59 protein-coding genes and 10 tRNA genes (2 of these 69 only partly in view) are annotated in these 57,671 nt (G+C 34.6%); 46 read left to right on the top strand and 23 right to left on the bottom strand.

Going from position 1 to position 57,671, the window contains the following annotated elements:
• Positions 1-240, top strand: the end of a protein-coding gene (gene rsgA, locus NH26_RS15705) for a ribosome small subunit-dependent GTPase A (protein ID WP_084812204.1). It extends 825 nt beyond the left edge of the window; only the last 240 of its 1,065 coding nucleotides appear in the window; its start codon lies off the left edge, out of view; its stop codon occupies positions 238-240.
• Positions 241-296: 56 nt separating this feature from the next.
• Here rsgA and NH26_RS15710 read toward each other — a convergent pair whose 3' ends face one another.
• From NH26_RS15710 to NH26_RS15720, 3 genes are all read right to left on the bottom strand, one after another.
• Complete coding sequence (locus tag NH26_RS15710; RefSeq protein ID WP_044228299.1) at positions 297-1,463, bottom strand: AIR synthase related protein; 1,167 nt, start codon at positions 1,461-1,463, stop codon at positions 297-299.
• A 131-nt stretch (positions 1,464-1,594) separates the two neighbouring features.
• Positions 1,595-1,996 (bottom strand): c-type cytochrome, encoded by a 402-nt coding sequence (locus tag NH26_RS15715; protein WP_044228302.1) that lies wholly within the window; start codon positions 1,994-1,996, stop codon positions 1,595-1,597.
• A 154-nt stretch (positions 1,997-2,150) separates the two neighbouring features.
• Positions 2,151-2,906, bottom strand: coding sequence for a TIGR02757 family protein (locus tag NH26_RS15720; protein ID WP_044228306.1), 756 nt, complete (start codon positions 2,904-2,906; stop codon positions 2,151-2,153).
• A gap of 140 nt (positions 2,907-3,046) precedes the next feature.
• Between NH26_RS15720 and NH26_RS15725 the strand changes: the two genes are divergently transcribed.
• The 13 genes from NH26_RS15725 to NH26_RS15785 all read left to right on the top strand — a co-directional run bounded on the left by NH26_RS15725 (position 3,047) and on the right by NH26_RS15785 (position 7,763).
• A tRNA-Glu gene (locus NH26_RS15725) sits at positions 3,047-3,118 on the top strand.
• A gap of 33 nt (positions 3,119-3,151) precedes the next feature.
• A tRNA-Glu gene (locus NH26_RS15730) sits at positions 3,152-3,223 on the top strand.
• A gap of 33 nt (positions 3,224-3,256) precedes the next feature.
• Positions 3,257-3,328, top strand: a tRNA-Glu gene (locus NH26_RS15735).
• 33 nt (positions 3,329-3,361) lie between these two features.
• Positions 3,362-3,433: transfer RNA gene (locus tag NH26_RS15740), tRNA-Glu, on the top strand.
• Positions 3,434-3,466: 33 nt separating this feature from the next.
• Positions 3,467-3,538 (top strand) — tRNA-Glu (locus tag NH26_RS15745).
• Positions 3,539-3,571: 33 nt separating this feature from the next.
• A tRNA-Glu gene (locus tag NH26_RS15750) sits at positions 3,572-3,643 on the top strand.
• A gap of 145 nt (positions 3,644-3,788) precedes the next feature.
• Entirely contained in the window at positions 3,789-4,388 is a 600-nt protein-coding gene (locus NH26_RS15755) for an outer membrane beta-barrel protein (RefSeq protein WP_044229392.1), read from the top strand.
• A gap of 112 nt (positions 4,389-4,500) precedes the next feature.
• A complete protein-coding gene (locus NH26_RS15760; protein ID WP_044229395.1) occupies positions 4,501-4,875 on the top strand; it encodes a hypothetical protein in 375 nt (124 codons plus the stop codon).
• Between the two features lie 64 nt (positions 4,876-4,939).
• The gene (gene gloA2 / locus NH26_RS15765; protein ID WP_199880245.1) at positions 4,940-5,329 is read left to right on the top strand and encodes an SMU1112c/YaeR family gloxylase I-like metalloprotein; all 390 of its coding nucleotides are present in this window, start codon (positions 4,940-4,942) and stop codon (positions 5,327-5,329) included.
• Positions 5,330-5,466: 137 nt separating this feature from the next.
• Positions 5,467-6,015 carry an RNA polymerase sigma factor gene (locus NH26_RS15770; RefSeq protein WP_044229398.1) on the top strand — a complete coding sequence of 183 codons (549 nt, stop codon included), beginning with the start codon at positions 5,467-5,469 and terminating at the stop codon, positions 6,013-6,015.
• Positions 6,016-6,076: 61 nt separating this feature from the next.
• Complete coding sequence (locus NH26_RS15775; protein WP_052432310.1) at positions 6,077-6,388, top strand: hypothetical protein; 312 nt, start codon at positions 6,077-6,079, stop codon at positions 6,386-6,388.
• Between the two features lie 29 nt (positions 6,389-6,417).
• Positions 6,418-7,038: a ferric reductase-like transmembrane domain-containing protein gene (locus NH26_RS15780; protein ID WP_044229400.1), complete on the top strand. Its 621-nt coding sequence runs from the start codon at positions 6,418-6,420 to the stop codon at positions 7,036-7,038.
• Entirely contained in the window at positions 7,035-7,763 is a 729-nt protein-coding gene (locus NH26_RS15785; RefSeq protein WP_044229402.1) for a siderophore-interacting protein, read from the top strand. Before NH26_RS15780 ends, NH26_RS15785 begins: the two co-directional genes overlap by 4 nt.
• A gap of 60 nt (positions 7,764-7,823) precedes the next feature.
• On the opposite strand, the gene NH26_RS15790 is transcribed toward NH26_RS15785, so the two are convergent.
• Complete coding sequence (locus tag NH26_RS15790) at positions 7,824-8,993, bottom strand: iron-containing alcohol dehydrogenase (RefSeq protein ID WP_044229404.1); 1,170 nt, start codon at positions 8,991-8,993, stop codon at positions 7,824-7,826.
• Between the two features lie 196 nt (positions 8,994-9,189).
• Here NH26_RS15790 and NH26_RS15795 point away from each other — a divergent pair, with 196 nt between their 5' ends.
• Positions 9,190-9,984, top strand: a complete 795-nt coding sequence (locus tag NH26_RS15795) for an SDR family oxidoreductase (protein ID WP_044229406.1) — start codon at positions 9,190-9,192, stop codon at positions 9,982-9,984.
• A 314-nt stretch (positions 9,985-10,298) separates the two neighbouring features.
• Positions 10,299-11,747, top strand: a complete 1,449-nt coding sequence (locus tag NH26_RS15800) for a PP2C family protein-serine/threonine phosphatase (protein WP_044229408.1) — start codon at positions 10,299-10,301, stop codon at positions 11,745-11,747.
• Between the two features lie 54 nt (positions 11,748-11,801).
• Here NH26_RS15800 and NH26_RS15805 read toward each other — a convergent pair whose 3' ends face one another.
• The 8 genes from NH26_RS15805 to NH26_RS15840 all read right to left on the bottom strand — a co-directional run bounded on the left by NH26_RS15805 (position 11,802) and on the right by NH26_RS15840 (position 18,995).
• A complete protein-coding gene (locus NH26_RS15805; protein ID WP_044229410.1) occupies positions 11,802-12,206 on the bottom strand; it encodes a response regulator in 405 nt (134 codons plus the stop codon).
• Between the two features lie 259 nt (positions 12,207-12,465).
• Complete coding sequence (locus NH26_RS15810) at positions 12,466-13,962, bottom strand: GH3 auxin-responsive promoter family protein (RefSeq protein WP_044229413.1); 1,497 nt, start codon at positions 13,960-13,962, stop codon at positions 12,466-12,468.
• Between the two features lie 24 nt (positions 13,963-13,986).
• Positions 13,987-14,874 carry a cation diffusion facilitator family transporter gene (locus NH26_RS15815; RefSeq protein WP_044229417.1) on the bottom strand — a complete coding sequence of 296 codons (888 nt, stop codon included), beginning with the start codon at positions 14,872-14,874 and terminating at the stop codon, positions 13,987-13,989.
• A 2-nt stretch (positions 14,875-14,876) separates the two neighbouring features.
• Positions 14,877-15,854 (bottom strand): bifunctional heptose 7-phosphate kinase/heptose 1-phosphate adenyltransferase, encoded by a 978-nt coding sequence (locus tag NH26_RS15820; protein ID WP_044229419.1) that lies wholly within the window; start codon positions 15,852-15,854, stop codon positions 14,877-14,879.
• 71 nt (positions 15,855-15,925) lie between these two features.
• Positions 15,926-17,146, bottom strand: coding sequence for a pyridoxal phosphate-dependent aminotransferase (locus NH26_RS15825; RefSeq protein ID WP_044229420.1), 1,221 nt, complete (start codon positions 17,144-17,146; stop codon positions 15,926-15,928).
• Between the two features lie 157 nt (positions 17,147-17,303).
• Entirely contained in the window at positions 17,304-17,648 is a 345-nt protein-coding gene (locus tag NH26_RS15830; RefSeq protein WP_044229421.1) for a hypothetical protein, read from the bottom strand.
• 110 nt (positions 17,649-17,758) lie between these two features.
• The gene (locus tag NH26_RS15835) at positions 17,759-18,421 is read right to left on the bottom strand and encodes a hypothetical protein (RefSeq protein WP_044229422.1); all 663 of its coding nucleotides are present in this window, start codon (positions 18,419-18,421) and stop codon (positions 17,759-17,761) included.
• 106 nt (positions 18,422-18,527) lie between these two features.
• Positions 18,528-18,995, bottom strand: coding sequence for a hypothetical protein (locus tag NH26_RS15840; RefSeq protein WP_044229425.1), 468 nt, complete (start codon positions 18,993-18,995; stop codon positions 18,528-18,530).
• 292 nt (positions 18,996-19,287) lie between these two features.
• On the opposite strand from NH26_RS15840, the gene gpmI reads away from it, so the two are divergent.
• The 7 genes from gpmI (at position 19,288) to NH26_RS15875 (ending at position 31,872) form a co-directional block, all read left to right on the top strand.
• On the top strand, positions 19,288-20,811 hold the full coding sequence (gpmI, locus tag NH26_RS15845; RefSeq protein ID WP_044229428.1) for a 2,3-bisphosphoglycerate-independent phosphoglycerate mutase: 1,524 nt from the start codon (positions 19,288-19,290) through the stop codon (positions 20,809-20,811).
• Positions 20,812-21,017: 206 nt separating this feature from the next.
• Positions 21,018-21,782 (top strand): ParA family protein, encoded by a 765-nt coding sequence (locus NH26_RS15850; protein WP_044229431.1) that lies wholly within the window; start codon positions 21,018-21,020, stop codon positions 21,780-21,782.
• Positions 21,783-22,074: 292 nt separating this feature from the next.
• The gene (locus NH26_RS25290) at positions 22,075-28,329 is read left to right on the top strand and encodes a methyl-accepting chemotaxis protein (protein ID WP_071397191.1); all 6,255 of its coding nucleotides are present in this window, start codon (positions 22,075-22,077) and stop codon (positions 28,327-28,329) included.
• Positions 28,330-28,406: 77 nt separating this feature from the next.
• Complete coding sequence (locus tag NH26_RS15860; RefSeq protein ID WP_052432279.1) at positions 28,407-28,961, top strand: chemotaxis protein CheW; 555 nt, start codon at positions 28,407-28,409, stop codon at positions 28,959-28,961.
• A 33-nt stretch (positions 28,962-28,994) separates the two neighbouring features.
• Positions 28,995-29,354 (top strand): response regulator, encoded by a 360-nt coding sequence (locus NH26_RS15865; protein ID WP_044228474.1) that lies wholly within the window; start codon positions 28,995-28,997, stop codon positions 29,352-29,354.
• 24 nt (positions 29,355-29,378) lie between these two features.
• Complete coding sequence (locus NH26_RS15870) at positions 29,379-31,181, top strand: chemotaxis protein CheA (RefSeq protein ID WP_044228472.1); 1,803 nt, start codon at positions 29,379-29,381, stop codon at positions 31,179-31,181.
• Positions 31,182-31,197: 16 nt separating this feature from the next.
• Positions 31,198-31,872, top strand: coding sequence for a chemotaxis protein CheC (locus tag NH26_RS15875; protein WP_044228469.1), 675 nt, complete (start codon positions 31,198-31,200; stop codon positions 31,870-31,872).
• A 9-nt stretch (positions 31,873-31,881) separates the two neighbouring features.
• On the opposite strand, the gene NH26_RS15880 is transcribed toward NH26_RS15875, so the two are convergent.
• From NH26_RS15880 to NH26_RS15900, 5 genes are all read right to left on the bottom strand, one after another.
• Complete coding sequence (locus tag NH26_RS15880; RefSeq protein ID WP_044228466.1) at positions 31,882-32,385, bottom strand: methylated-DNA--[protein]-cysteine S-methyltransferase; 504 nt, start codon at positions 32,383-32,385, stop codon at positions 31,882-31,884.
• A 37-nt stretch (positions 32,386-32,422) separates the two neighbouring features.
• Entirely contained in the window at positions 32,423-34,045 is a 1,623-nt protein-coding gene (gene lnt / locus NH26_RS15885; protein ID WP_044228464.1) for an apolipoprotein N-acyltransferase, read from the bottom strand.
• Positions 34,042-34,767, bottom strand: coding sequence for a 16S rRNA (cytidine(1402)-2'-O)-methyltransferase (gene rsmI / locus NH26_RS15890; RefSeq protein ID WP_044228461.1), 726 nt, complete (start codon positions 34,765-34,767; stop codon positions 34,042-34,044). Before rsmI ends, lnt begins: the two co-directional genes overlap by 4 nt.
• A gap of 132 nt (positions 34,768-34,899) precedes the next feature.
• Complete coding sequence (locus NH26_RS15895; protein ID WP_044228458.1) at positions 34,900-35,871, bottom strand: AAA family ATPase; 972 nt, start codon at positions 35,869-35,871, stop codon at positions 34,900-34,902.
• Positions 35,872-36,558: 687 nt separating this feature from the next.
• Positions 36,559-37,791, bottom strand: coding sequence for a hypothetical protein (locus NH26_RS15900; RefSeq protein ID WP_044228454.1), 1,233 nt, complete (start codon positions 37,789-37,791; stop codon positions 36,559-36,561).
• A gap of 389 nt (positions 37,792-38,180) precedes the next feature.
• Here NH26_RS15900 and NH26_RS15905 point away from each other — a divergent pair, with 389 nt between their 5' ends.
• From NH26_RS15905 to NH26_RS15915, 3 genes are read left to right on the top strand one after another with little or no spacing between them, the layout of a single operon-like run.
• Positions 38,181-39,401, top strand: coding sequence for a hypothetical protein (locus NH26_RS15905; protein ID WP_044228452.1), 1,221 nt, complete (start codon positions 38,181-38,183; stop codon positions 39,399-39,401).
• A 1-nt stretch (position 39,402) separates the two neighbouring features.
• Positions 39,403-39,954, top strand: a complete 552-nt coding sequence (locus tag NH26_RS15910) for a condensin complex protein MksE (RefSeq protein ID WP_139263119.1) — start codon at positions 39,403-39,405, stop codon at positions 39,952-39,954.
• A complete protein-coding gene (locus NH26_RS15915; RefSeq protein ID WP_044228444.1) occupies positions 39,951-43,670 on the top strand; it encodes an ATP-binding protein in 3,720 nt (1,239 codons plus the stop codon). The genes NH26_RS15910 and NH26_RS15915 overlap by 4 nt, the downstream gene beginning before the upstream one ends.
• Before the next feature lie 108 nt (positions 43,671-43,778).
• Here NH26_RS15915 and NH26_RS15920 read toward each other — a convergent pair.
• The 5 genes from NH26_RS15920 to NH26_RS15940 all read right to left on the bottom strand — a co-directional run bounded on the left by NH26_RS15920 (position 43,779) and on the right by NH26_RS15940 (position 44,954).
• Positions 43,779-43,851, bottom strand: a tRNA-Phe gene (locus tag NH26_RS15920).
• A gap of 37 nt (positions 43,852-43,888) precedes the next feature.
• Positions 43,889-43,961, bottom strand: a tRNA-Phe gene (locus NH26_RS15925).
• Between the two features lie 37 nt (positions 43,962-43,998).
• Positions 43,999-44,071, bottom strand: a tRNA-Phe gene (locus tag NH26_RS15930).
• Between the two features lie 37 nt (positions 44,072-44,108).
• A tRNA-Phe gene (locus tag NH26_RS15935) sits at positions 44,109-44,181 on the bottom strand.
• Positions 44,182-44,315: 134 nt separating this feature from the next.
• Entirely contained in the window at positions 44,316-44,954 is a 639-nt protein-coding gene (locus NH26_RS15940) for a SprT-like domain-containing protein (RefSeq protein ID WP_044228442.1), read from the bottom strand.
• Between the two features lie 92 nt (positions 44,955-45,046).
• Between NH26_RS15940 and mazG the strand changes: the two genes are divergently transcribed.
• Together mazG and NH26_RS25480 are read left to right on the top strand one after the other, a co-directional pair.
• Complete coding sequence (mazG, locus tag NH26_RS15945; protein ID WP_199880246.1) at positions 45,047-45,862, top strand: nucleoside triphosphate pyrophosphohydrolase; 816 nt, start codon at positions 45,047-45,049, stop codon at positions 45,860-45,862.
• 120 nt (positions 45,863-45,982) lie between these two features.
• Entirely contained in the window at positions 45,983-46,150 is a 168-nt protein-coding gene (locus NH26_RS25480; RefSeq protein WP_158021951.1) for a hypothetical protein, read from the top strand.
• A gap of 36 nt (positions 46,151-46,186) precedes the next feature.
• Here NH26_RS25480 and sdaAA read toward each other — a convergent pair whose 3' ends face one another.
• Positions 46,187-47,089: an L-serine ammonia-lyase, iron-sulfur-dependent, subunit alpha gene (gene sdaAA / locus NH26_RS15950; protein ID WP_044228440.1), complete on the bottom strand. Its 903-nt coding sequence runs from the start codon at positions 47,087-47,089 to the stop codon at positions 46,187-46,189.
• Positions 47,090-47,171: 82 nt separating this feature from the next.
• Here sdaAA and NH26_RS15955 point away from each other — a divergent pair, with 82 nt between their 5' ends.
• From NH26_RS15955 to map, 18 genes are all read left to right on the top strand, one after another.
• Entirely contained in the window at positions 47,172-47,654 is a 483-nt protein-coding gene (locus tag NH26_RS15955) for an NADH-quinone oxidoreductase subunit A (RefSeq protein ID WP_044228437.1), read from the top strand.
• Between the two features lie 4 nt (positions 47,655-47,658).
• On the top strand, positions 47,659-49,032 hold the full coding sequence (locus NH26_RS15960; protein ID WP_044228434.1) for a choice-of-anchor Q domain-containing protein: 1,374 nt from the start codon (positions 47,659-47,661) through the stop codon (positions 49,030-49,032).
• Positions 49,029-49,913 carry an SdiA-regulated domain-containing protein gene (locus NH26_RS15965; protein ID WP_044228431.1) on the top strand — a complete coding sequence of 295 codons (885 nt, stop codon included), beginning with the start codon at positions 49,029-49,031 and terminating at the stop codon, positions 49,911-49,913. The genes NH26_RS15960 and NH26_RS15965 overlap by 4 nt, the downstream gene beginning before the upstream one ends.
• Before the next feature lie 406 nt (positions 49,914-50,319).
• Entirely contained in the window at positions 50,320-50,745 is a 426-nt protein-coding gene (gene rplP / locus NH26_RS15970; protein WP_044228428.1) for a 50S ribosomal protein L16, read from the top strand.
• A gap of 8 nt (positions 50,746-50,753) precedes the next feature.
• A complete protein-coding gene (gene rpmC / locus NH26_RS15975; RefSeq protein WP_071397192.1) occupies positions 50,754-51,086 on the top strand; it encodes a 50S ribosomal protein L29 in 333 nt (110 codons plus the stop codon).
• A 21-nt stretch (positions 51,087-51,107) separates the two neighbouring features.
• Positions 51,108-51,362, top strand: a complete 255-nt coding sequence (gene rpsQ / locus NH26_RS15980; RefSeq protein ID WP_044228425.1) for a 30S ribosomal protein S17 — start codon at positions 51,108-51,110, stop codon at positions 51,360-51,362.
• A gap of 75 nt (positions 51,363-51,437) precedes the next feature.
• Complete coding sequence (gene rplN, locus NH26_RS15985; RefSeq protein ID WP_044228422.1) at positions 51,438-51,806, top strand: 50S ribosomal protein L14; 369 nt, start codon at positions 51,438-51,440, stop codon at positions 51,804-51,806.
• 5 nt (positions 51,807-51,811) lie between these two features.
• A complete protein-coding gene (rplX, locus tag NH26_RS15990; protein WP_044228419.1) occupies positions 51,812-52,135 on the top strand; it encodes a 50S ribosomal protein L24 in 324 nt (107 codons plus the stop codon).
• Positions 52,135-52,683: a 50S ribosomal protein L5 gene (gene rplE, locus NH26_RS15995; protein ID WP_044228416.1), complete on the top strand. Its 549-nt coding sequence runs from the start codon at positions 52,135-52,137 to the stop codon at positions 52,681-52,683. Before rplX ends, rplE begins: the two co-directional genes overlap by 1 nt.
• Positions 52,684-52,698: 15 nt before the next feature.
• Positions 52,699-52,968 carry a 30S ribosomal protein S14 gene (gene rpsN / locus NH26_RS16000; RefSeq protein ID WP_044203093.1) on the top strand — a complete coding sequence of 90 codons (270 nt, stop codon included), beginning with the start codon at positions 52,699-52,701 and terminating at the stop codon, positions 52,966-52,968.
• Between the two features lie 57 nt (positions 52,969-53,025).
• The gene (gene rpsH, locus NH26_RS16005; RefSeq protein ID WP_044228480.1) at positions 53,026-53,424 is read left to right on the top strand and encodes a 30S ribosomal protein S8; all 399 of its coding nucleotides are present in this window, start codon (positions 53,026-53,028) and stop codon (positions 53,422-53,424) included.
• A gap of 82 nt (positions 53,425-53,506) precedes the next feature.
• Positions 53,507-54,061 carry a 50S ribosomal protein L6 gene (gene rplF / locus NH26_RS16010; RefSeq protein ID WP_044228413.1) on the top strand — a complete coding sequence of 185 codons (555 nt, stop codon included), beginning with the start codon at positions 53,507-53,509 and terminating at the stop codon, positions 54,059-54,061.
• A 5-nt stretch (positions 54,062-54,066) separates the two neighbouring features.
• Positions 54,067-54,420, top strand: a complete 354-nt coding sequence (gene rplR, locus NH26_RS16015; protein WP_044228410.1) for a 50S ribosomal protein L18 — start codon at positions 54,067-54,069, stop codon at positions 54,418-54,420.
• A gap of 13 nt (positions 54,421-54,433) precedes the next feature.
• Positions 54,434-54,949 carry a 30S ribosomal protein S5 gene (gene rpsE, locus NH26_RS16020; protein WP_044228407.1) on the top strand — a complete coding sequence of 172 codons (516 nt, stop codon included), beginning with the start codon at positions 54,434-54,436 and terminating at the stop codon, positions 54,947-54,949.
• Between the two features lie 18 nt (positions 54,950-54,967).
• Positions 54,968-55,147: a 50S ribosomal protein L30 gene (rpmD, locus tag NH26_RS16025; protein WP_044228404.1), complete on the top strand. Its 180-nt coding sequence runs from the start codon at positions 54,968-54,970 to the stop codon at positions 55,145-55,147.
• A gap of 60 nt (positions 55,148-55,207) precedes the next feature.
• Positions 55,208-55,657: a 50S ribosomal protein L15 gene (rplO, locus tag NH26_RS16030; RefSeq protein ID WP_044228401.1), complete on the top strand. Its 450-nt coding sequence runs from the start codon at positions 55,208-55,210 to the stop codon at positions 55,655-55,657.
• A 6-nt stretch (positions 55,658-55,663) separates the two neighbouring features.
• Positions 55,664-56,986 carry a preprotein translocase subunit SecY gene (gene secY / locus NH26_RS16035; protein WP_044228398.1) on the top strand — a complete coding sequence of 441 codons (1,323 nt, stop codon included), beginning with the start codon at positions 55,664-55,666 and terminating at the stop codon, positions 56,984-56,986.
• Positions 56,986-57,671, top strand: partial view of a type I methionyl aminopeptidase gene (gene map / locus NH26_RS16040; protein WP_044228395.1) — the 5' portion only. Its footprint extends 88 nt past the window's final position; the window shows 686 of its 774 coding nt (coding positions 1-686); its start codon is at positions 56,986-56,988; its stop codon lies off the right edge, out of view. The genes secY and map overlap by 1 nt, the downstream gene beginning before the upstream one ends.

Here is a 57,671-nt window from a genome sequence, read left to right on the forward strand (position 1 = left end):
GCATATATCGAAGATATAGCAGAAGATTGTCGTTTTTCAAATTGTACTCACGTGCATGAAAAAGGTTGTGCAGTAATTGAGGCAGTAAATAATGAGGAGATCTCAGAAGAGGCTTATCAAAATTATTTGAGGTTAGGAAGAGAACAAGCTCATTTCGAATCAACAGTTGCAGAACGTCGAAAGAAAGGGAAAGACTTGGCTCGAGTGATCAAAGATGTCAAACGACTAAAAAATAGATAAAAAAAGAGGCAGTCATCGTAAAATGACTGCCTCTCTGTTTTTATCAGATAATTTGATTAGTAAGAGAACTTACCAAACTCTGAATGTATGTCTAAAGATTTTCCTTCTTCTTTCGCTTCAACACGACCAATGATCTGTGCATCTACATTGAAAGATTTAGAAATATCAATAATGGTCTGAGCATGTTTAGGATCAACATAGATTTCCATACGATGGCCCATGTTAAATACTTTATACATTTCTTTCCAATCTGTTCCACTATTCTTGTGGATCATTTCGAACAATGGAGGAACAGCAAATAAATTGTCTTTAACTACATGAACATTATCCACGAAGTGTAAAACTTTAGTTTGTGCACCACCAGAACAGTGAACCATACCGTGAATTTCAGGGCGAAGCTCATCCAATACTTTTTTAATGATTGGAGCATATGTTCTTGTTGGAGATAGAACCAACTTACCAGCATCAAGAGTTAAGTCAGCAATTGCGTCAGTTAACTTTTGTGTACCAGAATAAATTAAGTCATTCGGAACTTGTGGGTCGAAGCTTTCAGGGTATTTTTCAGCTAAATACTTAGCAAAAACATCATGACGAGCAGAAGTAAGTCCGTTAGAACCCATACCACCATTGTACTCTGTTTCGTAAGTAGCCTGACCGTAAGAAGCTAAACCAACAATTACATCGCCAGCTTGAATGTTACTGTTGTCAATTACTTCGTCTCTTCTCATACGAGTAGTTACAGTAGAGTCAACAATTACAGTTCTTACTAAATCTCCTACATCAGCAGTTTCTCCACCAGTAGAGTGAATTTCAAATCCGTTGTCTCTTAACATCTGAAGAACTTCTTCAGTACCGTTAATCAATTCAGAAATAACTTCACCTGGAATAAGGTTTTTGTTTCTACCAATAGTAGAGGATAACAATGTGTTACCTGTTGCACCAACACAAAGAAGGTCATCTGTGTTCATTATGATGGCATCTTGAGCAATACCTCTCCAAACAGACATGTCGCCTGTTTCTTTCCAGTATAAATATGCTAAAGATGATTTGGTACCAGCGCCGTCGGCATGCATAATTGCACAGTACTCGTCGTCACCTGTAAGAATATCCGGAACAATTTTACAAAATGCTTTTGGAAATAATCCTTTGTCCAAACGCTTAATGGCGTTATGGATATCTTCTTTTGAGGCAGAAACTCCTCGTTGTGCGTATCGCTCTTGCATGAGATTCGATATGGTTGGAATGAAAATGAAAAGTCCATAGTGATATCATTCGCTATGAACTGATGCTGCAAAAATAATTGATTTAGGTTATTATTAAATATTTATGCTGTAAAATTCTATTAAACTATTAATTATCTTTCCATAGCTACCTCATGAGCACCAATCATAGGGGCTTTATTTCCCCAAGAATTTCTAATGTAATTCAAAACATCTGCGGCTTCCTGATCTGTTAAAGCAGCTTGTTCAGGCATATTTCCTTCATAAGTGACTCCATTTATGGTAATAGGTTTTTCTAACCCATGCAACACTTGTCGTATTGCTTGATGTTTATTTTCTACTAAATATTTTACACCTGCTAAAGGAGGTACTGTTGGTTCTACACCTTGTCCATCTTGTAAATGACAATGCATACAATTGACCATGTAGATTCCTTGACCGCGGCTAATGCTTTCTTTAAATGGATCATTTTCATTGATAGTAAAAGAAAGTAGTGCGATAATCGGAAAGCTGAGAAGTAAATATTTTAGTTTCATATTTGATGCTTAAGTGTGTTTTCTACGTTTGTTTAACAAAGGTAATCCTTTCTAATATTCAATTTGGTGATTTATCTCAATAGAATGACTATGTGAGCGTGATTTTTTTTGACTTGAACATCTTGAATTTCTCAGTCACTTGAAACAGTAAAGATTAAAATTTTTCTAAGCCAAGTCCAAACAATGCAAAATCAAATCGAACAGGGTCTTTTGGATCTATTACCTTAAGTTGAGAGGTTAATTCTACTGCTGCTTTCCAATCCGATTGTTTTCTCTCTAATAATTTTAATTTTCTACTTACTCTTTCTACATGAACATCTAATGGACAAATCAATTGATCTGCACGAAGCCGATTCCAAATTCCAAAATCTACACCTGCATTATCTTTCCTAACCATCCACCTCAAAAACATATTCAAACGCTTACAAGCGGATTTTCTAGCAGGAGTTGCAATATGTTTTTTTGTTCGATGGGGAGCATCTTCCTGATCGAAGAAATAATCATGAAAAGCGATCAAAGAATTTTCTACATTTTCATCATTTTGTGAATAACCTAGTAAGAAAGCATCTTCCAACGAGTCATATTGTTGATAATGTTTCTTAAAAAATGAAATAAAAAATAATGTATCCACATCGTTAAAAGTTCGATGTTTAAATGTGAGTAACTTTTCTAAATCTTGCTCTTGATGGTTGATGATAAAATCATGAGGTGCACCATCCATTAGCATCACCAATTCATTGCATTTATTGATGATTGTTTTACGTTGTCCCCAAGCTAACATGCTGGCCCAGAATCCCATAATCTCAATATCTTCTTTTTTTGAAAAGGAATGAGGAATGCTAATTGGATCGTCTTTGATGAAATTAGGTTGATTGTATTTTTGATAACTTGCCTCTAATAATTCGATCATATTTGATTTTTTTTTAAAGAACTGAAAAATACAATACTACGGTCTATTTTTCTTAATGATTGTAATATTTCATCTTTTTTTTGAAAATCGTTTGGACAGATGACACTACTCTATTACCTTTGCACTCGCAAAAAACACTTGCTCCGTTCGTCTAGGGGTTAGGACGCCAGGTTTTCATCCTGGTAGCACGGGTTCGAATCCCGTACGGAGTACACAGTCTAATTGAGACGCAAAATCAATGCCCCGCTCCGTTCGTCGAGGGGTTAGGACGCCAGGCTTTCATCCTGGTAGCACGGGATCGAATCCCGTACGGAGTACGTAGTCTAATTGAGACTCAGAATCAATGCCCCGCTCCGTTCGTCGAGGGGTTAGGACGCCAGGCTTTCATCCTGGTAGCACGGGATCGAATCCCGTACGGAGTACGTAGTCTAATTGAGACTCAGAATCAATGCCCCGCTCCGTTCGTCGAGGGGTTAGGACGCCAGGCTTTCATCCTGGTAGCACGGGATCGAATCCCGTACGGAGTACGTAGTCTAATTGAGACTCAGAATCAATGCCCCGCTCCGTTCGTCGAGGGGTTAGGACGCCAGGCTTTCATCCTGGTAGCACGGGATCGAATCCCGTACGGAGTACGTAGTCTAATTGAGACTCAGAATCAATGCCCCGCTCCGTTCGTCTAGGGGTTAGGACGCCAGGTTTTCATCCTGGTAGCACGGGTTCGAATCCCGTACGGAGTACAAATCCTGTTTCAGTAATGAGACAGGATTTTTTTTGTCCAATGTTTTTTTGTAGTTGTCTTCAATTAGAAGTAATCTTTCAATTTATTAGTCCTTTACCCATAGGCTAAATCAACATCATTTTTTACTATTCAATCTAAAAACAATGGCACAAAAACTAAATCTATTCATCGGTCTTTTACTATGTATTTGTAGTTTATCATTTGCACAAGACCTACAGAAAAACACTTTGATTTTGACTTATTCAGGATTAGGAAGTAGTGATAAAACCAACTTTCAGAGTCTGGATGGCGGAGCGTCTTACAATGGACAAGATTTTTTTAATGTAGGAATTCAATATCAAAGAAAACTAGGGAAAGTAATTGATGTGGAAGCAGGAATAGAATATTCCGAACATACACTAGTAACATCTGTAATTAATGAGAATGGTAATCCTGTAAATAGCCTATCAAAAGAAAATATAATTGATATTCCTGTAGGAGTGAGGCTGAAGCTTCTTAAATACTTTTTCTTTAATGCAGGTACAGTTATCTCTTACGATTTAAACACAAGCGATTACAGGGAGAATCAGAATGGTTTTGGAGCATATATTGGCATTGGTGCTCAATATCAGTTTAACAATGGTATTACAGTCTTTGCTAATCCATATTATAAAGTAAGAGCATTGTTAGAAATTCCATCTGAAAAATATCATTATAAATTAGCAGAGAGAGGTGTGAAGTTTGGATTAGGATATTCTTTTTAATAGGAAATCACAACTCATTTTCATTTAATTTCGTTAACTTATACAATGAAGAATATATGGCACTAAAAGCTATTCTTCTTCTGTAATTTTTAAATGTCAAATTAATTGAACCATGAGCAAAAAAGACCCACACAATCCATTGGAGGATATCTTAAACGATTTTGTCTTTCCTAGGATGAACAACGATGGACAAAAGGAAAAAGTAAAGAGTACCATCAAAAATGTATTTGATGCAGTACAAAGCGCAATGGATGAGGTAAAAACACAAGCTGAAACAGTTGATGTAGATATCAATGAAGAAAAACACAAAGATGGTACAGAGAACATCCATGTAGAAATCAAAAAGAAGAAAAAAAAGAAAGAAGAAACCTCTTCAGATACAGATCTTCTCAAAGCGGAAATCAAATCACTTCAAAATCAATTGAAAGACAAAGAAGAGATTATTGCTTTACTGAAAGAACAAGTAAAAATGCTGAAAGGAAAATAAAAAATAATAATTTCGTAGCACACTCATCAAGGGTGTGCTTTTTTTGTATTGAATAAATTTAAAAATGCTGAATTTAAGAAGACTCCATCATATTGCTATTATTTGTAATGATTATCAACGGTCTAAGAAGTTTTATACTGAAGTGATGGGGTTTGAAGTACTTCAAGAAGTTTATCGAGAAGAAAGAGACTCTTATAAGTTAGATTTATCATTCCATGGGGAGTACCTGATAGAACTTTTCAGCTTCCCCAATACACCTGAACGTCCTTCTTATCCAGAAGCAAGAGGTTTAAGACATCTATGTTTTGCCGTAGATAACATTGAAGAAGCCAAGCAACAGTTGAATGATGAAGGAGTAGAAACGGGAGAAATTATGATTGACCCTCACACTAATAAACGTTTTGTATTCTTTGAAGACCCTGATCAATTACCATTAGAACTGTATGAGTTGTAATTTTTTATAAAGAAAAATAATAAAATAACAGCCTTTATATACCCATAAATCCACTTTTTGAATAAAAATTGAAAAAATATCACTTTTCTTAAAATATAATTCTCCCTTATTCGACTTAATAAGTAGATACAATAATTATGGCAGGGAAAAAACAAAATATAGAAAATACATACCAAGAAGAGCAAGGTCGATTAACCAATTATATAAAAGGAAAAATTGGCTCTTTGGAAGATGCAGAAGACATTGCACAGGATGTGTTTTTGAGTTTTGTTGGAGGATTCGATGAGATCTCAGATTTGCGCAAATCAATCTCTTGGCTCTACACTGTTGCAAAGAATAAGATTGTTGATTACCGTAGAAAAAAGAAACCACTTTCTATTGAAGATCAAAATATCAATGAAGAAGAAGACGGTTTGAATCTTATGGATTTACTTCCCTCATTGGAAACTATGCCCGATGAGCAAATCATGAAAGATATGATTTGGGAAGAGATTCAATTAAGATTACAAGAATTACCCAAAGAACAAAGAGAAGTCTTTGAGTGGCACGAATTGGAAGGCTACAGCTTTAAACAAATCTCTGGTTTTACGGGACTTACTGTCAATACTCTTATTAGTAGAAAACGATATGCCGTATTGTATCTAAGAGAACAATTGGAAAGCATCTTTAAATTGATGAAGGACTAATTGTTATGAAATTATGGTATAACAAGGTTGTTGATTGAATGACCTAAAATAATAAGTAATCATGGAAAAGTTTTCAAAGAAAAAATTTATAGCGAAGAAAATAGTTTTTGGTATTGTTGCTATCACTGCAATCACCTTTATATTTATGCATTTATGGAACTGGTTAATGCCCGTAATTTTCGGATTAACAACCATCTCATTTTTACAATCCTTGGGTTTATTGGCTATGTCAAAAATAGTGTTTGGCGGAGGCGGTAGGCGTTCATTTAAAAATAAAGGGAGATCAATGATGCATAGAGAAAAGTTTATGCAAGATTTTAAAAGGAGAGCATCAGAAGTAAAGGACCAAGACGAGGAGATTCAAGACAAATAAATATTTAGTAGCTAACAAACAAAAGAAAAATGGGGTTTATAAAGCGAAATTACGGGTGGATTATAGTGACTATTCTCTCGATACTTCCAATGCTAATTTTAGCAAAAATGATTCAAGTAGATTGGGATAATGGTTTATCTCTATCTCTTGTAGAAAATATAGGTAAAGGAGGACGTACCACTTTAGATATGATGTATCATGTCTCTGGAGAATTTGCAATTCGATGGTTAACAGCTGTACTTACCTGTACTCCCTTTTTCATTTTGTTTGGGGTGAATAATCTTTTTGTGCGACAAGCGATGGGCATAGCTGCTTCAATATGGAGTATTCTTCACTTTGTTATATTTATCGTGATGGAAGGTTTTTTAGAAACGTTTACTCAAGTAAATTATATAGCGGGTTTCATTGCTGTATTACTGCTAATTCCATTGTTGATAACATCGAACAGAAAATCGATGAAGCGATTAAAAACGAAGTGGAAGAAGTTGCAAAAATATGCTTATGTGATAATAATTCTAAGTTTATTTCACGTCGCACTTTTAGAAAAAACATGGATCATTTATGCTGTGGTGGTGGGTATTGGATTCATTATTAGAATACCAGAAGTTAAAGAACGCCTCATAGCTTTAAGATTGAAACGAAAAAAATGAATTTCATAGAAAATATTCTAACATCTGTCGTTTTAGATGAAGCGACAATTTTAGAAAAAAATCAATTATCAAAGGCTGCTTATAGAATTCGTACTCAAAGTGATAAAATTAAAAACCTTGACTTTCTTCCTGGATCCTTCTTAAGAATGGGAATTGGGATTGGAAAAGACGAATTATCTATGAAAGATAAAGTGAGAAGTTATAGTGTTTGGGATATTGATCAAAAGGCGGGTCATATGGATATAGCTATTGCCACTCATAGTAATGGAATTGGTTCACATTGGATCAAAGACTGCAAAGTAGGTGATAGGGTGTTTTTCAAGACAAAGAAAGGTAAATTCTTGGTCGATGATCAAGCAGAGAGTTATTTAATGATCGGAGATTTATCAGCTTTATCTCACTTATACATGATTCGACGATCGTTACCATCCGATAAGTTGGTAAAAGGAATAGTATATAGTCAAAGGCAAGAAGAATTATTTGATGATGTCGATGGAACATCTCCTTTTGACCTATATGAATTACCACAAAACCCGATTCTTCCGATACTCACCAAGATAAAAGAGGTTTTACCTGAATTAAAAGGAAAGAAAATGGTTTATATCGCAGGTGACAGTCGTTTATGTATTGAGTTAAATCAATTTTTTAGAAAAGAATTGAATTGGGAAACTAAATTTATAAAAACAAAACCATTTTGGAATCCTGAAAAAAAGGGATTAGAATAAACAAAAAGAGCTTGTGAGGGTTAATCGCAAGCTCTTTTATATTTGGATTTGAAATGTTTATTAAATACTCATTCCAACAATCTCTTCTACTTTTTCTAAAGTAATATCTCCTCTTTCACCAAGACCCATCCATTTTCTTTCTTCGAAACGTGATGTGATTGTTTTGGCAACATCAGAATAATCTTCAGTATAATCAGATATTTTAGTTTTGATACCCATAGAATGGAAAAACTCTACCGTTCTTTCGATTGTTTTTTGAGCTTTTTCTTCTAATGTTCCTTCAGTAATACCCCAAACTCTTTCTCCGTATTGAGCTAATTTATCTTTCTTATTGTTGAACATTACTCGGTACAAGTTAGGGCCAATGATAGCCAAAGTACGCGCATGGTCGATGTCAAATAAAGCAGTTAATTCATGTCCAATCATGTGTGTAGCCCAATCGGTAGGTACACCTTGCTGAATTAGGCCATTTAAAGCCATCGTACAGCAATACATGAAGTTTCCGGCGACTGTGCTGTCATTTGGATTGTGAATCACTTTAGGGCCAATTTCTACAAGTGTTTGAAGGATACCTTCAGCAAAACGATCTTGTAAAGGAGCATCGGCAGGATAAGTAATGTATTGTTCTAAAACATGTGTAAAAGCATCAGTTATTCCGTTGACAATTTGTCTTTCAGGAAGTGAAGCAACCACTTTAGGATCTAACACAGAAAACTTAGGGAAACATAGAGGTCCACCAAAAGCTAATTTTTCTTTTGAGGATGATCTAGTAATCACCGAACCTGAGTTCATTTCTGATCCTGTAGCTGGAAGTGTTAGCACAGTTCCAAATGGAATCGCTTCAGTAACCACTTTACCTAAACGCTTAGTAATAATATCCCACGGTTCTCCGTCTGTGTATGGAGTAGCAACACATAAGAATTTACAAGCATCTATTACAGAACCTCCGCCTACAGCAAGTATGAAGTCCACATTCTCTTTAAGAGCAACTTCTCTCGCTTTCATGACAGTTTCATACCTTGGGTTAGGTTCGATACCACCAAAATCAATTACGTTGTAATCTTTTAGAGAGGCTTTGACTGTATCATATACACCATTCTTTTTGATACTACCACCGCCAAATACCATCAAAATGTTTTTCACTCCTGAAGGAATATGTTTCTGTACGTTTTCTAATTGATTTTCACCGAACACCAAACGAGTCGGGTTCCATAGTTCAAAGTTTTTCATGAAATCGGTTATGTATGTTTTTTTATAATATAATTAACGGATACAATAATCTTTTGAAGATATATGATATTGGATCATATTACATTAAAGATCACCACATATTACTAAAATGACTAATATTTTGTTTTAAAATTTGATGGATTTATTATTTCATTTACATGAATTCTATAAATTCGCATTAAATCAAATTTGAATCATGAAACAAACGATCTTTATTACAGGAGCATCTTCCGGAATTGGAAAGTCCATTGCTAAGTTATCTTTAGAAAAAGGATATAAAGTTATTGGTACATCAAGAAATCCAGAAACTATCAAAGATAAATTAGAGGGTGTACAATATGTAGCTTTGGACATAGCTTCTCCAGAGAGTATTGATGCTTGCTGGAACGAAATTAAAGATCAAAGAATAGATGTTCTAGTTAACAATGCAGGACAATCTCAAATTGGACCAGTAGAAGAAACTAGTTTAGAAAAACTTAGATATTTATTCGAGGTGAATTTTTTCGGCCTTATCCACCTTACAAAAAAGATTCTTCCTCAAATGAGAGAAAGAAGAGCGGGTACAATTGTAAACATAGGTTCTCTAAACGGTCGTTTTGCGGCTCCATATTATTCTAGTTATTGTGCAACAAAGTTTGCGCTTTCTGGTTATACCCAATCGCTAAGAAGTGAAATGAAAGAATTTAATGTACATGTTGCATTAGTTGAACCAAACCATATTGCTTCGAATATTGTTCCTGATTTTAATTGTGGAGAAGATTCTGAGTATTTCCCTTATGCAGATAATATTAGACAAAGTGTTAAATCTAGTATGTCTAAAGCAGAATCAGCATCGGTTATCTCCAATACGGTAATGAGCGTTATCTTGAAAAAAGCACCTTCTCCAATTTATGTTTCGGGTGGTAATGCAGGAATGTTGGCATTTGTCAAAAGATTGTTACCAGATAAAATGGCGGAAAAAATGATAAGGAATGCTTATGGTTTAAAGTAATAATGAGAAAATCATTGAAAGAAATAAAGGGATATTAGTTCCAATTTTATAGTAAAGCTATCTTAATCAGTAAGGTAGCTTTTTTTGTGATCAGATCTAAATTACATTTCCTATTATAGTTGCTTGTAAGTGTTAATTGAATACTGTGTTTTTAATAACATTTGATAACAATATTAACAGAAACGACGTTACAATTTAGGGGTGTTTGTCACCTTTTTTGTAGAGGCATAAAAATCGATCGAAATTAAATCATTCAGTAAATTACAGTAACTACTACTGTTGCTATTAACTTTTTATTAATTCACTATAATTTTATGACCGCACCTCTTAACGTCAATCTACTTTACGGAAGTAAATTAGAGATGGACAAAGAGAAAAGTTTTTGGCGAAAGGTCAAGTTTAGTCTTGCTTTCATCATATTTTTTACTCTAATCGAATTTTTTGCCTTAGATCATTTGGAAGGAACTCTAGTCTCTTTCACAGGTGCCCTAATTGTTTTAATCTTCTTTTCATTAAAAGGAAAAGTGAAATGGGATAAACTCTGCAAATGGTATATCTTTATTTTAGTCAATGCCTTATTTATTTTCGCATTATTAACTGGAGGTATGAAATCTCATGCTATCCCATGGATTGCAACAACCCTTGTTTCTTCTTATTGGTTTTTAGGGAAAGAGAAAAGTAGGTTTGTATTGACTTACGCTATTGCGATAATCTCTTTATTATTTGTTGTAGAATTAATAAAGGGAGAACCGGTATTTGATCCGTTAACCTATAATCAACAAATGCTATTAAATTGGCTTTTTGATTTAGGTATTGTACTTAATATTAGTAATGATATTAAATCTATTGATCTTCAAAACACTAATTTTCAAAGTAAATTGAAAGAAAATTCAGATGAATTAATTCAATTTGGAGAAGAACTGTCTCAAACAAACGAAGAAATTAATGCCCAAAAAGAAGAAATTGAATCTCAGAGAGATGCAATAGAAGAACATCATAATGAATTATCAAATTCCTTGATTCAAATGGAAGATTCAATTCGTTATGCTGAAACAATTCAAAGAGCATTACTTACACAATCTGATGAATTTGATAAAATTTTTGTCGAAGGAAGTGTTTTATATCGTCCAAAAGATCACGTCTCAGGAGATTTCTATTTTGCGAGGCAATATAATAACAGAACATTAATGGCTGTAGGTGATTGTACTGGGCATGGTGTTCCCGGTGCTTTATTGTCTATGGTTGGTTTGGAAGCTTTAGACCGTTTGGAAGAATTACCTGAGTCGCCTGCCATACTTTTAGAGCAATTGGATGGCTATATCTTTGAAAAGTTAAGACAATCGGAATTGGATGGAAATAAAGACGGAATGGATATTTCTATTGCCTATATCGATAGTGATGGTAGTTTAGCTTATGCAGGAGCAAAAGGAAAGGCCTTGTTGGTGGATAGTTCTGGAGTTGTACCATTAAAATCAACGAATAGAACCATAGGTGGAACTTTCCAAAGAAAAAGAAGATTTGAAGTAACCAAAATGAATATAAAGCCAGATACAATGATTTGTTTGTATACTGATGGTTATGTAGATCAAAATGGTGTAAATGGTAAGATTGGATCTTTGAAGCTAAGAGAAATACTTAAAAAGTATTATCTGAAGTATACAAAAGATTGTATAAATGAATTAGAAGATTATTTAGATAAGGAAATGTCTGATAACTTTAGTCAAAGAGATGATATCACGATATTTTTAGCTATACCTAACTAGAAGAAACGATAGAAGGCATTATAAACTAAAATTAGTTTATAATGTCTTTTTTCATTATTGGAGTAAATCACCTACTTCCAGTAGAGATTCTTCTGTTAAAGGTTTAGTGATAAACTTAATAACATATTCATTATTGACAATTCTTTCAATGTCAGATTCATTATCAGAACTAGAAAGAATGGCAATTTTACTTTTTTGTTTTAGTTCTTCAGGGAAGTTTTCAAACTCATAAAGGAATACAAAACCATCTACTATTGGCATGTTTATATCCAATAGGATCAAGCTTGGTAAATTTGCATTGGTATCTAATCTTTCTTGAAGGAATTCTAATGCCTTTTTACCAGAGTTTTTGATGACAATTTCTTCAGCAAACTCTGTTAATTCAATAATTCTGCTATTAATAAAGTTATCGGTGTCGTTATCATCAACGAGTAATATAGTTTTTATCTTTTTGCTCATGTCCGGTTTTGCGAGTTGTGCTTTAAAAATGTAGTTAGCAAAGGAATAAGCTTTCTACATAACGCTCATTCAAATTACAAAAAATAATCTTAATAGATTAAAGGTATTCTGATTTTTTTTGTCAGAAATCGATTACCTAAGTTCGATGAAAAAAAATTTAACCCGAGCTAAGGTTGAAAATTATTGTTGCTTCTTAAGTCAAAAAAAAAATTTCCTTCCAATTATACAACACAAAATGTATAATTAGAAGGAATCTAAATTATTTTTTCCATTCGCTGATTAAATCAGCGATTTTTCTATCATTTGATAATCGAGGGACTTTATTTTGTCCTCCGAGTTTACCTATTGACTTCATATAGAGTTGGAATGCGTCTCTCTGTAATGCTGTAATTACTAGTGTTCTACAGATATTTCCAGTGATTAAATCATCATAATAGGTGTTTAGCTCTCTTAACTTATGATCTAGTGTTAATGCAAACTCTTCAGGATTGTTAGGTGCACTTTCGTAAGAAATTAACCATTCATGATAGGGTAATCCGTCGGTAGGATTCACCTGAGGAGCAACAGAGAATTCTGTGATTTTTACTTCTGGGAACTGTTCCAGAGTATATTTCATTGTTTTTTCTACTTCTTCTCCAATCACATGTTCTCCAAAAGCAGAAATGTAATGTTTTATTCTACCCGATACGATCAAACGATAAGGGTCTTTTGACACAAACTTGACAGTATCTCCAATAGAATAACCCCATAAACCAGCATTTGAATTAATGATAAGTGCATAGTTCTTACCTATCTCTACATCTTCAATTCTTAAACGAGTTGGATTGTCATCAAAATATTCTTCAGATGGAATAAACTCATAGAAGATACCTGAATCTAATTGAAGTAGTAAACCTTCTTCTTCTTGGGAATCTTGGAAAGCGAAGAATCCTTCTGAGGCAGGGAATAATTCAATTGAAGGGATATCCTTGCCAATCGAATCGTAAAGTTTTTTTCTATAGGGTTCAAAGTTCACTCCCCCGTAAATAAACATTTCAAAGTTAGGGAATACTTCTTTTATACTTTTTCCTGTTCTTTCTTGAATCCTATCAAAATACATCTGTACCCATGGTGGAATACCAGAAATAAGAGACATATCTTGAGATAATGTTTCATCTATAATATGCTCTAATTTGATTTCCCAATCTTCAATACAATTGGTATCATAACTAGGCATTTGATTTCTTCTTAAATAGCCAGGTACGTGATGATTGACAATACCAGATAGACGTCCTGTAAGAATATTACCTGATGTATCAAGAATTGGTGATCCAGAAAGGAAAATCAGTTTTTTATCTAAGAACTTAGATTTACCTGTTTCATTTACATAATTCAGCATTGCATTTCTTGCCGAATTAATATGATTAGGTATTGAATCCTTGGTTAATGGAATGTACTTAGCACCTGATGTCGTACCAGATGTTTTAGCAAAATAGGTAGGCTTACCTCTCCAAAGAATATCATTTTCACCTTTAATAATACGATCTATGTATGGACGAAGCTGTTCATAATCTACAACGGGAACATGCTTCTTAAAGTCCTCATAGTTTTTGATATCACCAAAATGATGATCCTTACCAAAAGCAGTTGTTTTACCTACCTCAATAAGGTGATTAAACACTTTATCTTGTGCATAAGATGGGTTTTCTACCCACTCATTTTGTTTTTTTACCACGTAAGCAGCGAATGGCTTACTTAAAAAAGATTTTAACCCCATAATAATTGGATAGAGTTGAATATTTTATGTCTTAGATGTAGGCTCAACATGAATGAGCACATCTGCAATTTCGTTGAAATCAGCTTTTAAAGAGTCTTTTACATGATGAGCTATATCGTGTCCTTCTCTCACAGATATTTCACCATCAACAATAATATGAAGATCTACGTAGAATTTAAAACCCATTTTTCTGATGAAACATTTTTCAGGAGCAATTACACCCTCGATTTTTTGTGATTCTTGTTTTACTTTATCAATAAAATCATCGTAGAGGTTTTCATCCATTATTTCTCCAAAAGCGGGTCTGAATAAAAGATAGCTATTAAATAAAATGATACCTACTGCAAATAAAGCTGCCCAAGAATCTGCTGTTTCATATCCTTCTCCTCCAAAAATGGAAATTCCAATTCCCATAAAGGCAGAGAGAGAAATCATTGCATCACTTCTATGGTGTCCTGCATCTGCTTCTAGAGAAGAGGAGTTTAAAAGCTTACCACGTTTTTTTACATATCGATACAATCCATATTTGATCAATATGATAAAACCTAATACATATAATGTATAATGAGAAGGTGTCTGATTTGTTCCCTCAATGATTCTGGAGATACTTTGTTCTGCAATCACCAGCGCCGAAGTCACTAAAAAACCAATGGTAATAAAAGTGGCAATGGGTTCAAATTTACCATGTCCATAAGGGTGATTGTTGTCGGGAGCTTTAGTAGAAATATTAAGGCCAACTAACACAACAAAAGAAGAGATAATATCAGCACAAGATTCAATAGCATCTGCAATCATAGCTTGAGAATTTCCTAAAACACCAACAGTTCCTTTTATAACCGTAAGTAAGATGTTCCCAATGATGCTAAGCCAAGTGGTTTTGAATGCTTTCCTTTTTTCTTCTTTTGATATCATTCTTAAAGTTTTCTTTCTGCCTCTTCCAACAATGCTTTTTTGTTGATAGGAACTACCCCAACAGATTCACAAACTAAGCCTCCACCTAAATTGGCTAAACCAGCCACTTGATCCATCGGTAAACCCACTGCTAATGCTAGTGATGCGATACTGATTACAGTGTCACCAGCACCAGAAACATCCGCAATTTCTCTCTTGTGAGCTGGAATGTGAACATCAGATTGGTGGTTTGAAATATAGACTCCATGTTCAGATAAAGTGACCATAGTATGGACATTATCCATTTTGGATTTTAATTCTTTTGTAGCTGCTTTTACTTCATCAATAACACTACCGTCAAAATCAAATTTTAAACCTTCTCTCATTTCTTTAAGGTTAGGTTTAAAAAGAGTCACCCCTTCATAACATAAGAAGTTACGTTTCTTTGGATCTACCGTTGTCGGAATATTTTTTTCCTTGGCTAATTGTATCACTTTACTGATAAGTTCGGGAGTTAGAACTCCTTTATCATAATCTTCAAAAATAATTACATCAGCTTGATCGGCTAGTGATTTGATTTTATCAAACAATAGATCAGTATCATTTGAATTAAGGGGAGCGTCATCTTCATGATCAATACGAAGAACATGTTGTGCACTTGCTATAACTCTATGTTTTATGGTAGTGATACGGTTTTCTGAACGAACAATTCCTTCTTTAGAAATCTTCAGACTATCACACAAATCCATAAAAGTTTCAGCACTTCCATCTTTTCCAACAACTGAGCATAAGATAGGTTCAGCACCTAAGAAATGAAGGTTTTTGGCTACGTTAGCAGCTCCACCCATTCTTGATTCTCTATCTTTCACGTTAACAATAGGAACTGGAGCCTCGGGACTGATTCTATCGACGTTTCCCCATATGTAGGAGTCAATCATCACATCACCAATTACCAATGCTTTGAGTCCATTGAATTTATCTAACGCTTCTCTTATACTCATGGATTTTATATTTGATCTATTCAAAAGAAAAAGTCAGTTTAATGTACGTATACATTAAACTGACGTTGAATTTATGATAACTTATTAAGAGCTTCTTTAATTTGCTTTACTGCTTGGACTAATTCATCGTCTGATGCAGCATAAGAAATACGGATACAGTTTGGAGCTCCAAATGCAGCCCCTGCCACTGTAGAAACATGTGCTTCGTTTAAGAAGAACATACACAAATCACTAGAATCTTTGATGATTTGCCCGTTAAATGACTTACCAAAGAATGCACTAAAATCTGGGAAAATGTAGAATGCTCCTTGAGGGAGATTCGTTTTTACTCCTTCAATTTCGTCTAACATTGATTTTAATAAGTCTCTTCTTCTCAAGTAAGCAGATCTCATTTCCTCGATAACCGATGTACTATCACCTTTTAAAGCAGCAATACATGCCCTTTGAGTGATGGTATTGATACCTGAAGTAACTTGACCTTGAATTTTAGTACAAGCTTTTGCTAAATGAAGGGGAGCGGCTACATAACCAATTCTCCATCCAGTCATTGCAAAGCCTTTAGAGAAACCATTGACAACTACAGTTCTGTCTTTCACATCATCAAATTCGGCAATACTAAAGTGTTTACCACCAAAGTTGATGTACTCATAGATTTCATCTGATATAATGTAAAGATCGTCATGTTTTACTACCTCATCAGCAATACCTCTTAATTCCTCTTTTGTAAATACAGTACCTGTAGGATTACAAGGAGAAGAGTATAAAATGGCTTTTGTATTTGGAGTAATTGCTGCACGTAATTCTTCAGGAGTTACCTTAAAATCATTTTCAAGACTTCCAGCTAAAATAACTGGTTTCCCACCTGCAAGATAGATTTGATCTGTGTAAGACACCCAATAAGGAGAAAATACAATTACTTCATCGCCTGGGTTTAAAATACTCAACATTACATTAGCAACAGAGTGTTTTGCACCAGCAGAAACAACAATATTTTCAGCTTTGTAAGACAAGTTATTTTCTCTTTCAAGTTTATCAGCAATAGCTTGTCTTAATTCTGGATAGCCAGGAACAGGAGGATAAGAGAAATATTTACCTTCGTCAATTGCATCTTTAGCTGCATCTTGAATGTATTGAGGTGTTGGAAAATCAGGTTCACCTAAATTTAACTTTATTACATTTACACCTTTTGCTTGTAACTCTCTTGCTTTCACAGCCATCACTAATGTGGCAGACTCAGTGATGTTATCAAAACGATTAGATAACGTCAACTTCGATTCTGTTTGCGTTCCCATCCTGTTATTTAATTCTAAATCATAGGTTCTACATCACTTAAATTTAATAAAGGAATATACTATGTTTCCTACTTTAAAATTAAGCGTTTGAAATGCGAAATTAATCGATATGAGGGAGTAGACAATAATTTTAAGTGAATAAATATAAGGTTGTGGCTTATTTCAGTAAAAGGATGGGGTCTTTACATTCTTTTTCGTCTAATACAAAGACTAAATGATGCTGACTTTGAGATAATGTTGTTTTGATAGTATACACTTCATCGCAGTAAAAAACTTTAAATTCATAATTTTCTACTGGAAGAGAAATAGCAGTGAGCTTTTTTGTGTGAAATTTTGCTATAAGCTTTTCTTTTTGATAGATCTCTAGAGGAATATCATTTACATTCTCAGCTTGGTGATTGATGACTTCGAAAACGACTTTGGATTCAGCCACTTTCTTAGAATTACTGATATTTAAATAGGAGAATTGGAAAGCTATTAAAAGGAGGAATAGTAAGTTCATAATGGTAAGGGTTAGTGTAGGGGACTTACCATAATTTACTAAAAATCAGGACATAAAAAAAGAGTTCGTTGTAAATCAACAAACTCTTTTCATGTACTATTTGATTATAATTAATTACTAAAATCAAATGTATCCATAGGTGTATCTGTAAACGTTCCTTCAGTGATTGCTACATTATCATCATCACCATAAGCTTTAAAGCTGAATGTACCAGAAACTTTATTGTCAGCCATTTTAGTGAAGTTGAATGTAATGTTACCACTAGGATCAAGGTTAGTTACAATATCTGCAGCAGTAACTCTTTGAATTGTAACGTCTTTTTGTCCAGCCAACTGAATTACAGCAGCAAGATTTTGGTTTTTATTATATTCTACAATTAAATCATATAAATCTTGTGCAGATACATTAGATAAATACAATGCAGCACCTAAAGCTTTTTTAGGATCTAACGCAATTTCAGGAGCAGTAGCTAAATTTATTTCAATACCTTCTTCAGTATTAAAAAGATCTGTATGCATAAAAGATAGAATTGCATGTCCTTTTACATCAAGTTGAGTTACTTTAAACTCAAAATCTGCAAAGTAAAGAGCTGTTGAGTTTCCAGTAGTTCTATAACCTGCATAATTACTAAAGTCTTTTTGTACACCGTCAACTTTAGCTTTAGCATCACCAAAACTAATTACACTGTCTACCAAATCATTAATTACGTCGTCTGAACAAGAGAAGAAGAAGAATGATGATAGAATCGAGATAAATAATACTTTTAATTTCATTAAAGCAAAATTAGATTTTAAAAAATGAATATTAATCCCTTATAAAATTAAGAGATTAATATATAGACAACTAATAACGTAATGTAAACAAATATTATACAATTTTTTACGGACGGAAGGCTTTTAATGAAAATAACTCAGTTCCTGAGATGTTATATTCTAAAGTTAGCTCACCATTACTGTTGATCATACCTATTAAAGAGGCATTGTTTTGAGTATTTATGGCTTTGGATAACGTAAAAGTCTCGTTTTCAGAATTTCCCTCCACTTTGATGTCATGATAAGTAGATTGTAACAAATTTGCATTGGATGTTCCGACAGAAACTCTTGCTGTAGTAACCACTATATCTATTTTTACAGTTCTTTCATCTGTAGCTGTAATAATAATTTGATCTGTTTCTGGATTGATATTGATATCAGCTTGCCCTTGATTGGTTTTAGCAGAAATATTTTGAATTCTGTAATTACCTGCAACAAGATTGGCTGTATTGGCAATATCTGTATTCTCACAAGAAGTAAAAAAACAAATAGTAAGAATAAAAAGTAACTGAGATAAGTATTTGAGATTTTTCATTTGATTTTTGGGGTTAAGATAGACTACAATAGATGTTCGGTTTATTATTTACAAGTTAGGAAATTATTGTGTAATTAAATTGTACTATTTAAAGATAGTTTTACAGATATTATAACTGTTTGGATGTGTTAATTGTTTTCAAAGAACATATATGATTTTATCAATGTATATAAGTGTGTAATATTCTTTTTTAATGAAGGGTAGTGTGATGAATATCATTTATAACATTATGTATAAATACTATATTTGCCCTTTCGTTATTACAAAAATTTAATCGGAAATAATTAACATCATGAACAAGAAAACAATTTTAATGATCCTTGATGGATGGGGAATTGGTCCAGATCCTAAAGTCTCTGCCATTGAGCAAGCTAATACTCCTTTCATTGATTCATTATATACAAAATACAAGCACAGTAAATTAGAAGCATCTGGACTTGCTGTAGGTTTACCTGAAGGTCAAATGGGTAACTCAGAAGTAGGACACATGAACTTAGGTGCTGGTCGTGTTGTATACCAAATGCTTGTTCGTATTAATCAAGCTGTAGAAGACGGTTCTATTGCTGAAATTCAAGAATTACAAGACGCATTCAAATATGCGCAAGACAATAATAAGAAAGTTCACTTTATGGGCTTGGTATCAAATGGTGGCGTTCACTCACATATCAATCACTTAAAAGGACTTTTATCTGCTGCTAACACTGCAGGTTTAACAAAAGAACAAGTGTTTGTTCATGCATTTACTGATGGTCGTGATTGCGATCCTATGTCAGGTAAAGATTTTATTGCTGATGTTGAAAACCATATGGCTAACACTACAGGTCAAATAGCATCAGTGGTAGGGCGTTACTATGCAATGGATAGAGACAACCGTTGGGAAAGAGTAGCATTAGCTTATAATGTTATGGTAAATGCTAAAGGTACAAAAGTGGACAACATCCAAGAGGCAATTCAAGCTTCTTACGATGAAGGTGTAACTGATGAGTTCATTAAACCATTGGTAAATACTGTAGATGGCGAACCAGCAGCTAAAATTGAAGAAGGAGACGTTGTTCTTTGCTTTAACTTCCGTACTGACCGTGGTCGTGAAATATCTCAAGCATTATCGCAAAGAGATATTCCAGAAGGCGGTATGACTAAATTGAACATCAATTACCTTACAATGACAATGTACGATGAGACATTCGAAGGTGTGAAGGTATTGTTCCATAAAGATAACTTAACGCAAACTTTAGGAGAAGTATTAGAGGCTGCTGGTAAAAAGCAAATTAGAATTGCTGAAACAGAAAAGTATCCTCACGTAACATTCTTCTTCTCAGGTGGACGTGAAAAAGAATTTGAAGGTGAAACTCGTTTGTTAGCTCCATCTCCAAAAGTAGCTACATACGATTTACAACCTGAGATGTCAGCTCGTGATATCCGTGATAAAATCGTTCCTGAATTACAAAAAGGTGATGCAGACTTTGTTTGTTTGAACTTTGCTAACGCTGATATGGTAGGCCACACAGGTGTATTTGAGGCAGCAGTTGCAGCATGTCAAGCAGTAGACGAATGTGCTAAAGCAGTTGTTGAAGCTGGTTTAGATAACGGTTATTCATCTATCGTTATTGCTGACCATGGTAACTCAGATGTAATGGTTAATGCAGATGGTTCTCCAAACACTGCTCACACAACTAACCTTGTACCATGTATCTTTGTAGATCCTGATTTTGATGGTGAAATCAAAGATGGTAAGTTAGGTGACATTGCACCAACAGTACTTAAAATTGTTGGAGTTGATAAACCAGAAGACATGACAGGTGATTGTCTAATCTAATCATACTGTTAGTAAATATAAAACCACTTACTTCTTTGGAGGTAAGTGGTTTTTTTATTCCTGCTCTAATTATTGAGGTGTACAAGAAGGTTTTGTCAATTTATCTTTAGAAGCTATTAACATTAGAATGATATTTGATATATTCAAAAGAGAAAAAAATGGAATAATATCTTTTTTCTTTATCAAATAAACAGATAAGCATAGATATGTCGGATTTAGCAAAAGTAATATCAATAGTAAATCAAAAAGGAGGCACTGGTAAAACTACAACTACTACTAATTTAGGAGTAGCTATAGGAAAAATGGGCCATAAGGTTTTACTAATTGATATGGATGCCCAAGGAAATATGACTTTCCATTTCGGTATTCAGGATAAATACACTAAATCTATGTCTCATGTTTTAATAGATGATGTTAGCCTAAATGAGATAGCAATAGAAAGAGAATCTGTTTTTATTGCTCCTTCTGATGTTTCTTTAGCTGATGCTGAAGTTTCTCTAGTGAATGCAGAAGGTAGAGAATATATTCTTAAAAATGCTATTGATAAAGCCCGTAAGAAGTTTGATTATATCCTAATTGATTGTGCCCCTGCATTATCTATATTAAGTATTAATGCTTTAACTGCCTCAGATCATATATTGGTACCACTACAAATGGAGGTGTTAAGTATGCAAGGCCTTTCGCAAATTCTAGAAACAGTATTTCAAGTAAAAGAAAACTTGAATAACAACTTAACTATTCTTGGTATTCTACCTGTTATGTTCGATACAAGACGAACAATTACGAGCGAAATTTTGAATCACATTAAAGGAAATTTTGGTATTCGTGTTTTAGATAACAATATAGGTATTGATGTGAAATTGGTAGAAGCTCCTTCCTTCGGACAATCTATATTTGAGTACGCTCCACTTTCTGCAGGAGCAATGGCTTACATGAGAGTAGCAAGAGAATTTCTTTCGTTGATGAGGTAATTATATACATTTTAGGGAAAGTGTATAAAAATTCGAAGCATAACGAATTGTAAGGTAATATTGTTTAAAAATAATCGTAAATTATTTAAACATAGAAATTAAGCGATTTATTGAGTCACTTAAGTTCTGCTATTTTGATTATTTATTTTACTTAAATCTGGTGAATCAAATAATAATCAAACACTTAAATTAAAGTTTAACTATTGTATTTAATTCTGTAACGGATCACTAAATAATTACCCATTATACGATCCTGTAATGTTACATCGAAATACCCAATAACTATCAAATCATGGCACTTGGAGATAATATCAAGAAAGATCGTCTTTTAAGTAAAGACGATGCCTCTGCAGGTAATGGCCGTCCTAAGAAATTTTTTGAAGGAGCTGCAGAATTACAAAAAGAGCTGAGTCAGCTTAAAGCAAAATTAAAAGCGTTTGATAAAACCGCATTATTAGCAGAAACATCCGTAGATGGAATAATTGTTTCTTGTAATAATCAGTTTGCATCAACTTTTGGTTACAGTTCTAAGGAGCTACTTAATGAGCCTTTAGCAAAAATACTGTCGCCAGAGACTCCTCAAAACTTTGCAGAAAGTGTTCTTTCTATCGTTGGTAAAGGTGAAACTTACAGCGGTACATTAAAGAATATAACCAAAGAAGGAGAACCAGTTTGGTTAGAAGTAACGATCTCTCCAATTCTTGATGAAGATAAAAATATCCATAAATACATGATGTTAGGTATGGATGTTTCTGAGGTGATGTCTAAAGAACAAGAGTTTTCTAATATCAAATCAGAATTAGATTCTAGAGTACATATTTTCAATACAGCAGCCTTAGTATCTGAAACAGACTTGTACGGGACCATCACTTTTGCGAATGAAACTTTCGCAAAATTATCAGGGTTTACAGTAGAAGATTTAATTGGTAAACCTCACTCTATTGTTCGTCACCCTGCCAACCCAAAATCTTTATTTAAAGAATTATGGGATAAAGTTCAGAATGGTCAAATATTTCAAGGAACATATAGAAACTTATCAAAAGACGGTTCACATTATTGGGTACAGGCTACTATTGCTCCTGTGTTAGATAATGATGGGAAACCTGTAAAATATATCGGTGTACGTTTTGATGTAACAAAACAAATTGACCAAGAAAAAGAAATGCAAGCGGTTCAGGAAGTAATTTCTGAATCTACAGGTGTACTTACTTTAGATCTAGATGAGAATATTACTGAAGCGAATGAGCATATATGTAAAATACTCGGATATTCTTCGACAGAAGATCTAATAGGAAAGGAACATGCTTCGTTAGTTCCAAATGAAGTAGACCACTTATCCATAGAAAAAGAAAGAAAAAAATCTCTTGGTCGAGGCGAATATTATAAGAACACCTTTAAAAGAATAGATGCAACAGGTCAGACAAAATGGTTAGAGGGTACTTACAATGTGATTAAAGATCATGATGGTAATAACACCAAAATCATCGCTCACCTTCAAGATGTAACGGATAGACGTCTTGCCAATTCAGACAATCGTGGTAAAATTGCAGCAATTGATGAATCATATTTACGAGTTGAATTTGCTCTAGATAAAACTATTTTAGACTGTAACGATTTATTTGCTGAAGGAACTGGATACCCTAAAGAGAAACTGATCGGATCATCTCATAAGATGTTAGTAGATGACGAATATGCTAACTCTAAAGAGTACAAAGATTTTTGGGCGAAACTAGCTAGAGGAGAATCTGATAAAAATGTCTATAAACGTGTAGTAGCAGGAGGAAAAGAAGTATTCTTACAAGCTACTTACTCTCCAGTTAGAGATCATGACGGTAAGATTTATAAAGTAGTTAAAATTGCGGAGGATGTAACCGAAAGACGATTAGCAAACGCAGATAACAGAGGTAAAATTGCCGCGATCGATAATAGTTATATGCGAGTAGAGTTTGATCTAGATCGTCATATCCTAGATTGTAACGACTTATTTGCCGAAGGTATAGGATTTACTAAAGAGGAATTGATAGGGTTAGATCATATCAATCTTGTTAGTGAAGAATATGGAGAGTCTCAAGAATATGCAGATTTTTGGAATAAGTTACGCAAAGGTGAATTTGATAAAAATGGCTATAAGCGTAAAGTAGCCGGAGGAAAGGAAATTTGGCTGCAAGCTACTTATAACCCGTTACAAGATGCAGAAGGTAATATTTATAAAATTGTAAAAATTGCTGAGGATGTAACCGAAAGACGAATAGCCAACTCAGATAACAGAGGTAAGATTGCTGCGATCGATAATAGTTACATGCGAGTAGAGTTTGATCTAGATCGCCATATTCTAGATTGTAACGCTTTATTTGCCGAAGGTATAGGATTTACTAAAGAGGAATTGATAGGGTTAGATCATATCAATCTTGTTAGTGAAGAATATGGAGAGTCTCAAGAATATGCAGATTTTTGGAATAAGTTACGCAAAGGTGAATTTGATAAAAATGGCTATAAGCGTAAAGTAGCCGGAGGAAAGGAAATTTGGCTGCAAGCTACTTATAACCCGTTACAAGATGCAGAAGGTAATATTTATAAAATTGTAAAAATTGCTGAGGATGTAACCGAAAGACGAATAGCCAACTCAGATAACAGAGGTAAGATTGCCGCGATCGATAATAGTTATATGCGAGTAGAGTTTGATCTAGATCGTCATATCCTAGATTGTAATGGTTTATTCGCAGAGGGTGTAGGATTTACTAAAGAGGAATTGATAGGGTTAGATCATATCAATCTTGTTAGTGAAGAATATGGAAAGTCTCAAGAATATGCAGATTTTTGGAATAAACTTAGAAGAGGTGATTTCGATAAAAATGTCTATAAACGTGTAGTAGCCGGAGGAAAGGAAATTTGGCTGCAAGCTACTTATAACCCAATAAAAGATGCAGAGGGTAACGTTTATAAAGTGGTTAAAATCTGTGAGGATGTAACCGAAAGACGATTAGTTAACTCAGATAATAGAGGTAAGATTGCCGCAATTGATGTGAGTTACATGAGAGTTGAATTTGATTTAAATCGTAATATCATTGAGTGCAACGAAATATTTGCCAATGCTGTTGGGTTCTCCAAAGATCAATTGACTGGAATGGATCATAAAGAATTAGTAGGAGAAAACTACGGAAATTCACAAGAGTATGAAAACTTCTGGAATCAATTAAGGAGTGGTAAATTTGAAAAAGGTGTATTCAAACGTTTTGCAAATGGAGGAAAAGAAGTTTGGCTACAAGCCACTTATAACCCAATAAAAGATGCAGAAGGTAATATTTATAAAATTGTAAAAATTGCTGAGGATGTAACCGAAAGACGTCTTAGAAACTCAGAAAATCGAGCTAAAATAAATGCCATTAATGAGGTACAAGCGGTTGTAGAATTTGATTTATCAGGAAATATTCTTGATTGTAACAACATATTTTTAACAACAACGCAATACTCTAGAGATGAACTAATTGGTAATCATCACCGAATGTTGGTAGAAGAGAGTTACGCGAAGTCTGTAGAATATGATAGACTTTGGGAGAAATTGGGCCAAGGTGTAAATGATGAAGGTGTTTATCGAAGAGTAAGAAAAGATGGATCGATAATCTGGTTACAGGCTACTTATAATCCAATCTTTGATTTGAATGATCAAGTATTTAAGGTGACTAAATACGCTACTGATATTACCGATCAGGTAGAGACACAAAGAAGGGCGGATGCATTGAAAAACGAATTAGAATCTAGAGTAAATGCCTTTAACTCTGCCGCTCTAATGTCGGAAACTGATTTACATGGTACGATTACATTTGCAAATGAAACGTTTGCTTCCCTTTCAGGATATACTGTACAAGAATTAATTGGTAAGCCACATAATATAGTACGACATCCGTCGACACCTAAAGAAGTTTTCAAAGACCTTTGGGAAACTATTCAGTCAGGTAGAGTATTTAAGGTACAATACCGAAACAAAACTAAAAATGGTGGTTACTATTGGGTTGATGCAACGATTGCACCAGTACTCGATATTGATGGTAAACCAATCAAATTCATTGGTATCCGTTTCGATATTACTGAACAAATGGATTCCAAAGTAGAGAAAGATGGTGTAGATGATGCAATTTCTAAATCATCAGGTGTATTGGAACTTACTATGGATGGAGATGTGATGTCTGCAAATGACACGATCTTAGAAAACTTAGAATATAACGAAGGAGAGTTATTAGGAATTCCTCACGATACTCTAGTCCCTGTAGACCAAGATTCAGTTTTAAAGAATAAAGAACTTTGGGGTAAACTTCAAAAAGGTCAATATGTAGTAGATTCCTTTAAACGTATATCAAAAGAAGGAAAAGAAATATGGCTTGAAGGTTCATATAACCCAATTCAAGATTATGATGGAAATTACGTGAAGATTGTTGCTTACTTGCAAGACATTACTCAACGTAGAATTCAAAACGCAGATAACAGAGGTAAAATTGCAGCGATTGATGCATCCTACATGCGTGTTGAGTTTGACTTGATGGGTAACATAATGGACTGTAATGATATCTTCAGTAAAAATACAGAATACAGTAAAGATGAGCTCATAGGTTCACATCACAGTATGTTTGTTGATAAAGCCTATGGCGATTCTCAAGAATATAAACTCTTCTGGGAGAAATTAGGAAGAGGAGAATTTGATAGAAATGTATATAAGAGATTTACCAAAACAGGTAAAGAAGTCTTCTTACAAGCCACATATAACCCAGTAAGAGACCATGATGGTAATTTCTATAAAGTAGTAAAAATTGCAGAGGATGTTACTCAAAGAAGATTAGTTAACGCAGAAAATAGAGGTAAAATTAATGCCATTCTTAAAGCACAAGGTGTAGTAGAATTCGATATGAATGGTAACATCATTGACGCGAATGACAACTTCTTAAGTTTAACGGGATATACATTAGAAGAAGTACAAGGTAAGCACCATAGAATGTTTGTGAGTTCAGAAGAAACCAATAGCTTCGAGTACAAACAGTTCTGGGAAAAACTTCGAAATGGAGAATTTGATGGTGGTGAATATCGCCGTATCAATAAATCTGGGGATGAATTATGGCTCCAAGCCACTTATAACCCAATTCAAGATGATGACGGTAACATCTTTAAAGTAGTAAAATATGCTTCAGATATTACCGAGTTTAAATCAGCCTACATTGCACTATCCGAATTCTTGGATGAGTTAGCCAAAGGTAATTTCGATGCGAAGATAGATATTGGTAACATTAATATGGACTCTGATATTGGTAGAATGATTGATAACAACAGATCATTAAGAGATAACCTGAAAAAGTTCATTAACGAAATTAACCGAGTAGTACATATAGCCGGTAACCAAGGTAGATTGGATGAACGACTGGAAATTGCTGGTGCACAAGGTGCATGGCATGAATTAACCGAAGCCTTTAACGACTTATTAAGCTCTATATCTGAACCAATTTTAGAATTCCAGTCCTTAACAAAAAGTCTATCGAAAGGGGATCTTTCTCAACGTTTCGTAGGTAAATCTGCCGGTGATATTAAACAAATGGCTGATGGTCTAAACGAAGCCTTGGACAACCTACAAACCCTATTATTAGATATTGAAGGAATGTCCAATACAGTAGCCGGTTCTTCAGGAATTATGAAGGACAAGTTCAGTATCATGGATAAATCAACAACAACGGTGGTAGATGCGATTCAAGGTATCAATGCAGGTATGTTAGAACAGGTATCTAGAACGGATGAATCTTCAAACCTTGTAGAACAGATTTTGAAAGCGGCAGATGATACAGGTAATAAAGCCCATGTCATTAACCGATCAGCTGAAGCAGGTATGGAATCTTGTCAGAACGGTATGCAAATCGTGAAGCACTTGGTTGATAACATGAATGCGATAGAAAACTCGGCAGGGTCTACATCGAATTCGATTGAAGTCTTAGCCAAACGATCAGAAGAAATCTCCAGAGCACTTACAGTAATTACTGACATTGCCTCACAAACCAACTTGCTAGCCTTAAACGCAGCAATTGAGGCCGCAAGAGCGGGTGAAGCAGGTAGAGGGTTCGCGGTAGTAGCCGAAGAGATTAGAAAACTAGCAGAGGATTCAAGACAATCTGCAGGTGGTATCGAGAAAGTAATTCAAGATGTACAAAAAGATGTTGGGTTAGCAACGAAAGCCATCGACAAAATGGAAGAAGCAGTAAAAGTCGGAAACGGTGCAACGAAAGACGCTTCGGAAGTATTTAAAACAATTCTTGATTCATCTGAAGAAACACTTAATCTATCGAAAGATGTATTGGAAGCGACAGACACTCAGAAATCATCAATTGATTCAGTCGTACAAAACATCGATAAGATTGTGGTAGTATCAGAAGACACTGCAGCTGGAACCAAAAACGTGGCGGGTGTTGCCGATGGCATGTCGGAATCAGTAAAAGAAATGGGTAAAACTTCAGAACAATTGAATGAAGTGGCAGCTCAACTGAAATCTGGTGTAAGTAAATTCAAATTGAAATAATTGTTGCCTTAGAAAAGTTGGTGATCATTTATTTATCACCAACTTTTCTGGTAACTGTTAAATAAGAAGCAACTATTATGAATCTTGAAGAACCAAACGAAGTTTCCTCATCTAGGGTAGATGAGAATAAAATGGCTTCTCCTGTGGATATGAATCGAACCGAGGCAGACGATCAGGAAAAGAAAAGTAATATCATTGTTTTTAGGTTAGGCGAGGAAGAATATGGTTTGAGGATTGATCAAATTAAAGAAGTGGTGATCACTCCAAGAATAACTAAAGTACCATTAACGCCATCTTATGTAAAAGGGGTGGCTAACATTAGAGGTAATATCCTTGCAATCATTGATCTTGAAGATAAATTCGCACTCAACAACACAATAAGTGAGACAAGCGGCTACACTTTAGTAGTGGAAAGTCATGAATACAATATGGCGATTCTCGTAAAAGATGTACCCAATACTTTGTCTGTTGCAGATACAGATATTGATTATTCTCCCTCTGTCGTTGCTGATATGCAAGGTGAACAAGATTACATTAATGGAATTATCAAAATAAATGATCGTTTGATAATATTAATCGACATCTTCAAAATCATTACAAAAGAAGATCTTAAGCCTGTTCTCGGCGCTTAATGAATATCATGTAAATGATAAAATAATAACATCATGGCAAAAAAAGTATTAATTGTAGACGATTCTTTATATATGCGTTCCATTATTAAAGACGCATTAGAAACAGCTGGTTATGAAATTATCGGTCAAGCTTCTAATGGTGTAGAAGCAATCGATTTAGCATTAGATACAGAACCAGATCTAATTACTTTAGATAATATTCTTCCAGACATGTTAGGTCTAGATATTCTTAAGACATTAAAAGAAGAAGAATTAGAGTCAAAAATTATAATGATCAGCGCTGTTGGTCAGCAATCAGTAGTAGACGAAGGGATGAACCTTGGTTTAGATAGTTATTTAGTAAAGCCGTTCACTCCAGAACAACTTACAGATGCTATCAATCAAATAATGTAAAAGCAAGATTTAGACAGGGAAGGGATGAACCAAGAAGAACTTAAACAGATATTTTTAGCAGAGGCAGAAGCCAGTTTCGAAGAATTGAATAGGCTTTTCACTCAACTAGAAAAAAACACTACTGATAGAGAAGCTACAGAGGCTATCTTTAGAATTATCCATACGCTAAAAGGAAATGCAGCGGCTATGGGATTTGAAGATATCGCTTCTATAGGACACTTATTAGAAGATATCTTTAGTGAGATCCGTAAAGGAAAAATAGTTCTTACTTCTATGGTATTTAATGATCTTTTTAAAGCTATTGATAAGCTTGGAGAGATGATTGATGGTATCAAAGTAAATAAAAAGACACCCTACAAAGGTCTTAGAGCTAAGCTTAAAGTAATTCTTAGAAATTTAAAAGGCGATATAGAATTTGAAGCAACTCAAGGTGGAGAGTCTTCGGAGGAAAAAGATCAAGCATTGGATTCAATTTTGGCTTCTAAAGTAGAATTGCAAGAAGAAAAAGTAGAGGCTAATGCTTACAATGAACAACCTGTACCTATTGGAGTACCTTTAGCAGATGAATTTGAGGAGGAGACTGATGAGGAGAAAAAAGCGAAGATTACTTTTTCAGATTTTGTACAAGTTCCAGTAAGTAAATTAGATACCTTATTAAATTTAGTAGGGGAACTTGCTATAGAAAAAGATAGGATTATTGCTCAAGGAGCTAGTTTTGGTACTACAAACGAGTATACAAGATTATATAGAATAACATCTGATTTACAATACTCTGTAATGGGAGTAAGGCTTGTTCAAATAGGAGCTTTATTTCATAAATTTCATAGAATTGTTAGAGATGTAGCAACACTCGAAGGTAAAAAAGTAAACCTAAAACTTGAAGGGACTGAAATTGAAATTGATAGAAATGTACTTCAAATCATTTCAGATTCCATGATTCACTTAGTAAGAAATGCTGTTAGTCATGGAATAGAAGGTCCTGAAGAAAGAAAGAAAAAAGGTAAGAAACCAGAAGGAAATATCCTTTTAAGAGCATCGTCTGATAAAGAATATGTCATTATCGAGGTAATTGATGATGGCAATGGCGTTGATGCTAAAAAAATCAGAAAAAAAGTCCTAGAAAAAAACTTAGCTACACCAGAAACATTATCCGCTTTGTCTGATGATGATGTAGTCAAGTTTATTTTTGAACCTGGCTTCTCTTCTGTCGAAAATGTCACTTCAGTAAGTGGTAGAGGTGTAGGTATGGATGTTGTCAAAAGAGCAGTGGATGCAGTAGGTGGCAAGATCAATACGAAAACAATTCTTGGTCAAGGAACTACTTTCAGCTTGAGCCTTCCAAGTTCTATGGCGGTAAAATCTGCTTTACTTTTTGTAGTTAATGATGTAGAATATGCTATTCCTTTATCTTTTACAGAAGCTGTAATTTCTGTAAAAAAATCAGCGATTCATAAAGTAGGAAATGGATTGGTCACCTCACATTTAGAAGAGACCATATCAGTGATGTTTTTAAAAGACATTTTTGAATGTGCTAATAATGATGAATTATTAGAGCCTCATTTACTGCATAAATCATTTGATAAAATTAATACAGATGATTCTAAAATTAATATTGTTGTAGTTTCTGTTGATAATAGAATGATAGGTTTTGTAGTCGATAGACTTCTTCAACAAAAAGAAATAATTGAAAAACCACTTGGAAAACCCGTTGAAAATGCGAGATTTATAAGTGGAGCAACTATATTAGGTAATGGTAATGTATGCTTAGTATTAGATGCTAACGATATCTCAGAGTTTTTATTTAAACCAACATTTGCCACAGTATAAAGATTAAACGATTGTCATGATCCAATCCCAATTTTCAGTAGAGCAAACATATCTTATAAACGATATTACAAACATTGCTCTAGGTAATGTAGCACAATCATTATCTACCGTTTTGAAAGATGAAATCTTGGTTAGGAATGTTCAAGAAGTGAAAACTTTAAAAAGTAATCAACTCCTAAGAAGTGATTATAAAGGGAACATTTATGTGCTAACAACAGATATAATAGGGGACATGAAAGCCCATACTATGTTACTTATTCATTCTGATGATGAACAAGGAATAATAGAGAAGATTCTACCTAGATCAGAATGGGGTAAAAAAGAAATGAGAGAAGCAATGTTGATGGAATTAGATAACATTCTTATTGCATCTTTTGTGACCAAACTAGCTAACCTATTCAATAATACAATCTACGGGCATGTTCCGGGTATTCAAGAAATGACTCAAGATGAATTTGATAAGCATATAAAATCAAAAGAATCTGAAATTAATGCCTCTTATGCTTTAAGAGCCGAACTAGGAGCCTTCCAATCTAGAGTAAATTTAGACCTTGTTTGTATTTTTGATGAAACACTACCTCCTGCAGTAAATAATTTTGATATGGAGAAAGCTTTTGTAGGACATCAAGAAGAAAACCAGCAGAAAGGAGGAGAAGATAAAAAAGGATTTTTTAAAAATATTTTTGGTTAACTCCTTCCTCTAAAACATGCTCAACTGCTCATGACCATATTTAGTATGTCCTTCATGTTGAAGTAACCATTTCTTTCTACCTATTCCACCAGCATAACCAGTCAAAGATCCATCACTACCTATAACTCTATGGCAGGGAATAGCTAATGCAATAGGATTTTGACCATTAGCAGCACCCACTGCACGTATAGCTTTAGGGTTACCAATTCTCTCAGAAATATCTAAGTAAGAAACGACGGTTCCATATTTGATTTTACACAGCTCATTCCATACTGTTTTTTGGAAAGGAGTACCGTCTAAATCTAAAGGGAATTCAAAGCCTAATTTACTCTCCCCGTTGAAATACTGATCAACCCATTCAATGGCATCCATCGTATGAGGGTTGGGCAAATCATTCAACACTTCTTCATCTTCATTTAAAAAACGAATTTTGGACACCCCTTTGGAAGTCGCTTCTACAACGATAAGTCCCAAAGGGGTTTCTATATAATCTCTAAATGTGGTAGTTTTCATCGAATTCAGGTAAATAGAGTGATTGATCGATTCACATTTAAATTCTTAAAGCTTTTCTTCTGACAAAACCAATAACCAACATGGTAATAGCAAGAACACTAGCAATTCTAGCAATATAATCACCGTACAATGTATAGATCGTTTCTGTTTTGTTGATATGCACATCCCCTTTTTTAGCTCCCATTTCGCCATAGGCGATAGGATCTAAAATATCACCTCTTTGATTGATAAAACAAGATATACCAGTGTTTGCAGAACGTGCAATACTTTTTCTTGTTTCAATAGCTCTAAGCGATGAAAAAGCAAGGTGTTGTGTATGTCCAGGGGAATCATTCCACCATCCATCATTTGTGATGACAGTTAAGAAATCAGCTCCATTTTTGACATAATCCGTTACATAATCTCCATATACAGACTCATAACAAATAATAGGTCCTACATTAATATCACCATTACTAAAAACAGCTCTATGATCTTGTCTCCCTAAACCTCCAGAACTTCCACCGAAATTAAGAATAATAGCTTTTAAGATTACAGGAAAGGGGATAGTTTCCACACCAATAACTAATTGAGATTTATGATAAAATTCCAATGAATCTCTTTGATGGAAACGGATACCAGTATTAAAAACATCATAATACCCAATGTTTTTAGAGTGTCTAGCCGTTTCAGATGAAGAAGAATCTCCATAAATTTTATAAGTATCTGCACCTGTCACCAACGTAAGGTTAGGGTATTTTAGCATCATCTTATTCACCATTTGAACCTCAGCAGAGGCATCCCAATACAACTCATTAATACTCTGACTAATGGATGTTTCTGGCCAAAAGACAAACTTAGTATTAGGGGTAACTTCTTTTTCAGTAAGTTCGATCATACGTCGCACTTGATCCCTTGGCGATATATATGTTTTGGAATTTTGTTCTCCAGTTCTTGCGTTATATTTAAACTTCTGAGTATAGCAATCAATATTTGGCTGTACAACAACAGTTTCTATTGTTTTACCTTCTTCTTCGTATGAATAGTAGAGGTACAAAGAGAAGGTAATAGGAAGTAATAAATAGAAGATTATAGAGACTACTTTTCTACCACTTACCATAAAACTGAAGAAGTAGATATTCAATAACAGAATCCATAACGTACCTCCAAAAGCACCAGTATACTCATACCATTGTGCTAACTTTGGTGTGTAACTCAAGACATTACCAATATTTAACCATGGCCAAGAGAAGTCCCAATGCATGTGTAAATATTCAAAGGCGATCATCCAACAGACAAAGTCCAAATGAAAATATTTTCCTTTAGATATTTTTCTAGTATGATGATATGCCAATACAGGTAAAGCCATTAAAGCAGCATTAGCTCCCCAAGCACCAAAAGTAGCCCATGAAGAAGCATACCATAACCACCAATAAGCAGTAACATTAAAAATAAATAAGGCGATAAAAGAGAAGAAATAAACTTTCCAACCTTTAAATCTTTTATCACTTAAACTTATCACTCTTTCAATTTCTAGAAGAGGGACATAACCTATAAATACAAGTGGTAAGGCACCGTGCCAAGATAATCCTAAAAATAAACCACTGATGAGGGCCATCAGCCATAAATACCACTTCTTAGAGGAGTTTGCTTGAATGAAGTCGTAGATTAATTTTCTCATGCTTCGTCTTTGTATTTATACTTGTTCCCTTTCGGTTTCTTTTCAATTTTCTTTCCTTCTACCACCACAACTATTTCTCCTTTTGGCGGTACTTCTGTATAATACTGTGCTAACTCTTCTAAAGTACCACGTTTTGTTTCTTCATGTAGTTTAGATAATTCTCTACAAACAGAAGCACGTCTATCTTTGTCCCAAGCTGCAGCAAGTTGTTCTAAAAATTTCACCAAACGATGAGGTGATTCATAAAAAACCATCGTACGTTGTTCCTCACCAAGTTCAGTAATTTTAGTCTGACGCCCTTTTTTATGAGGTAAGAAACCTTCAAATGTAAATCGATCTGCAGGTAGTCCTGAGTTGACCAAAGCGGGAACGAATGCTGTGGCACCAGGTAGTGTCTCCACTCTAATATCAGCTTCACCACAAGCACGCACAAGCATGTAACCAGGATCTGAAATAACGGGGGTACCAGCATCAGAAACTAAAGCGATTTTCTCTCCACTTTTAAGGCGTTTCAATAATCCTTCGACCGTTTTATGTTCATTAAAAGCATGATGACTTTGCAAATTGCTTTTGATATCAAAATGCTTTAATAATTTACCCGTATTGCGAGTATCTTCTGCTAGAATAGTATCTACTTCGTTCAATATTCTTAACGCTCTAGCAGTAATATCTTCTAAGTTTCCAATGGGAGTTGGAACTATATATAATGTTGTTTCTTCCATAATATTTTTCTGTCTGTAAAAATAGAAAGATTTAGCGTATTATTTGACAAAAAAAAGCCACTCCAAAATTTTGGAGTGGCAGAAAAGGCTTTCTATTTGAGCATGTTAAGAACTTGCTCATCAAAAAGATAATTACTTTGAGATTTTTACCTTACTCAAAATAGCATCAATAATTTCTTTTGTAGAGATATTATCTGCTTCCGCCTCATAATTAAGAATGATACGGTGGTTTAACACATCGTAAGCAACTTCTTTGATATCTTCTGGAAGAACATAATCTCTACCATCAAAAAAGGCAATTGCTTTGGCTGCTCTATGCAAGTTGATAGAGGCACGAGGAGAAACACCAAACTGAATGTAATTGGCTTCTTCTGTTAAACCGTAATCCTTAGGGAAACGTGTAGCAAAAATAAGATCTATAATATATTGCTCTAAGCTTTCGTTTACTTTCACATCATTGATAGCATCACGAATAGCAAAAATGTCTTCTTTAGAAAGAATAGACTTTACAGAATCATCAAATGATTGATTTGACATTCTTCTCATTACCTCCAATTCATCCTCTTTACGTGGATAATTGATGTAAACTTTCAACATGAAACGGTCGACCTGTGCTTCAGGAAGAGGATAAGTACCTTCTTGTTCTACCGGGTTTTGAGTCGCTAATACTAAGAAAGGACGATCCAATTTATAAGTAGTGTCTCCAATTGTTACTTGCTTTTCTTGCATTGCCTCAAGAAGTGCAGCTTGAACTTTTGCAGGAGAACGGTTTACCTCATCTGCTAATACTAGATTAGAGAAAACAGGACCTTTCTTTACTTCGAATTTACCTTCACGTTGATTGTAAATCATAGTACCAACTAAATCAGATGGAAGCAAGTCTGGGGTAAACTGAATACGTTGGAAATCTAAATCCAATACATTAGATAATGTATTTACCGTTAAAGTTTTTGCCAAACCTGGTACACCCTCTAATAAAACGTGGCCATTAGTAAAAAGACCTATCAATAAACGATTGACCATATAATCTTGGCCAACGACTACTTTTCCTACTTCTGAAATTACATCATGAATTTTATCATGAAGAACTTTATGATCTGTCATATGATTACAAAAACGTTTGTTTTCTTCTTTGTCAACTATGTATGTTATGCAATTTACATGATGTCTTCAATAATTATTGATTATCAAAACATCCTAAAGAATTTTTAACTTTTACTAACACAGAAGACCTAAGAATAGGGAGATATTAAAAACTTATAGGCATAAAAAAATGCCAAGAACGTCTCCTGGCATTTTAATTAATCGAACATAATCATTTAGTTTATATACGTTTAGTTCGATTGTTGTTGTTTGCTTTTAGAAATTAATTGATAATAATTCGGTTGTGTTTTTAATGTGTGTTGTTAACCTATTTTGTTGATCCAATAATTTAATATGTTAGTAAAATTCATTTCATTCCATTTCAATTAGTTTTTTCATTTCACTTGTAAGTTTTCATTCATCACTTCAGATGATGAATGATTGCTTGTTTGTTTTGTCTTGCCAATTATGTTACTATTGGATAACCCTAGTAAAACTACTACGATTAATAATACAAAAATGGCATATAATTTATGTGACTTCATACTGATTTTAGTACTTGATTAATGTCTTAATGCAAATATGGGTAAAAAATACACTTAAGAGGTTGACCATGGTTAATAGAAAAGAATGATTGTTGTCAATAAATGCAAAAAACCTCCAATAATTGTAAACTATTGGAGGTTTTTATTTGTTGCTGGTTCAATATTAATTTAACCTTCCTAGTCCATCAATTACTCCATCAATATTCTGATTGATAGTTTCAACATTACCATTAATGTTGATGTTGGATAAAACTGTTTTTCCATTTTGTTGTGCAGTTCCCCAAACTGTACTTTCACCTTGAGAGTTAGAACTAATCATGTGAGGAGTGATATCAGTATATTGATTAAAATTTTGATGAGAATAATCGTTAGGATTAATTTTCACAATACTTCCTCTACCAGAAGAATTAATACCACCTACAAGTAAATGATCTAATGCTTTATCAGCAGTTCTTAAATTAATTATTTGATAATTATTTAAAGAGGTGATCAATATTTCTTCACTTTCTTCAGTATTTACTAATTCGTAAATTTCATTGCAACCAATTCCTATTACCTTATTATTAAACTTAAACAGATGATTCAAGCCACAAGACATTACAAAATTATTCTTTCCATAAGGACGTATATTTGCATTTTGTGTATTGACTAAATAAACAACAGATTCATTGTTGTCTGAACCTGGTTTGTAGTAAAATAATTCATTTTCGTTCAACCCTGACCATAAAACTGTAAATCCAATTTTCTCTACTGAGTCGATCTTTGTTGATTTACTATTAGTTACCTGATATAAATACACATCAGTTGTATTACCTTCATTGGCAGTATATAAGATATTACCTTTGCTATCAGCTGTAATTGACATGATTTTGCCATCTTGATCAGTAGCAATATGGTTTTCAATTAACTCACTTGAACCAATTGGGATAGAGAACGAATAGATTTTACTATCGTTTCCTAAATAAATAATTCCCTTTGATGTTTCTATAAATTGATCGGTGAAAACTTGATTATGATTAATAGGACTATTATTCTTCATTAAATATGAATATCCATTTTGAGAATCAATGATATAGTTTTCAATACCTTGGTGTCCCAAAAACTGAAATCTTTCATTAATTCTAATAAGATCTGTAGGGTAGTATTTAGGAGAAGTAGGCTCATCAAAGTTATTGATATACTCAACAGTATCAATTTCATTATTTACCGTTACTTTATAGAGAGTTCTATTTAACCCTCCTGTTGTTAGGTTTGGCCCAATAAAAATGCTCGATGCATAACTTAAATCGATACTTTTAATGACTTCTTGTGGGGTATAATGTTCATTGTTTTTTGAACATGAAACCGTTAAGATTAGTATAGCAATGATGCCTGTTAGATTAGTTTGTAGTTTCATCTTGTTGATAAATTGTTGGTTTAGTTTTCAATTACTCAGCCAATTTAATTTCTGACTGCAACTGAATAACACTTGGGGATGAGATAACCCCTACTCATAGTTTTATTATTTATCGTAAAAATGAGAATTTTAACATCTTACATGCTAAAGTGTTTTTCTTTGTTATCACACCTTGTGTTATTTTAACGAAAAAGCAATTAGATTTAAAGAATTATATTAAATGATTAAGGTTGTATCAATTAGTAAATATGGAATCGAAATAACTACTCTATTTTTTGAGATGAATAAGTAAAAAAAACTCTTCAATTACTTGCAAAAAATGGATCAAAATCATTAATTAAGTAGTTCTAGTTGATGAGCTATTCATCATTATAATAAACCAACGATAAGTGGCAGATATACAAACAGCTGATGAGTTAATACGCGAACTTTATAGACATCGAAAAGTGATCAATCATCTCTTTAAGAGAAAAACGGCCTCTTTTGATGAACTAACTGAGCTTGCAGATGGAAAAGAAAAGGAAATTCTTCAAGCTAAAGCAAGAGGAATGATTTCTTTACAGGAGGGGGAACCAGCCCGATTGGAAGAACGCCTTTTAAATTTTGTCGAGGATTTTCTAGAAATCAATGAGGATATTAGAAATTATGAAGTAGACGAATCTATTCGTATTCTGAAGAAAAATATATACCTCTATGAAATAGATGAAGATAGCCGTGAAAGAGAACGCTACCTGCATAGAATCAAAAGATATTTGATGAGTATTGGTAGAGTAATTCGAAAAAATGCGGGTACTTTAAACAATTTAGTGAAGCAAGAATATAAAACAGCTTCATCTATTGAGTTGAAAAGAATTAAAATTGAAGACCACAACGAACAAGCTGAAAAACTTCTTGAATTAATTAAAAATGCAGAAGAACTTTTAGAAAATGCATTTTTCAGAGTAGTACCTGATGAAGGATTAAGGTTAATCGTTAATGATCTAAAGGGTACTCACTTGACTATGGCAAGGCATAATCTAATAGCATTGCGTCAAGAAATCGTTAGGTTTATTAATCAAATTGCTGAATTGGATCGTCAGCACAAAAAAATAATCCAACTAAAAAAACTAAGAGATTTATACGAACTAGAAGTAAGAACCAATGTTGAAGAGGTTTTTGCTCATGAAAATGCTCTTTTCTTCGATACCCAATTACGTTTCCAAACACATCTTGATTTAGAGTATTTAAGAGGAGACGATGGTTTAGATATCATAGAAAGAGTTGCTACAAGAAGACAGCATAAAATTAGAATGCAGCTTCAAGCTGAATTAGATATTGATGGAGATCTATTGGATCCTCAGCAGCAAACAATGCTTCATGTAGATTTCAGTAAACTCAAAAGAGCCTTTTTTCTTCAAAATGAAGACTTATTATCGTTTGTGAAGTCCTATGATTTTGGAGAAAAGATGGAGGAAGATCAGATCATCAAAATTTATTGTCAGGTGGCATTAATTTTTGAAGACGAGATGGATTTTGGTTTAGCAGAAAATCCATTTGATACAGCTAAACAGATAGAAGAAAATGGAAAACAGTTTGCTTTTATCAGACCAAAAAAACAAGAAAAGAATTAAAATGAATATAGATCATACAAGTACTAGAAGAGTATTTGAGTTATTAAGTCGAGGGCAGTTTCTAAGTGCCAACGCTATTAAACCTGATATTCGAAAATTGTACGACCAAGTAGACGAGTATTTTACTGCTTTTGAAAGTGTTTATGCCCCTTTGGGATTTCACCTAAAGAAAGGAAATAATTATTATTATTTTTCTAGAGAAGGTGGTCGTCAAACCATTGAAGAAAAAATTGAAAGGTTTTATAGATACATTGATCGATTGTCTTTCTTTGCCACATTTGCTCCAGGCTTTGGAGAAGGAATGAGGTTCTATGTAAAAGATATTGTCCATAAATGCAATGTCGAAACAGATTTGAATGATCAACTACAAAGGTTATCATCAGATAAAAGTACTTCTACTCATGATAAAGTGAGAGATCTAGTAGAAGAGATGAGAAGACAAGGTTTCATGGATTGTGAAGATGATGAAAATGAAGGATTCATCGTTTTATCCTCTTACAACTATTTAAAAGATATTGTTGATTTAATTGATATTGATCCAACTAACGAATGAATACAACAGCAACACCAAAAAGATATTTAAATAAACTTGTATTGATTAAAAGTGCAGGTTTCGATTATGCAGAGGTTAACCTTGGTGGAAATATTCACTTCGTAGGATCTAATGGTTTTGGAAAAACAACTGTACTAAGAGCAGTGCTTTTCTTTTATCATGCTACTTCTGAAAAAAGAGAATTAGGCATCAAAGAACAACAGATGTCGTTTTCGGAATATTATTTCCAAGATTTAAACGCAAGACTTATTTATGAAATTGTGACCCCAAGAGGGAAACATTGTTTAATGGTCTATAAATCTGGAGGACGTTTAAGATTTAGGTTTTTAGATGCAGCATACGATAAAGACTTTTTTATAAAAGATCGTAAAGCTTGTAGTCACGATGAAGTATTAGAAAATGTCACTGAAAAACAAGTAACCTTTTCGGATGAAATAAGACGCTTTGCTGATCTAAGAAAAGTAGTTTATGGAGTAAGTCGTTATAATACACAGTTTAGCTTGCTTAAACCATCTGTAGGTGTGAAAAGCCAACATGTAGATGGTATACCAAAAGCAATTACCAACATTTTCAGGTCTTCAGGTTTAAAATCGGATTATATCAAGAGAGCTATTGCAGAAGCAGCTTCAGCCGATTTTGAAATGCAACCTATATCTCTAGAAACTATCGCCAATTTCATCCATGAATTTGATGATCAGTTAACCGATTTTGAAGATTTCGAAAAACATAAAGCTGGTGCTGAAGAAATTGTTTCTATAGAAGCAGAAATCAATCAGCAGCTGAATTATCAAAAACGTTTAGCACATCAAATAGGAGGCGGAGTAGCTTTAGCATCTAAACATTTAGCAGATAGTGAACGACTTCTTGCAGAAATGCAGGAGGAAGAAAATACAATGAAAGCTAAATATGAAAAAGCAGAAAACACCTATCAAACTAATACAGCAGAGGTTAACCAAGAACTAGGAGAGACTAAAGCGACTTTAAAAGAAATTGAAAGAAGAGAGAAAGAGTACCAAACTATTGTTATTGATGGAGAAAAGTATACACTTGATCATACATTAGAATTAAGTACTGAAGGACCTCGTTTGAATGATCAATTGGCGTATCAACAAGAAGTAAAACAAATGTTGGTAGCCAAAACAGTAGAAGTAGAGCATCTGATAGAAGAACAAAAGAAATCAGTGCTCTCGAAATATGCTACTAGGAAAAATGAATTCAACGAAGAAAAACAACAATTAAGAGAATCTCTACACGCGCAAAAAGATAAATTTACTTCGGACAAACAACAGGCTCTTGAAGATCTAAGAAATAAATATTTTGCTGAAGAGGAGAAGTTCAGAATAGAGCTAGATGAAGCAAAAGAGATAAGAACTAGGGCGTCTGTAGCTTTAGAAATGGAAAAAGAAAAGGATTTTGCAAAGTCCTTACTAATGGAAAGTAATACTAAAAGAGTAAAACTTTCTCAAGAAATTTCAGACCTAAAGCATCAAATATCAGAAACGGAAAATGATATTTCTAATACGAAAGAACGTAAACGCTTAGAAGAACAAATTATTCGAAAAGAAGCGTTAAGTCAGCATGCAGAGTTAGAAAGACAAGTAACAATTATTTCTGACGAAGTAGAGGAATGGAAAGTTCGTCAGGAAAATTATGAAGGAACATTAAGAGCCTTTTTAGATCAAAATAAATCAGATTGGGCAGAAACTATTGGTAAAGTTTGTGATGAACATCTTTTATCAAGAAAAGATTTGAAACCTCAATTAGTCGAGGGATCATCGTTTTATGGGTTAGACTTGGATACTTCATCTTTGGTTGCTCAAGTTACAGCTACAGATCATATAGCATCCACCCTAGAACAAAAAAGAGCACAATTAAAATCAGCAAAAGAAAACTTAAATGAATTGGATTCTATTGTTGATAAAAAAGTAGCAAAATTATTAGAATCCTCTTCTAAAAAGTTAGCTAGGTTAGAACAAAAGCTTGCAGAATTCAACCATCAATTAGATACTTTTGATACTGATTTACAAAAAGCAAGGGAACAAGAAGCAACAATAATCAGTAAAGGGGAAGAGCTAAAAGAAAATGCTCTAGTAGAACTGAGAAGAAAACTGAGAATTGCTTCAGAAAACTGCGAGTTAATAGAAGGGAAACTAGCCGATTTAAAAGACGATAAGTGGTCTAGAGAAAGAGAAACTTCTGATGTCTTTAATAATAAGATCAATACGGTGGTGTCTGAGGTGGAAGCCAACATTGCAACCCTTGAAAAAGAATGGTCTGCTTATCAAAATGATCATGATAAACGATTAAGACAATTAGAAGAAGAGCGTAAAGGTCTTCTAGAAGAAAAAGGAATAGATACAGGTAAACTTGACGAAGTTGAGCAAGAAATTAAGGTTCTGATCAAGAAACTTAAACAAGTTGAACAGGCTCAAATGATCAAAAGAGATTACGAGAAAGATAAAGTTTACTATTTAGATAAAGCCGAAGAAACAAGAAATAAACTTAAACATCAGGAAAAGGAAATTGCTACTTTAAAGGCAGCCTATGATCAAGCTGTAGAAGAGTATGAAGAGCAATTAAATCATCTAGATGATAAAAGAGATAATTATAGAAGAACAAAAGACCAGTCTAATCATCTACTAAAACAATTTAAAGCTGCTAAAGAAGAGGATGAACAGGCATATGAACGCCTGCAAAAATATTTAGATGAGGGAGCAAAAGACGTAAATGATGCAGAAGTAAATGATTCTGATCTATCATTTTTACTTACAGAGTTGAGAAAATCACTGAAAGAAAGAGGACGTTTAACTTCATCATTTAAATCAAAAGGTCAAGTATTCACGGGAGTATTTAGAAAAGATAATCACTTAAGAATCCCAACACTTTATGCACAATCATCACTTAAAGAGTTTACTTATTTGGCGAAAAACATTCTTCCAAGTCTACTGGATGGAGAACGTTTAGACCATATGAGAGATCAATTGGAGAAGCAGCATAGAGAGATTATTAGTTCTGTAGCGCGTCAAGTGAAAGACTTGTCAGATACTTCTGATTTGATCAAGAAAATTGTAAGAGATATTAATAATAGTTTCGCAAGAAGTAATTTTGTTGGTGTTGTAAAGTCTATTGAGTTAGAATACAATGAAAACAATACTCCACTCTTAACGACACTGAAAAAGATTTATAGATTGAATGAGGATGTCTCTTTCTCTGATCAAGGAGATATCTTCAAGGTGAATGTAAATACTAGTGCAAGTGATTCTCGTCAATCTGTGCAATTATTGAAAGACCTCAGAAGAGTGATTCGTGATCATAGTCAGAAGCAAATTACTTTGGAAGATACATTTATGTTGAGATTCCGAGTAATAGAGAATAATAATGATACTGGATGGGTAGAAAAACTATCAAACGTTGGTTCTGAAGGAACCGATGTGTTGGTGAAATCGATGATCTATATTACGCTTCTTACAGTTTTCCAAGATAATGCCTATAAGGAGCAAGACGATTACTTTGTACACTGTGTAATAGACGAGGTAGGTAAGCTATCAGATCGTTATTTACGAGACCTTATTCATTATACCTCTACAAAGAATATCCGTTTAATATTTGGTTCACCTAACGAAAATGATCCTTCTATATACGATCATGTATTGAAGTTAGAAAGAAATAGTAAAACCAATAAAGCCAGTGTGGTGAAGTTGGTGAGCGAGATGTAAAATACAAAACCCCATGTCTTCGAAAAGGCATGGGGTTTAAACTGTAATCTCACTTACAATTGCTTTTTGACAAAAAAAAGACTCACAAATATGCGAGTCTTTTTGTTGTGGTGATGGGCGGATTCGAACCGCCGACACACGGATTTTCAGTCCGATGCTCTACCAACTGAGCTACATCACCGGGAAACGATTTAGAGTCTTGTTTAACCTTAGACTTGTGGTGTTGGGCGGATTCGAACCGCCGACACACGGATTTTCAGTCCGATGCTCTACCAACTGAGCTACATCACCGGGAAACGATTTAGAGTCTTGTTTAACCTTAGACTTGTGGTGTTGGGCGGATTCGAACCGCCGACACACGGATTTTCAGTCCGATGCTCTACCAACTGAGCTACATCACCGGGAAACGATTTAGCGTCTTGTTTAACCTTAGACTTGTGGTGTTGGGCGGATTCGAACCGCCGACACACGGATTTTCAGTCCGATGCTCTACCAACTGAGCTACAACACCTTTTTGCTTTAGTGACCGTTTTTGTTTAAAGCGATGCAAAAGTGCGTAAAAAAGTTCGTTATGCCAAACTTTAAGTAGAATAATCTTATAAAAAAATCTCAAATAAATTTTAATTAAACTTTGAGTAATTCTGATTAAACCGGACTCACTTTAGCTAAAGAATTGATTCTAAATTGCTTTCCTGTCAATTTCTCTGTGCAAAGATAATACTTTCTTAATTTTTTATTTCTGATAAAAACACCGTGATTTTCTAAAGTGAAGGTGTCACCATCACTTAAATCATCTAAAAAGACAAAGTCAGAGTCAATATTTTCCTCTTTATCGTACTTCATCAGAGCTTTCTTTAACTGAATGTCGTTACCACTAGATGCAGAAGGTTTTTTTCTATGATGACTAACAGGATCAACTAAATCATCGGGGAAAATATTCTGATTTAATAGCAGCTGAAGGAAATGACCAAATTGTTGTTTCCATTCCTTGCCATGGGGAGTAACTTTATTTTGAAATTGATCCCAAACCACTAAATGAGCGACCTCATGTGCAAAAGTTATAGCAAACTGATAAGGGTTTAAACTATGATTAATGCTGATTTTGTGACCGTGTCCTCTTTGAGGTGGTCGGTAGTCTCCAAGCCTAGTTTTTCTATCTTTAGTGATTTTCACATGGATTTTATAATGTAATATCCAGTCTGCAAAAATCTGTGCAGCTTTTTCAGGAGTATATTTAGATAAACGATCAACAATGTCCTGATGAGAAACATTATTTTGACTCATACTTCTCTAGAATTATAGAAATTCAACTTTCTTCATTATCCTTGCAATAGTAGTTATTATTAATTGATTTGACTCATTTAAATATCAAAAAGATGCAAGGCGATATAAATATAGAAGATACACGATTAAGAGCATTTAAGAGGTTATTAGATATCATGGACGATTTAAGAGAAAAATGTCCTTGGGATCAAAAACAAACATTTGATACTCTACGTCACTTAACCATTGAAGAAGTTTACGAATTATCCGACGCCATATTAGATAAAGACACCCAAGAAATTAAAAATGAACTAGGCGACGTAATGCTTCACTTAGTTTTTTATGCAAAAATAGGGTCTGAGACAAAAGATTTCACTATTGAAGATGTATTGAATAGTATTTGTGAAAAATTAATTGTTAGACATCCTCACATTTATGGAGAAATTGATGTAAATGATGCAGAAGAAGTTGCTCGAAATTGGGAATTAATCAAATTGAAAGAAAAAGGCAATAAACCTAAAAGAGTATTAGGTGGTGTTCCTAAATCATTACCAGCAATTGTTAAAGCATTAAGAATTCAAGATAAATCTGCAGGGGTAGGTTTTGAGTGGGATAACAAGGAAGATGTTTGGAAAAAGGTTCAAGAAGAGATTGATGAACTGAAAGATGAAGTAAAGGCCAATGATCAAGGAGCAGATAACCTTGAGAAAATGGAAGATGAATTCGGTGATGTAATGTTTTCTATGATTAATTACGCTCGTTTTCTGAACATTAATCCTTCCGACGCACTTGAGAGAACTAATAAAAAATTTATATCACGATTCAACTATATAGAAGATAAAATGAAGGAAAAAGGACTTTCTTTCGATGATACAACTTTAGAACAAATGGATAAATTTTGGGAAGAAAGTAAAAAAAATAAAAAATAATCTTCAAAGTTTTGTCATGTACTGAAATGTAGTTGTCTATTTAATACAAATCGCTTTAGATTTTTCTTTAGTGATTTAGAAATTCAACATTCTCAATCAATTGTTCGAAAATTTAATATTATGGTTACTTTCAGTTTTAAGAAAAAAAATAATTCTTCATTGTCAGCAAAATATAAGAACTATGCAGATCAGTTTGAAACTGCATTAAAGAATCTTGAGTTATTTACTGAAGAAGAAAAAGAAAGAAATAGAGTAGAATTGGCTAAGAAATTCCAAGGCTACGTATAAACAGAGAGTATCTCTAAAAGATACTCCCTGTTTTAATTATTCTTCTGAAGAGTCAATAATATCAATATCTGATATTAATACCTTTTTGGAAATCATTTTTGCTGTAGGTGTTGCAGCAATACCTCCTAAGGCGGTTTCTTTGTAACGGTCTTCCATGCTTTGCCCTACTTCTCCCATTGCATCAACACATTCATCAACAGGTATTACACCGCTAACGTTTGCTAAAGCAATTTGAGCGGATGAGTTTGCTATCGCAGCAGCACTTGCATTTCTCACAACGCAAGGTACTTCAACCAATCCCGCTACAGGATCACATATCAACCCTAGCATACATTGTGCTGTGATCGCCACTGCGTTAAAAATCATATCAATATTACCGCCCAAACAATACGTGATTGCACCTGCAGCCATTGCAGCAGCTGTGCCAGTTTCTGCCTGACAGCCACCAACGGCTCCAGCAATACCAGACTTTTTCTCCATAATTAATGCTATTCCAGCAGAAATTAATAGTGCTTCATGTAATTTATCATCATCAATTTGATGAATTTCCTGAAGAGTCACCAAAACACCTGGAAGTATACCAGAAGCACCTGCTGTAGGCGCAGCGACCACTTTGCCCATACACGAATTGACTTCTTTTGCTGCAAGAGCTCTAGAAATGAGTAATTTAAATTCTTCTGATAAAACGTTAATTGGTGATTTGAAAACTTTTTTTCCACCATTTTCAATCATTCCAGATCGAGACGTCATATCTTCATTTAGTCCCGTTTTAACGGCGTCTTTCATGACATTGAAAGCCTGCGTTAAAGCAGCTTTAATATCTTCAGGAGTTCGTTCCTTTTCTCTGACTTCATAATCCAAAACAGGTTGATGAAGAGCTACTTTTTTTCTTTCGCAGAATTCTTTCCACTCAGAAAATGATTCAAAAAGTACGGCCATGTTATGATAGTGTTTATATGGTTAGTATTTTTATCGAAATTTTTACAAAAGAAACAATTACAGATCATATTTCATAGATTGTATGAATAATCAAATGCTAACAGACTTCGGTAATATTACATTATTTATAATTGTTGCTATAATTTTTGCATTGGGCGGACTTTTTACAGCATTTTTACTACGACCTAGAAGGCCGAACGAAGAAAAATTGACAACATATGAAAGTGGGGAAGATCCACTTGGAACAGCATGGGGTAATTTTAATATCCGATTTTATGTTGTTGCATTAATCTTTTTATTATTTGAAGTAGAAATATTATTCTTATTTCCGTGGGCAACTGTTTTTGGTGATGCTGAAAAAATAGAACAAACGAATGGATTATGGGGTTGGTTTGCCTTATTTGAAATTGTTGTTTTTGTTGGAATTTTGATTTTAGGTCTAGCATATGTGTGGAGAAAAGGATTTTTAGATTGGGTAAAACCATCATCAATTAAACCGATTGAAGAGAAAGAAAATTTCAATACTTCACCATATAAAGAATTTAATAAGAAATACTTAAATTAGGAGCTTGAAATCACTTAGCTTATATATTGGAACCTTACTATTACTACTTATTGGTTGTACACCAGATGATGAAGTAATATCTACAGACCCTTCATTTCGATTGGCCTTTTCTGCTGATACAGTATTTTTTGATACATTATTTACTACCAAAGAAGATGAAGGTATTGACATGAGAAGTGTCACACAAAGATTTACAGTTTATAATTCATCAGAAAATGCTGTAAATATCTCTGAAATATCATTAAATGACCCTAATTCGGTTTATTCTATTCTTGTAAACGGTCAAAGAGAAGAAATAATTAATAATACCCTATTAAGAGGTGGTGATAGTATGTTAGTACTCACTGAAGCTAATGTACCTTACCAAGATGAGAATGATGTTAGAGAATTAAATGCAGATATATCATTTTTTACCAATGGAACTCGCCAATCAGTTCAATTAAATGCATTTGCCGAGGATCCTTTATATATTTCTGGAGGAGCAATACTTGTAGGTAACGTAACATGGCAAAAAGGTAGACCTTATGTTATCACCGACTCATTGTATGTATCGGAAAACTCTACATTAACTGCTGAAGCTGGAACTAGGATTATTTTCGATAATGAGGCAAAAATAGCTGTAAGTGGCTCACTTCAACTATTAGGAACACCCCAAGATACCATACGATTAGAGAGTATTCGATTAGACGGCCAATATGAAAATGCTCCAGGGCAATGGGATGGGCTATTTTTTGATTCTCTCAGTAAAAATAATATTATTCATGGTGCATTAATTAGAAATGCAAGGGTAGGAATATTGATGTATCACAATGATAATGATGATGTAATTGATTTGGATATAGAAGGCACTACAATAAGAAATATGTCTCAAGTTGGGGTAGCCATAACAAATGCAGATGTTAGAATTGTAAATACAATCATTAGCCATACCTTGTCTTACGCTTATGCACATGCATCAGGAGGAAAGTGTGATTTTTTATACAACACGGTTGTTAATTCGAATACAGGTTTTTTTAGAGAAAACCCATCTGTAGCATTTGAGAGTACAAATGAACCTATCGAACTAAATATGATAAATAATATCATATGGGGTAATTTATCTAATGAAATTGTCATAACTGAAGGAGTTAATAATAGTATTACAAATAATATTTTAAAAACAATAAGTGATCAATATGATCCTGAAAATAATCTAATTAACATAGATCCATATTTTAAATCCCCCTATACCTATAATTTTGACTTAGCAGATGATAGCCCAGCAAGGTCAGCAGGTATTGATATAAATGGTATTACGATAGATCAAAGAGGTAATGAAAGGCTTTCACCTCCGGACATTGGTGCTTTGCAATGGATTCAAGAAACTGATAGCGAATGAAAAAAGGATTAATGATTTTTTTATTTAAAGTACTTATATTAAGTTCTTTAAATATTAATGCACAAAAAATAAAAGAACTGAAACTTTTAGAAATTAAACAATTAACAAACTATAAAGATAGATTTGATTTAAGTGGTATATCTAATTATAAAAATGATTTTGTCGTAGTTGGTGATAAATTCGAGAATAAATTTATTTATACCGTAGTTCAAAAAGAAAATAATTTTGAACTGATTTCAAGCTACCCTTTAAGTATTGAAGGTAAATTAGATCTAGAAGGAATTTCTGTATATGATCAAAAAGCTTATTTGATAAATGAGGCAAATAATGAGGTGTATGTGTATGACTTTGATAATCATACAACTACAATGTTGCCAATAGATTGGTCTAACTTATCATTACCTAAAGATGAATGGTTAAAAAACACTGGTTTTGAAGGTGTAGCAGTTGATCATAAATCCAATCTCTTGTATTTAGCAAAAGAAAGACAACCATCATTTATTTTAGTTGTTGATTTATTGACGAATAAAATTATCAAGGAAATAAATATTAAAAAAAGTTGCAGTAAAGATATATCAGATATCTGTTTATATAATGGAGATTTATTTATTTTAGAACGAAACGCACAGTGTATTGGGCAATATAGTTTGTCTTTAAATAAAATCGTACGACATTATTCATATAAAAAGTCAGTAATTATTGATGGAGAAAAGCTATATGAACCTGAAAAATATGGGATGGCTGAAGCTTTATTAATAAAAGACGGAAGTTTATGGCTAGGTTTTGATAATAATGGAGTAAATACCTCTAAAAATGCAACTCAAAAATATGGTATTAATGGTACTAAACCTGTAATACTAAAGTTTGAATTTAATTTGTAGTAGGTTGATTATTAATTTTTTCCTTAAGAAATCTAAACTAATACAACATCTTCTAACGAAATGGAGTATGTTTACAGGGAATTAGGGGAAATAGTATTACTAAAGTCATCCTAGACTACCGAATTCAAGAAACACAAAGATTGGAATGTAAAAGTTATTTAATTTTGATGTTTTTTTTGCTAACTACTTGTTTTACAAAAAAAAGTGTCATACTTTTGCAGTCCAAACCTCGGGAAACTACGTTTATTATGACATGAGCGAAAGTCCTAAAGATTTTAATATAGATATTTTACATACTGTTTATTAAAACGAATTTAGCTTTCTCAAGCTCAAGTTCTCCGAGATGTTTGTGCACTAGACATAAGATATCGCAGGAAGTACCTGCGTGGTAAATAACAGAATAACAATGTTACAGCCAAAGAGAGTCAAGTTCAGAAAGAGACAAAAAGAGAGAAGTAGAAGCCATGGCGTCGCGCAACGCGGTCATAGCATCTCTTTTGGTAGCTTCGGTCTGAAAGCGCTTGAAGGAGGTTGGATCACAGCTCGTCAAATCGAAGCATCGCGTATTGCGATGACTCGTGCAATGAAACGTGAAGGTCAGGTATGGATTCGTATCTTCCCTGACAAGCCAGTTACTTCCAAGCCAGCCGAGGTACGTATGGGTAAGGGTAAAGGTGCCCCTGCTTATTGGGTTGCTCCAGTGAAAGCCGGAACAATCTTGTTCGAATCTGATGGAGTATCAATCGAGAGAGCACAGGAGTCAATGAGATTGGCTGCGCAAAAGCTCCCAATCAAAGTGAAGTTTGTGGTCAGACCAGACTACGTAGGATAATCTGAGAGATGAAAACAAAAGATTTAAAGGATCAGGTGAGAGGGATGTCTTCAGAAGAGCTTGCAGAGAATATTAAAACTTCTCAAAAGCAATTAGAAGATCTTGCTTATGCTCATGCAGTATCACCACTAGAGAACCCAATGCAACTTAGTGTACTTAGAAAGCAAGTAGCTCGTTTAAAAACAGCTTTGCATGCAAAAGTAACAGTTGAATTGGAGGAAAAGGTTAAAGCTGAGAACGTAACTCGTGAGTCTATCTCTGAGTTCTTGCAAAAGTCAACGTTTTTAGCGCCTGTAAACAAGAAGATGGTTTTAAGAGCTATCGAGAAAGTTAACAACTAAGATACCTGATAGAAGAAGATCATGGAAAGAAACTTCAGAAAGCAGCGTCTAGGAGTAGTAGTAAGTGACAAAATGGACAAGTCGATCTCAGTGCAAGTGGAAACACGTCAAAAGCACCCGATGTACGGTAAGTATATCAAGAAGACTAAAAAGTTCATGGCGCATGATGAAACTAACACTGCAGGTATCGGAGATACCGTTAGAATTATGGAGACGCGCCCATTGAGTGCGCGTAAGCGTTGGAGATTGGTGGAGGTAATAGAAAAAGCGAAGTAATTCGTTCTTTTATCCATCTTCAAAATTTAAAAATTTTACAATCACCAAGTAAAGAATCCTTATTAGGATAGGCAAATGATACAACAGGAATCAAGACTGTCAGTAGCAGATAACTCAGGCGCAAAAGAGGTACTATGTATCCGCGTTTTGGGTGGTACAAAGAAGCGTTATGCTTCTGTGGGCGACAAAATTGTCGTTTCTGTAAAATCAGCGATCCCTTCTTCAAATGTTAAGAAAGGGACTGTATCTAGAGCGGTTGTTGTAAGAACTAAAAAAGAAGTTCGTAGAAAGGACGGTTCTTACATACGTTTCGAAGACAATGCGGCAGTTCTATTGAGCGCGCAGGATGAGCCAAGAGGTACTCGTATCTTCGGACCAGTCGCAAGAGAGCTTCGTGAGAAGCAATTTATGAAAATCGTTTCGTTAGCACCTGAGGTACTCTAAGAGTTATGAATAGAAAATTCCATATCAAAAAAGGCGACAAAGTAACAATCATTTCTGGCGATAACAAAGGCCAAGAAGGTGTTGTACTTAAAGTTGACCGTGAGAAGGAGCGTGCCATCGTTGAAGGTGTGAATATGGTTACCAAACACATCAAACCTACGGCTGAAAAGCCTGAAGGTGGTGTGAAAAAAATGGAAGCACCAATTCACGTTTCAAACATTAAGTTGATCGACCCTGAAACGGGTAAAGCTACTCGCGTAGGTCGTAAGCTTGACGAAAACGGTAAGTTGAAAAGAATTTCTAAGAACACTGGAAAATTTATCGACTAATGGCTACAGCGACAAGATTAAAGGACAAATACCAAGAGGAAATCGTTCCAGCATTGAAGGAACGTTTCAGTTACAAGTCTGTAATGCAAGTTCCAAAATTGGAAAAAATCGTCATCAACAGAGGTGTTGGTGAGGCAGTTGCAGATAAAAAACTTGTAGACATCGCAGTAGAAGAGTTATCTACTATTGCAGGTCAGAAAGCAGTACCGACGATGTCTAAGAAATCAATCTCAAACTTCAAATTACGTGAAGAAATGCCAATCGGTGCTCGCGTAACATTAAGAGGTGACAGAATGTATCAATTCTTAGACCGTTTGATTACTATTGCTATTCCTCGTGAACGTGACTTCCAAGGTATCAAAGATAAATTGGATGGTCGTGGTAACTATACTTTAGGTGTGAAAGAGCAAATCATCTTCCCAGAGATCAAAATTGATCAAGTAAAGAAGGTGACAGGTATGGACATCACGTTCACTACCTCTGCTAATACTGATGAAGAAGCTTATGAGCTTCTGAAATTATTTGGAATGCCTTTTAAGAAAAAATAGTAAACACGAGAAACTATGGCAAGAGAAGCAATAAAAGCGAGAGAACGCAAGCGCGAAAGATTAGTTGCTAAATATGCAGCAAAGCGTAAAGCGTTAAAAGAAGCAGGCGATTGGGAAGGTCTAGATGCTCTTCCTAAGAACTCTTCACCGGTTCGTTTACACAATCGTTGTAAATTAACTGGACGTCCGAAAGGTTACATGCGTAAGTTTGGTATTTCACGTGTTACATTCCGTGAAATGGCATCAGCAGGTAAAATCCCAGGCGTTACAAAATCGAGCTGGTAATTTTAATTTAGGAACCTACGGCACAATGTGCTGTAAAAATATTTGCAAGCAATGGCAATGACAGATCCTATAGCGGACTACCTTACGAGACTTAGAAACGCGATTAGCGCTAACAAGCGTATCGTAGAAGTACCTGCTTCAAACATTAAGAAGCAGATGACTAAGGTGCTGCATGACAAAGGCTTCGTTCAAGGCTACAAGTTCGAGGATGGTGTGAACACTCAAGGCGTAATTAAAATCGCATTGAAGTACCATCCAGTGACTAAGCAACCTGCGGTTGTCGACTTAGAGCGTGTTTCACGTCCAGGTCTACGTAAGTATGCTAGCGCTAAGAACATGCCACGTGTACTTAATGGTTTAGGTATCGCAATTCTTTCAACTTCGAAAGGTGTGATGACTGACAAAGAAGCACGTGAACATAATGTAGGTGGCGAAGTACTTTGCTACGTATACTAATAAAGATTAGTACAATACTTTAATTATAACGGCTGACCGCTTCCCTAAAATGAGGAAGCCTTAAGCCTTAATTTGAGAAACCATGTCAAGAATTGGTAAAAAGCCAGTTTCAATCCCTTCAGGTGTTGAGGTAAAACTTAACAGCAACGTAATCGTTGTAAAAGGACCTAAAGGTGAATTGCAACAGGAAATCAACAAAGACATCTCTATTGAAGTTGAAGGTTCTGAAGTACGTTTCGTACGTCCTTCAGATCATAAAGACCACCGCTCTTTGCACGGTCTTTACAGAGCTTTGACTCAGAACATGATGGTTGGTGTATCTGAAGGATACAAAAAATCATTAGAATTAGTAGGTGTCGGTTTTAAAGCATCGGTACAAGGTCAACTTTTAGACCTTGATCTTGGTTATTCACACAGAATTCTTTTCCAAGTTCCAGCGGAAATCAAAGTGAGCGCTGAAACTGCAAAAGGTCAACCTCCTGTAGTTCACGTTGAAGGCGTGGACAAACAATTAGTTGGTCAAGTAGCAGCTAAAATCCGTTCATTCAGAAAGCCAGAACCATACAAAGGTAAAGGTGTGAAGTATGTTGGTGAAGAGATTAGAAGAAAAGCAGGTAAAGCTGCTGGTAAAAAATAACAAGTATGGCCACTAAGAAAGATCTGAGAAGACTGAGAATCAAGAGGGGTATTCGCAAGAAGATTTCAGGTACAGCTGAACGCCCTAGACTCTCTGTATACAAAAGTAATACTGCAATCTATGCGCAGTTGATCGACGACCAAACTGGCCGTACTCTTGTTGCCTCTGATTCACGTGAGATGAATGCTGGAAGCAAAGCATCAAACGTTACATTGGCTACAGAAGTAGGCAAAAAGGTTGCTGAGAAAGCTACTGCTGCTGGTATTTCAACGGTTATTTTTGACCGTAACGGTTACCTTTACCACGGTAAAGTGAAAGCGTTAGCAGAAGGTGCTAGAGAAGGTGGTTTGAAATTCTAAAGAGTTGTCAGAGATGAAACAAAACGTAACAAAAGTAAAATCAGCTGATCTAGAGCTTACAGAAAAAGTTGTTGCTATTAAGCGTGTAGCTAAGGTAGTAAAAGGCGGTAGACGCTTCAGCTTTTCTGCGATCGTAGTTGTAGGTAACGGTGACGGCGTTGCTGGTTATGGTTTGGGTAAAGCCAACGAGGTAACTGACGCAATCACTAAAGGCATCGACGACGCTAAGAAAAACCTAATGAAAGTTCCAGTACTTAAGGGTACTGTACCACACTCTCAAAAAGGTAAATTCGGAGGCGGACGCGTGCTAATCAAACCTGCATCTGCAGGTACTGGTGTTATCGCAGGTGGTGCGATGCGTGCAGTTCTTGAATCAGCAGGTGTACACGACGTATTAGCAAAATCACAAGGTTCTTCTAACCCACATAACGTGGTTAAAGCAACTTTTGATGCGCTACTTAAATTGCGTGACCCACGCATGGTAGCTGAGCAACGCGGAGTGAAATTAAGCAAAGTTTTTAACGGCTAATCAAAAATTTAATCTGTTATGGCAAAGATCCGTATTACTCAGGTTAGATCGTTGATCGGTCGTCCTGAAAGACAAAAACGCACAATCAAGGCGTTAGGATTAGGGAAAATCAACAAAACTGTCGAAAAAGATGTGAATCCACAGATTTTAGGGATGGTAAAAGCAGTTGATCACCTAATCAGCGTTGAAGAGTTGTAATTTCTTTGTACTTTTGCATTTAGCATTAGTACTTTAAAAGGTATTAATTAGGAAACAGTCATGAAACTGCATACACTAAGTCCTGCGAAAGGTGGTAAAGTACGCCAAAATAAGCGTGTAGGTCGTGGACAAGGCTCAGGCCGTGGTGGCACGTCAACACGTGGTCACAAAGGTGCTAAGTCGCGTTCTGGTTATAGCCAGAAGTTTGGCTTCGAAGGAGGTCAAATGCCACTACAACGCCGAGTGCCTAAATTTGGTTTTAAATCCCCTTTCAGAGTTGAATATACTCCGATCAACTTGGAGAACATCCAAAAGATCGCTGATGAAAAGGGTATTACTACTTTCGCGTTAGAGACATTCGTGGAGTTAGGAGTTATTTCTAAGAACGGTAAAGTTAAAGTTCTTGGTAATGGCGAACTAACTGCAACAGTAGAGATTTCGGCGAACGCTTTCTCTGCATCTGCTAAAGAGGCAATCGAAAAAGCAGGCGGAAAAGCGATTACATTGTAAGAAGCTATGAACAAGTTTGTCAAGACACTGAAGAACATTTTTTCAATCGAGGAGCTAAGAAACAGAATTTTATTCACTCTGATGCTCCTAGCGATTTTTAGATTGGGCTCGTATATCGTACTGCCCGGCGTTGATCCGTCTCAGTTAAACTCTGATTCGGGGGGAATTCTAGGAATGTTGAACACCTTTTTAGGTGGATCATTCTCAAGAGCATCCATCTTCGCCTTGGGTATCATGCCTTACATTTCGGCATCCATTGTGATCCAATTGTTAAGTATGGCAGTGCCTTACTTCCAGCGTATGCAAAAGGAAGGGGAATCTGGACGTAAACGAATTAACCAAATTACGCGTGTTTTGACGATCGTGATTACACTCTTTCAAGGATCAGGATATTTATATTCTACGATCCCTACGGAGGCAATCGTCATCAAACAGTCATTATTTTACCCAGCTTCCATAATCATTATGACAGCGGGTACAATTTTCTGTATGTGGCTTGGTGAAAAAATCACAGAAAAAGGAATTGGTAATGGTATCTCCATGTTAATCATGATTGGTATCATCTCTAGTTTCCCAACGGCATTGTATCAAGAAGTTGCTCAATTAGATCAAAATATCTTGTTTGTTGCCGAGTTAATTGCATTGTTCTTTATTGTAATGGGTGTTGTTCTATTGAACGCAGCTGTTCGTAAAGTACCTGTTCAATATGCTCGTCAAGTTGTTGGAGCTGGAGGTAAGAAACGTACATTGGCTACTGGTCAACGTTCTTATATTCCATTAAAAGTGAATGCTGCGAACGTGATGCCTATCATTTTCGCACAATCATTAATGTTCCTTCCTTCTATGATTGCAAACATTTGGGCAGAAACAAGTGATACAGCTAGATGGGTACAACAGAATTTTTCTGATTTTACTTCTGTAGCTTATAACGCGACATTTGCATTACTAATCTTAATCTTCACGTATTTCTATACGGCCATTACGATCAATCCTGATCAAATGTCAGAAGATTTAAAAAGAAATAATGCATTCGTTCCAAATGTAAAGCCAGGTGAAGAAACTTCGAACTTCATTAGCTGGATTCTAGATAGAATCACATTACCTTCAGCAATCTATCTTGCGGTAGTAGCAATATTACCTGCTTTCGCTAGTATGTTGGGTGTAAGTGCAAGCTTTTCTAGATTCTATGGTGGTACATCACTTATTATCATGGTGGGTGTTATCTTAGATACTCTTCAGCAAATCGAATCATATTTGCTTATGCAAAATTATGATTCAATGATGAAGTCTGGAAATATCAAAGGACGCCAAAACGTGGCAACAGTCTAATGGTATACTACAAAACAGAAGAAGAGATTGAACTGATGCGTATCAGTGCCGATTTACTTGGCAGAACGCACGGTGAAATCGCAAAGAATATCAAAGAAGGGGTAAGCCTTAGTGCTATTGATAAACTCGCTAAAGAATTTATCATGGACAATGGGGCTCACCCCTCATTCTTGGATTATAATGGGTTCCCAAATACATTGTGCATGTCATTAAATGATGTTATTGTACATGGTATTCCTTCCGATTATGAATTAAAAAGTGGAGATGTAATCTCTATTGATTGTGGAGTTCTTTTAAATGAGTTTCATTCTGATAGTGCTTATACTTACCCTGTGGGTGAAGTTGAGCCTGAAGTAATGAAACTTTTAAAGGTTACTAAAGAATCACTTCAAAAAGGAATTGATGCTTGTAAAATCAATAACAGAATTGGTGATGTAAGCTTTGCAGTTCAGCAACATGCTGAAATGCATGGTTACGGTGTTGTTAGAGAATTGGTTGGTCATGGCTTAGGTAGACACCTCCATGAAAAGCCAGAAGTACCTAACTATGGGAAACGTGGTAGAGGTTTGAAAATCAAAGATGGATTAGTAATCGCAATTGAACCTATGATTAATTTAGGAACAAGAGCAATTACTCAAGACAGAGATGGTTGGACAATTCGCACGAGAGATCGTAAACCATCAGC

It is taken from the genome of Flammeovirga pacifica, from assembly GCF_000807855.2.
Lineage (GTDB): Bacteria > Bacteroidota > Bacteroidia > Cytophagales > Flammeovirgaceae > Flammeovirga > Flammeovirga pacifica.

What these genes read in the sequence shown, in the direction of transcription:
- NH26_RS15710 (WP_044228299.1), bottom strand. Translation starts at nt 1,463, where the DNA reads ATGCAAGAGCGATACGCACAACGAGGAGTTTCTGCCTCAAAAGAAGAT.
- NH26_RS15715 (WP_044228302.1), bottom strand. Translation starts at nt 1,996, where the DNA reads ATGAAACTAAAATATTTACTTCTCAGCTTTCCGATTATCGCACTACTT.
- NH26_RS15720 (WP_044228306.1), bottom strand. Translation starts at nt 2,906, where the DNA reads ATGATCGAATTATTAGAGGCAAGTTATCAAAAATACAATCAACCTAAT.
- NH26_RS15755 (WP_044229392.1), top strand. Translation starts at nt 3,789, where the DNA reads ATGGCACAAAAACTAAATCTATTCATCGGTCTTTTACTATGTATTTGT.
- NH26_RS15760 (WP_044229395.1), top strand. Translation starts at nt 4,501, where the DNA reads ATGAGCAAAAAAGACCCACACAATCCATTGGAGGATATCTTAAACGAT.
- gloA2 (WP_199880245.1), top strand. Translation starts at nt 4,940, where the DNA reads ATGCTGAATTTAAGAAGACTCCATCATATTGCTATTATTTGTAATGAT.
- NH26_RS15770 (WP_044229398.1), top strand. Translation starts at nt 5,467, where the DNA reads ATGGCAGGGAAAAAACAAAATATAGAAAATACATACCAAGAAGAGCAA.
- NH26_RS15775 (WP_052432310.1), top strand. Translation starts at nt 6,077, where the DNA reads ATGGAAAAGTTTTCAAAGAAAAAATTTATAGCGAAGAAAATAGTTTTT.
- NH26_RS15780 (WP_044229400.1), top strand. Translation starts at nt 6,418, where the DNA reads ATGGGGTTTATAAAGCGAAATTACGGGTGGATTATAGTGACTATTCTC.
- NH26_RS15785 (WP_044229402.1), top strand. Translation starts at nt 7,035, where the DNA reads ATGAATTTCATAGAAAATATTCTAACATCTGTCGTTTTAGATGAAGCG.
- NH26_RS15790 (WP_044229404.1), bottom strand. Translation starts at nt 8,993, where the DNA reads ATGAAAAACTTTGAACTATGGAACCCGACTCGTTTGGTGTTCGGTGAA.
- NH26_RS15795 (WP_044229406.1), top strand. Translation starts at nt 9,190, where the DNA reads ATGAAACAAACGATCTTTATTACAGGAGCATCTTCCGGAATTGGAAAG.
- NH26_RS15800 (WP_044229408.1), top strand. Translation starts at nt 10,299, where the DNA reads ATGACCGCACCTCTTAACGTCAATCTACTTTACGGAAGTAAATTAGAG.
- NH26_RS15805 (WP_044229410.1), bottom strand. Translation starts at nt 12,206, where the DNA reads ATGAGCAAAAAGATAAAAACTATATTACTCGTTGATGATAACGACACC.
- NH26_RS15810 (WP_044229413.1), bottom strand. Translation starts at nt 13,962, where the DNA reads ATGGGGTTAAAATCTTTTTTAAGTAAGCCATTCGCTGCTTACGTGGTA.
- NH26_RS15815 (WP_044229417.1), bottom strand. Translation starts at nt 14,874, where the DNA reads ATGATATCAAAAGAAGAAAAAAGGAAAGCATTCAAAACCACTTGGCTT.
- NH26_RS15820 (WP_044229419.1), bottom strand. Translation starts at nt 15,854, where the DNA reads ATGAGTATAAGAGAAGCGTTAGATAAATTCAATGGACTCAAAGCATTG.
- NH26_RS15825 (WP_044229420.1), bottom strand. Translation starts at nt 17,146, where the DNA reads ATGGGAACGCAAACAGAATCGAAGTTGACGTTATCTAATCGTTTTGAT.
- NH26_RS15830 (WP_044229421.1), bottom strand. Translation starts at nt 17,648, where the DNA reads ATGAACTTACTATTCCTCCTTTTAATAGCTTTCCAATTCTCCTATTTA.
- NH26_RS15835 (WP_044229422.1), bottom strand. Translation starts at nt 18,421, where the DNA reads ATGAAATTAAAAGTATTATTTATCTCGATTCTATCATCATTCTTCTTC.
- NH26_RS15840 (WP_044229425.1), bottom strand. Translation starts at nt 18,995, where the DNA reads ATGAAAAATCTCAAATACTTATCTCAGTTACTTTTTATTCTTACTATT.
- gpmI (WP_044229428.1), top strand. Translation starts at nt 19,288, where the DNA reads ATGAACAAGAAAACAATTTTAATGATCCTTGATGGATGGGGAATTGGT.
- NH26_RS15850 (WP_044229431.1), top strand. Translation starts at nt 21,018, where the DNA reads ATGTCGGATTTAGCAAAAGTAATATCAATAGTAAATCAAAAAGGAGGC.
- NH26_RS25290 (WP_071397191.1), top strand. Translation starts at nt 22,075, where the DNA reads ATGGCACTTGGAGATAATATCAAGAAAGATCGTCTTTTAAGTAAAGAC.
- NH26_RS15860 (WP_052432279.1), top strand. Translation starts at nt 28,407, where the DNA reads ATGAATCTTGAAGAACCAAACGAAGTTTCCTCATCTAGGGTAGATGAG.
- NH26_RS15865 (WP_044228474.1), top strand. Translation starts at nt 28,995, where the DNA reads ATGGCAAAAAAAGTATTAATTGTAGACGATTCTTTATATATGCGTTCC.
- NH26_RS15870 (WP_044228472.1), top strand. Translation starts at nt 29,379, where the DNA reads ATGAACCAAGAAGAACTTAAACAGATATTTTTAGCAGAGGCAGAAGCC.
- NH26_RS15875 (WP_044228469.1), top strand. Translation starts at nt 31,198, where the DNA reads ATGATCCAATCCCAATTTTCAGTAGAGCAAACATATCTTATAAACGAT.
- NH26_RS15880 (WP_044228466.1), bottom strand. Translation starts at nt 32,385, where the DNA reads ATGAAAACTACCACATTTAGAGATTATATAGAAACCCCTTTGGGACTT.
- lnt (WP_044228464.1), bottom strand. Translation starts at nt 34,045, where the DNA reads ATGAGAAAATTAATCTACGACTTCATTCAAGCAAACTCCTCTAAGAAG.
- rsmI (WP_044228461.1), bottom strand. Translation starts at nt 34,767, where the DNA reads ATGGAAGAAACAACATTATATATAGTTCCAACTCCCATTGGAAACTTA.
- NH26_RS15895 (WP_044228458.1), bottom strand. Translation starts at nt 35,871, where the DNA reads ATGACAGATCATAAAGTTCTTCATGATAAAATTCATGATGTAATTTCA.
- NH26_RS15900 (WP_044228454.1), bottom strand. Translation starts at nt 37,791, where the DNA reads ATGAAACTACAAACTAATCTAACAGGCATCATTGCTATACTAATCTTA.
- NH26_RS15910 (WP_139263119.1), top strand. Translation starts at nt 39,403, where the DNA reads ATGAATATAGATCATACAAGTACTAGAAGAGTATTTGAGTTATTAAGT.
- NH26_RS15915 (WP_044228444.1), top strand. Translation starts at nt 39,951, where the DNA reads ATGAATACAACAGCAACACCAAAAAGATATTTAAATAAACTTGTATTG.
- NH26_RS15940 (WP_044228442.1), bottom strand. Translation starts at nt 44,954, where the DNA reads ATGAGTCAAAATAATGTTTCTCATCAGGACATTGTTGATCGTTTATCT.
- mazG (WP_199880246.1), top strand. Translation starts at nt 45,047, where the DNA reads ATGCAAGGCGATATAAATATAGAAGATACACGATTAAGAGCATTTAAG.
- NH26_RS25480 (WP_158021951.1), top strand. Translation starts at nt 45,983, where the DNA reads ATGGTTACTTTCAGTTTTAAGAAAAAAAATAATTCTTCATTGTCAGCA.
- sdaAA (WP_044228440.1), bottom strand. Translation starts at nt 47,089, where the DNA reads ATGGCCGTACTTTTTGAATCATTTTCTGAGTGGAAAGAATTCTGCGAA.
- NH26_RS15955 (WP_044228437.1), top strand. Translation starts at nt 47,172, where the DNA reads ATGAATAATCAAATGCTAACAGACTTCGGTAATATTACATTATTTATA.
- NH26_RS15965 (WP_044228431.1), top strand. Translation starts at nt 49,029, where the DNA reads ATGAAAAAAGGATTAATGATTTTTTTATTTAAAGTACTTATATTAAGT.
- rplP (WP_044228428.1), top strand. Translation starts at nt 50,320, where the DNA reads ATGTTACAGCCAAAGAGAGTCAAGTTCAGAAAGAGACAAAAAGAGAGA.
- rpmC (WP_071397192.1), top strand. Translation starts at nt 50,754, where the DNA reads ATGAAAACAAAAGATTTAAAGGATCAGGTGAGAGGGATGTCTTCAGAA.
- rpsQ (WP_044228425.1), top strand. Translation starts at nt 51,108, where the DNA reads ATGGAAAGAAACTTCAGAAAGCAGCGTCTAGGAGTAGTAGTAAGTGAC.
- rplN (WP_044228422.1), top strand. Translation starts at nt 51,438, where the DNA reads ATGATACAACAGGAATCAAGACTGTCAGTAGCAGATAACTCAGGCGCA.
- rplX (WP_044228419.1), top strand. Translation starts at nt 51,812, where the DNA reads ATGAATAGAAAATTCCATATCAAAAAAGGCGACAAAGTAACAATCATT.
- rplE (WP_044228416.1), top strand. Translation starts at nt 52,135, where the DNA reads ATGGCTACAGCGACAAGATTAAAGGACAAATACCAAGAGGAAATCGTT.
- rpsN (WP_044203093.1), top strand. Translation starts at nt 52,699, where the DNA reads ATGGCAAGAGAAGCAATAAAAGCGAGAGAACGCAAGCGCGAAAGATTA.
- rpsH (WP_044228480.1), top strand. Translation starts at nt 53,026, where the DNA reads ATGACAGATCCTATAGCGGACTACCTTACGAGACTTAGAAACGCGATT.
- rplF (WP_044228413.1), top strand. Translation starts at nt 53,507, where the DNA reads ATGTCAAGAATTGGTAAAAAGCCAGTTTCAATCCCTTCAGGTGTTGAG.
- rplR (WP_044228410.1), top strand. Translation starts at nt 54,067, where the DNA reads ATGGCCACTAAGAAAGATCTGAGAAGACTGAGAATCAAGAGGGGTATT.
- rpsE (WP_044228407.1), top strand. Translation starts at nt 54,434, where the DNA reads ATGAAACAAAACGTAACAAAAGTAAAATCAGCTGATCTAGAGCTTACA.
- rpmD (WP_044228404.1), top strand. Translation starts at nt 54,968, where the DNA reads ATGGCAAAGATCCGTATTACTCAGGTTAGATCGTTGATCGGTCGTCCT.
- rplO (WP_044228401.1), top strand. Translation starts at nt 55,208, where the DNA reads ATGAAACTGCATACACTAAGTCCTGCGAAAGGTGGTAAAGTACGCCAA.
- secY (WP_044228398.1), top strand. Translation starts at nt 55,664, where the DNA reads ATGAACAAGTTTGTCAAGACACTGAAGAACATTTTTTCAATCGAGGAG.